Source organism: [Scytonema hofmanni] UTEX 2349 (assembly GCF_000582685.1).
GTDB classification, from domain to species: domain Bacteria; phylum Cyanobacteriota; class Cyanobacteriia; order Cyanobacteriales; family Nostocaceae; genus Hassallia; species Hassallia hofmanni.
On record NZ_KK073769.1, the window covers coordinates 1183362 to 1224651 of the forward strand.

The window sequence follows — 41290 nt, forward strand, 5'->3', positions numbered from 1 at the left end:
AGGGTTTTGCGCCCTCATGGTCATTCAGTTGTCATGGTTCTGATGGCTTGCGCCTCATTTACCAAGCCTGCCATCCTTGAGATTACTACTCATTTCGACAGAACGAATCGCACATAACTATCTTTATTGAAAGTCCATCCTTTTTGGGAAAATTAATTGGGGCGTTAATAAGCGCACTTATTAACGCTTCAATGTTTTTAATGATTGGTTTTAGTTTGAAACAAAAATAAAGCTAATGAAACTGTGAGATTAGAAAGTGGGTTGATAAGCTCAGTCAAATATGCTTTAGCCCAAAATACTAATAATGCCTTTTTATCAACCAGCTTGACTGATACGCTTTTGCAGTTCAGCCTCTAACTGTTCTGGTGTGCTGACCACAACACCAGGCTTCGCTCTCATAATAGTTAAGTAATACTGAAATGCCTCCTCATCTTGGGGATGAGATATTACGTATTGTCTTAAGTCTGCCTCATTAAGGCTTAAATAGTGAGTCATCTGATAATTTTCTCCCCATTGTTTAAAATTTATACTTGGATGGTTTCACCTATCAAAATCACAATTCTACCTGTTCTTTCATCGTATCGGACTAATGCAATATCTCGGAATAAATTGCTAGCACGAACGCAAAAGTCAAAGAACGCTTTCAGTTGGTCTATGGTCGGTTCCATCCATTTTTCCCATCTACCCAGTTTCTTAACTGGCATTTGTAGTACTATGTATTTGGATTCTAGGGGTTGTAGTTATAATCCGGAATAATTCGCTACACATTCCTTCGCCCAAGCAAAGCTAAGGAATTGCCCCACCTTGAGAGTGCTGGCAGCGGTAGGGCATCTTTTAATAGTGCGATCGCCCCAATAATTTTTTTATTTTGTCCCCCTGCAATGACATTAGCTATCAACTAACCACCAACCAGCCTAAAACTGCTGCAAAAAGCGCAAATCGCTATTGTATAATCGGCGAATATCATCCATTTGGTGTAAAACCATCGCAAAGCGTTCGACACCAAAACCAGCGGCAAATCCAGTATAAACTTCTGGGTCGTAACCCACAGATTTCAGCACATTTGGATCGACCATACCGCAGCCCATAACTTCCAGCCAGCGTCCATTCCACTGCAAATCAACTTCCGCAGAAGGTTCTGTAAACGGGAAATAACTGGCACGGAAACGAATTGGTAACTCCCCAAACATTGCTTCTAAAAACAGCTTAATAGTGCCTTTGAGGTCTGTAAAAGTTAGTCCCTCGTCAATTGCTAAAAGTTCTATTTGATGAAAAACTGCCGAGTGGGTAGCATCTACATTATCTCGTCGATAAACTCGTCCTGGAGCGATAACCCGTATCGGTGGTTCTTCGGTTTCCATATAGCGAATTTGTACCGAGGAAGTATGAGTACGTAGGAGATTTCCGTCTGGGAGGTAGAAAGTATCCTGCATATCACGGGCTGGGTGATCGGGTGGAGTATTCAGAGCCTCGAAATTGTAGTAATCTGTTTCCATCTCTGGACCTTGAGCCACAGTGTAGCCCATACCGACAAAGATATCCAGCGCTTGGTCGATAATACCATTGAGGGGATGAACACGTCCTTGAGGGCTGTAAATTCCCGGCATTGTCACATCTAGAGTTTCTGCTTCTAGCTGTGCGTGAATTTGAGCAGCTTCTAAAAAGGCGCGTTGTCTGTCTAAACTGGTTTGAAGGCTTTCTTTGACTGTATTGCCGATCGCCCCAATTAAGGGTCGTTCTTCAGCACTTAATTGTCCCATACTCCGCAACAGTGTGGACAATTCGCCTTTTTTCCCAAGGTAGCCGACTCGGAGTTCTTCTAGGCGTTCTAAGCTATCGGCAGATGCGATCGCTTTTTCTCCTTCAATTCGCAGTGCTAAAAGTTGAGCCTCTAAATTGCTGGGCTGATTCGTCATTTCTTACAGTTATTGGGCATTGGGCATTGGGCATTGGGCATTGGTTAAAAGACTAATCCCTTAGTTATATGCCATTGATGAGTCAAAGGTTAGGTTAAAGCAAACCTCTTTTTACCAGTTTAAAGGCTATTGTCCAAGGAAAGCATGTTTTTTTGTTCTTTGCCTGTGACGACGGACATTGACAATTGTCTCTTAACTACTAACTATTAACTATTAACTATTAACTATAGACTAATGAAATTACTAATTAGCAATGATGACGGGGTTGCGGCTTTGGGGATTCGGACTTTAGCCAATTGTTTGGCACAAGCCGGTCATGATGTGACTGTAGTGTGTCCGGATCGCGAGCGATCGGCAACCGGACATGGACTAACTTTACACCAACCAATTCGCGCCGAAATTATTGAATCGGTGTTTCATCCTGCTGTCAATGCTTGGGCTTGCGATGGAACTCCTTCCGATTGTGTTAAATTAGCGCTGTGGGCTTTGCTGGAGTCTCCCCCCGATTTGGTTGTTTCTGGCATTAATCAAGGTGCTAATTTGGGAACCGAAATTCTTTATTCCGGAACTGTTTCCGCCGCAATGGAGGGTATAATTGAAGGTATTCCCAGTGTGGCACTGAGTCTTACCAGTCACACTTGCAAAGATTTTCAACCTGCTGCTGACTTTGCAAAAATTTTAGTAGACCAAATATCGGTAAACCCCTTACCAGAATTGATGTTGCTTAACGTCAACGTTCCTGCCGTCAAGTGGTCAGAAATTGCTGGAGTTACTATCACCCGTCAAGGGGTGCGACGGTATGTAGATGTTTTTGACAAGCGCATCGATCCGCGTGGAAAAACATACTACTGGTTAACCGGAGAAGTTCTAGAAGATGTGGAACCGCCATCGGATTTAAACATACCACAAAATGTACCGACTGACGTGCATGTTATCCGTAAAAACTACATCAGTATAACGCCATTACAATATAATCTCACCTATGCAGGTGGCGTTAATCAATTGTCTCAGTGGGAATTTAAGTTGACTTGAATAAGTTTAAATCAACCGAGCTAGTAAAGCTTGTTAAATGCATTACAAGAAAATTTAGGCTATAAAGTAGGAGCACTCTTGAAAACAACTCATACATATACGCCAGAAAAAGTCAAGAAATTTGCCTTGCAGTCTCTAATCAAAAGCAAGAGCAAGATAACCAAATTAAGCAAAATTTTGAAAAGGGTATGCTGTTTTACCAAGAAATTCCCCATCTCACAAAGGGCGGATATACAGCACAAACTGGACAAAATAAGTAACAATTTTTTTTATCGCCCGCTAAGTATGCAGCAAGGCAACACCCATGTCTAGGATAGAGAATCAATTTACCGTACAATTTTGGGGCGTTCGCGGCAGCATCCCCAGTCCAGGACTAAATACCGTTCGTTACGGCGGTAATACCCCTTGCATTGAGATGCAAGTGGGGGGTAAACGCTTAATTTTCGATGGTGGTACGGGACTGCATGTTTTGGGGCAATCATTATTGCGCCAAATGCCGATAGAAGCTCATATATTTTTCACGCACTCGCACTGGGATCATGTGCAGGGATTTCCCTTTTTTACCCCAGGTTTTGTGAGGGGAAATAACTTTCATATTTATGGTGCGATCGCTCCTGATGGTTCCACCGTCGAACAACGGCTAAATGACCAAATGCTGCATCCAAATTTTCCCGTACCTTTGCAAATCATGCAAGCAAATTTGGATTTTTACAATGTCAAAGCCGGAGAACCAATCAAAATTAATGATATTATCGTCGAAACGGCACCTCTGAACCATCCGGGTGAAGCGGTAGGATACCGAGTTAATTGGCGTGATGGTGCGGCTGTATATATTACTGATACTGAGCATTTTCCCGATAAGTTGGATGAAAATGTCATGTGGTTAGCTCGTAACGCCGACATCCTCATTTATGATTCCACTTATACTGACGAGGAATATCATTCGCCAAACTTGCCGAAAATCGGTTGGGGACATTCCACATGGCAAGAAGCTGTGAAAATAGCCAAAGCAGCTAACGTCAAAACTTTGGTAATTTTCCACCACGATCCAGCACACGATGATGTATTTTTGGATCGTGTAGGGAAAGAAGCCGCAGTGCAATTTCCTGGTGCGATCATGGCACGGGAAGGAATGGTACTTCAAGTTCCGATATCCATGCCCTTATCAGAATCTATTCCTGTTAGTGAGTTTTCTGCTTAAAGGTTCCGAATCGACGTGGTAAATCTGTCTCAAAATGGGTGTGCTGTGTGGGTTGCTTCTTCCACCAAATTGGCTTTAACGCCTACTGCTGTTGCATTGGGCAAATTTGATGGTGTCCATCGTGGGCATCAAAAAGTAATTGCACCAATTTTGCAACAAGCTAATAGAGAGAAAGAAAGTAATACTAATTACATTTACTCAACAGTTGTCACCTTTTATCCCCATCCCCAAGAATTTTTTACAGGGATACCTCATGCTTTGTTGACACCAGTGGATGAAAAAGCGCAACAGTTGCGATCGCTTGGCATCGAACAACTGGTACTATTACCCTTTGGCAAAGAATTAGCAGCTTTGACTCCCGAAGAATTCGTAGAACAAATTCTCGTGCAACAATTGCAATGTCAGCAAATTAGCGTCGGGGAAGATTTTTGTTTTGGGAAAAAGCGCAGTGGTACTGCCAAGCATTTACAATTTCTCGCCGCCAAGTATAACATTCCCGTTACCATCGTTCCCATCCAAACTCATACAGGCGACGAGAGTGTCACTTCCACACTAGAGGAGGCTCGTATTAGCACTTCACTGATTCGTCAACATTTGGCAAATGGCAACATCGAACTAGCAAACCAACTTTTAGGACGTCCCTACACCCTAATTGGTTTTGTCGTCCAAGGTCAACAAATTGGCAGAACTATTAACTTTCCCACTGCCAACTTACAATTACCTAAAGAAAAATTTTTGCCCCGTCAAGGTGTTTACGCGGTTCGTGTTTGTATCGAAGAAAACCAAACTTCTACCATCGAAGGCGTAATGAATATAGGCGATCGCCCAACTGTAAACGGCACTCATCTTACCGTAGAAGTACATTTGTTAGATTGGGTTGGCGATTTGTACGGCAAAAATCTAACAGTGGAACTCGCCAAATTTTTGCGACCAGAACAAAAATTTTCTTCTCTAGAAGATCTGAAAACACAAATTAAACTTGACTGCATTGCTGCAAAAGAAGTGCTGAGTGGGAATACTAATGAGAGTTAGGAGTTAGTGGTTAGTGGATAGGAGTTAGTGGTTAGTACACAACCAACAACCAACAACCAACAACCAACAACCAACAACCAACCATTCCCCCCAGTCCATGAGAGAAAAAATTGACGCTCTAACACAAAATCTGGCTCTTACCATCGTTGGCAAAAGTGAAGCAATACGCTTAGTGCTAGTTGCTTTACTCGGTGGTGGTCACGCTTTACTAGAAGATGTCCCCGGAGTCGGTAAAACCCTGCTTGCCAAGTCTCTAGCTCGTTCTATTGATGGCAAATTTCAACGTCTACAATGCACCCCAGATTTACTACCTACTGACATTACTGGTACCAATATTTGGAACCCAAAAAGTGGCGAATTTAGCTTTCTCCCTGGTCCAATATTTGCCAATGTGCTGCTAGCCGATGAAATCAATCGTGCTACACCACGCACTCAGTCGGCTTTGCTGGAAGTTATGGAAGAACAACAAGTCACGGTAGATGGTGTTTCTCGCGCTGTTCCTACACCCTTTTTTGTGATTGCGACTCAAAACCCCATCGAATACCAAGGTACTTTTCCCTTGCCAGAAGCACAGATGGATCGGTTTATGCTTTCCTTAAGTTTGGGCTATCCTTCTGAAGCTGAAGAATTACAGATGCTGCAAAGGGTCGATAAGAATATCAAAGTTGCTGATTTACAACCTTGTATTACTTTGGCAGAGGTGCAAGAATTGCGCCAAATTTGCGCTCAAGTAAGAGTGGAAAGCTCATTGCAACAGTATATTTTGGAATTGGTGCGGGCGACACGCCAAGATGAGGAAATTTCTCTTGGTGTCAGTCCTCGTGGTACAATGGCTCTGCAACGAGCGACTCAGGCGATCGCTTTTCTGTTAGGACGTGATTATGCGATTCCCGATGATGTGAAGTTTCTTGCTCCTTATGTTCTTTGTCATCGTCTGATTCCAGCGGGAGGACGCAAAGCAAGAAGTGTGATGGAGCGGTTATTGCGGGCTGTGCCGATTCCATAACTATGGTTCTGACCGACATTCCGCACTTCAAAATCTAATATATCGATATTCAAGAATATTTCCTAACAATTGTCAAGTATTAATACTGAGAATTATTGGGGATTTGTGATTGCTATTTAACCACCATTAGCGAGATATTGGAAATCATCGTGTATTACACGATGAAGTGCGGAATGTGGGTTAAATGGTTATCTCGTGTACCATTATCCATAACTGAGGCGAAAAACTTAGTTTCAGACATCAGTGATTCAGAATTGATAAAAAGTCAAATAAATGGTTATTCATATGTTGTTAAAAGAAGTAACTACGCTTCTGTTGAACAAAGATGGTTAGTAGTCGAAAGTGAAGCGAGAAAGAAATCTGACCTACGTCAATTAGAAAAAAGAATCCCTAAATTAGAAACAAGTGCAATTTCGCAATTAAAAAAATTGCAGAAAGAAGAGTTTAATTGTCATCAAGATGCGATGAAAGCAGCATTGAAGTTATCTAAAAGTTTTAAATATTATCATTTAGATAATATTCAAATTCACGAAAAAAAATTAAGTGATAAAACTAAATATCAAGAATGCTTTTATCAAGTATCTGCAACATTATTAAAAGATGATGCTGCAATCAATTCAGAAATTCAAAGTGCTGGACGTTTTATTCTTGCTACAAATATCTTAGATGAAAACATACTTAGTAACTCAGAAATGATTTCTGAATATAAAGCGCAACAGTGTTGCGAGCGAGGGTTTGGCTTCCTTAAAGACCCTTTATTCTTCGCAGATAGTATTTTTCTTAAAACTGCAAAAAGAATAGAAGCTTTGGCAATGGTAATGGCGTTATGTTTGTTGGTTTATACTCTTGCACAAAGGCAAATGCGTGCAGCTTTATTATCATCTAAATCAACTGTAAAAAATCAATTGGGTAAACCTACAGAGCGCCCTACATTAAGGTGGATCTTTCAATGCTTTCAATCTATCCATCTTGTTGCATTAAACAATGAAAAAGAAATATCTAATCTGACAGACTATAGGCAATTTATCCTTAGCCTTTTCCCGGAAGAATGTCATTTATATTATCAATCTTAGCTTGATTAATTAACTTTATTATATATTTATTTTTCCGGCTATTTCTTTTATAGCCCTGCATTATCATATTATTTTTCGTAATTTTATTATCTTAACTATCAGTTATATTCCAGAATCAACAAAGTCAACATTGAGTTAATCTATGAATCAAGTATAAATACTTATTTATATTTGAATTGTTCTTAGTTGACTTTTATTGACATTGTTATGCGCCGATTTGAAAGAAACCCTACGGCGTGTCACACAGAAAAATGTGGGTATTAAGTATTATTTTACTCTTTTATAATTAATGTAGCTCAGTTATAACCGCGTACTACAAATTCGGGTGCGGAATATGGGTTGTAAGATTTGAGTTCCTCCACTAATGAGTCTGGTGCACCAAAAGCAGAAGCAAGCCCAACGACCCAGGCTCTTTCTTCAGGGGCTAATGTACCATCACCATTGGCACAAATGAGAACTGACTTCAAGTAACCATTATAGGCTTCACCACTTGGAAGTTTACCAAAGCTGTATTTTTCTTTAAATAGCCATTCAAAACCATCATTGTTAATAGTCATAACTTACCTCTGATGAATAGATTAAAGAAATTATTCTAAATGCAATTATCACATAATAGATGGTCTTTTTGATTATGCTTCCCTAGGGGTGGTTATTATTTGTTTTGCTACTGACCACTGACCACTGACTTTAACTCTATCCCAAGAGTGGGTGGAGTTTTTTATTTAAATAAATTATGATTTTTCTGACTTTTTATAAATAAGTATTTTTGTCAATCCTTTAAATCTTAATTTTAGATGCGTTTGCCCTGTCAATTGCGTCTAGAAGCGTAGTTTTCCGGTAGTTGCTCTGGAGGGCATGCGATATCCAAGTTTTTCGACATTGCTTTGCTCTCTTGTTGTACAAACAATCTCAGGACTTACGCAACTGTCACATATTACCAGCAGAAATATATGCGATCGCATGATGTGAAAATAAACGCACATAACCACGTTTTATGTCTGACTACTTATTAACAACAAATATCTCAAACACCTATTTAATCGTAGAAACTAGCTAATGTAAAGACGTTCCGCCGGAACGTCTTTACGACGGTTGCGACGTTTTTATTAGACATCGACCGCTATGCTTATTATGCGTTGTCCTAAACCCTTGATTAGACGTAGCACTGCTACGTCTCTACGTCTAAGGCTACCAGATGCCTATTACTGTTAATTAAACTGACATGATGTAAGGCTATTAAGTCAATTCTACAAAAACGCCGCTGCGGGAAAACTCTTCTTCTTCAGGAGTGAAATAGGGAGCTTTATCCACAAGATTAGGATCAAAACAGTATGTTTCTTGTAAAAATTGTCCGCTCTCGACAGCCGACTCCAAATCATTGATGTAATCTTGTGCAACTACACACGCTTCCTTGATGCCTTCCCAATCACCTTTTTGCAACAGTTTTTGCAATGTGGTTCTCGCCCCGGCGAGCCGCGATGCTGGCTTGAGCATACCATAAAGGCGGTAGATGCGATCGCTTGCAATACTGATATGTTTAAGTGCTTTAGCTCGTGCCAGCTCAGTATCAAGGCTGGGCCAATAGCGGGTGGTGTAGAAAGCTTTCTCATCTTTGTGATACCATTCCTCTGAGCGAGCAATGGAAGAGGAGACGGTGTTGTGCAGCTTCCAAAAGAATAAGCGCAGGGAGGAGCCATCGACTACGGTGGAGAGTTTTGCCTCCATTGACACCTCAAAGTTAGTCAATTGTGCGTCACGTCCGAGCAGAAGATACTCCATCGGATACATTTCCACCTCTTTATTCTGCACCACATACATATTCAGGTGATGGCGGCAATAGGGGCAGGGGTACATGGTGGCAAATAGTTGGAAGAAATCCTTAAAAGCTGCCACCAGAGCTTTCTGCTGTACGTCGGTCTTGGTAGATATAATTTCCGCAGAGGTGTGGAAAAAGCGCCAGACTCCAGGTCCAATATAGTATGGAAAGCTCACCCGCATTTGCGAATCCTTGATATCACTCCGACCTACATATATGTCAATAAATGCGACATACTGGGAAAGTGCGCCGGACTCCCGTCCAAATTCCTGACGTTCGCGCCGTTTCTGCACTCCATTCAAATAATGGTGTGTCAGACGCCATGCTTGCTTGAGCATCAGCTTTTGTTTTGGGGTGCATTTGGCAAAGTTCTCGGCAACATCTGCCCCATAAAAGCCAAATTCCCCCGAAGCCTTAGTTGTCTGGTACCAATTGTCCAAAGCTGCCTCGTCAGGTACTGTGTTGCTCTGTATGTCTGCGGCAGTGCTGACGCTGAATGCAGCCAGCAGCTTCGGCATGAAATCTTCATACCAATAGTTTACTGGCATCATTGCACCATCCACTTCCTCTGATGCTTGGGAGAGGATGACACGGTTCCACTTGTTCAGGTACTCTTTGGGATGTTCCTCTGATTTGGCTGGTGGTGGAGCCATTTCTTGATTCAGCTCCATCTTCCGCAGTCGATTGAGTTCGTTGATGGCAAGGACACCTTCGGCGATGTCACGCAAGCTGAAATGCTTTTTCTTGAGCGTGATCGCAAACTCGACTCCTGCTGCAAACTTGTCTTTGACATTGGCTGATTTGCGACGCGCTTCTACCATCGCTTTTTCTTCTGCCAACATCTCTGTTGTCTTTTCTATTGTCTTCCAGTTCTTGATGCGCTCTTCTAGTCGGGTATATTCATCTGTAAGGGATTTAACTACTGCATCAAGTACGGGGTTACAAGCGGGTTCCACTACACCTAACCCTTTATAGAGGGCGATCGCTGTCTTTACAAATTCCACGAAATCAGTAATTCTATAAGGTAGGTTTCTCACCCGCAGGTGGGTTTCGTGATTGGCAGAGAAACTTTCGCGGAAGCAACGGTAGGCTGCTCCCTGAATCAAACGGAATAAACCAATCTGCATTTGTAAGCGGGACGTACCCCGCTTTTGCTCGCTTTGGGGGTGTTGCGCTAGTTGTTCTTTTAGCCGCTCAATCTCTGGCTCGATGTCTGTGGCTGCTTTTTCTGTAGTGTCTTCGGTGGGGGCAACTTCATCGTTGCTAGCTGTGACTGGACTATCGGTTGTTTTTGGCGTCACGACGGGAATTGGTGAATCTGTGTAACCGATCGCGGTTTCTGACTTTTCTGGTACTAGCTTACAGAATTCTTCAAAGTCAATTGAAGCATCGCCATCATGATCGACTTCCTTGATAATCTCATCGAGTTCTTGGTCTGTCAATCCAAATTGGCTCATCACCGCTTGCATCTCGTCAGCAGTAATTTGACCGCTGCCATTCTCGTCAAATACACTGAATGCTAGCGCTAAACGACTCTGGCGATCGCCTTGCTGGGACACCATCAGCGCTTTGAACTCTTCAAAATCGATACTGCCTGACAAGTCAACATCTACCTCTTTAATCATGTCGCGCAGCTCTGTGTCACTGGGGTTCTGTCCTAAAGAACGCATTATCTGCCCCAGTTCTTCTGCTGAGATGGTACTGTTGCCGTCCTCGTCAAACATTTGGAAAGCTTCCCATAGCTTCGCTACCTCTGAAGAGGTCATTTCCTTTTTTTCCAGATCCACAGGCATGATTAATAAATCCTCGATAATTGTTGAACTTTGCTATTTAACAGTACTGTGTATTTTATAACGATCATTGATGTAAATTCCGCACTGATTGTAAATCAGGGCAAACGCTGGATAGTCAATAAAAACCCTTTACAGTTATTAGTCTTTACCACGACTGTTAATAGTTTGAAGCCGGACTATCTGGGAACATAATAAGGCTTATTAAGAATTTTTTCAATTATTTTTTCATTAATTTTTACAAGTTTATAGTACTTGCGCCAAAAAGCACCATCTATAAAACTAATATTTTATTTTTGAACAAATTTAAGTATTGTATGGTGTGTTAGACGGAACGTCGTAATGCACTCCTCCCCTTGAAAATGGTGCGATAGCATAACACACCCTACGTATTTTTTGATAAATCAAATATTAGTGATATATAAATTCTAGATAATGCCATCTCTGCTACTGTGAAGATCTGTAGTTAGCTATATATATACTATCAGGACTTACAAGAACAAAACCATGAATACACCTCCTTTGCAGCAGTGGCGAATTACTTTCAAATGGAACTATAATGGCAAGTTAATAAATAAGCAAATCTCTCAAAGAGAAGCTACCAGAGATAATCTTAATGGTGCCATTATTAGAATTGGTCGTGATCAACGATCATGTAACCTATATCTGGAGGACAGTAGCGTATCAGGTGAACATGCTGAAATCTATTTTAATGATCTACAAAAAAAATTTTTTATTAGGAGTTTGCAACCTAAAAATACTCTTAAAGTAGACGGGCAAGACATTGTTGACGGTACAGATTTGCCAGTGCAAGAAAACAGTACTATTGTTTTAGGACGGCAACAAATTGAAGTTAATAAGATTGACATTTACCAGTTTCCACCAACGAATTTACCAAATACAGTCAATCCAAATTCAAATCCAGTCAATCCGAATTCAAATCCAGTCAATTCAAATCCAATTCCAATCAATCTCAACCTAAATTTAAGTAACGTCGATCCAAAACCAGATTCAAATAAATCAAAACATTGGTGGCAAGAGCCTACAATACAGGCAGCAATAATAGGAGCGATAGTAACACTTGTTGGCTCATTACTTACTTGGAATGCAAATAGAGAGACACAGCTAACAGAAAAGAATAAGGCACTAGTACAACAAGATACTGAAATGTACAAAACAAATATAGGAACATTGGCAACAAAACAAGAAAAAGCCGAAGATAGGTATTACAAACATAAGGCTGAAAATTTAAATTTAGAAAAAGATTCAGGTAATTTTACTAAAATTATTAATATGCATAATAAATGTCGTACACCTATCAAGATTGCAATTAATTTCACTGCTTTAAATGATATACAGGAAACTCGAGGTTGGGTCAAACTTGATTCTGAGCAAAAATTCCCAATTATAATAAGTGCAAAAAAAGATACTGATATATTTTTATATGCTTCTACTGTTGATGATAAGTATGAATTGAAAGAAGGAAAAATGAGACGTCAAAAATATACGGTATCTAGAGATTTTGATTATATTTCTGATGATCTTACTCTTTTTTATCCACCAGGTGGGAAAGAACGGAAAGAGTATAAATTGGAAAAGAAGGATTTTTTTATTGTGAATTTTGATAAAGGTGATTCTACCACTAAAACCTTTACTTGTGAGGGAGACAGTTTACAGTTAAAGAATGAATGAATAACCTTGAGAATGCATTCATCCCAAGTTTGGCAAAAGTTATAGGATACAACCGAAATACTTGACGAAATACAATAGTGAAAGACCTAATTCTCCGCAACCGCTATAGAATCGTACAGTTTTTAGGGAGTGGTTCGTTTGGCGACACCTATGTTGCTGAAGATTTAGATTTGCCTAGCAATCCCAAATGTGTCGTGAAACAGCTTAAGCCTAAAACATCCGAGCAGGAAGTTTTGCTGGTTGCTAGACGACTATTCGAGAGCGAAGCAAAATTTTTATACCATTTAGGTAACCTTAGCAACCAAATACCTAAATTATTTGCTCATTTTGAGGAAAATGGCGAATTTTATCTGGTACAAGAATTTGTAGACGGGTATGACTTGAGCGCAGAAATAATACCTGGAAGCCAATGGAGTGAAGGTGAAGTCGTCAAACTTTTGCAAGAAATTCTACAAGTTTTGACTGTCGTTCATCAACAAAATATCATCCACCGTGATATCAAGCCCCAAAACTTGATGCGTCGTCATGATGGCAAGATTGTGCTGATTGACTTTGGCGCAGTTAAAGAAATTAAAGGTTTGGCTACGAATACTCAAGGTCAAGTTACTTCAACTATTGCTATTGGCTCCAATGGTTATATGCCAAATGAACAAGCCAATTCTAAGCCAAAACTATGTAGTGATATCTATGCAGTGGGAGTGATTGGTATCCAAGCTTTGACAGGCAAATTACCTCAAAACTTCCAAGAAGACCCTACCAATGGAGAAATAATTTGGCAACATGAGGCAAAAGTTAGCAATAAAGTGGCTGACGTTTTAACCAAAATGGTACGTTACAACTTTAGTCAGCGATATCAAACAGCAAGCGAGGCTTTGCAAGCACTAAGTTCTATATCTCCAGCGCTATCAAAGTCAACAACGTCGTGGAAATTGCCATTTCGCAGAAAAGTTTTAGTTGCAGCTGGAGTAGGAGCAGGAATATTTGTAATGTTTGTGTTAGCTCCTTTGATTCTGTTATCTACCAAAACGACCGAAAACTTTACTCAACTACCTTGCGATGCTGAACTATCTTCATCATCTTTACCACCATTACCAGAAAAACCAGACAAAGAGTTTGATGAAGGTACTAAATTTTATGGCTCTTTCGATCAGAATAAGAAATTAAGTGGCAAGGGAATCTTGCTCTTTAAAAATGGTAGTAGATATGATGGAAAATTCAAAAATGGTAAGTATGATGGTTGTGGAATATATTCATATCTGATTGAAAATACCTCATATAGATATTATATAGGTCAGTATGTCAACGGTAACCGTAACGGTCTAGGAAGATTAAAATGGAAAAATGGCGATGAGTATAGAGGGAATTTCAAAGATGACAAATGTGAGGGAAACGGAGTATTTAAATCGGCAAATGGAGCTTCTAAGAGTGGACTTTGGCATCAAGATAATTTGTTAGGAGAGAACATATCATGTAATCCAAAGTAAATATAAATATATTCTGTAAATCATAATTTTTAAATTAGTAAATATCAGTTTAGTGATAAAATAACCACAAAACATTACAGATAAAGGAATCAAGTAAAATGAATCAAAAGCAATCTGGAAAATCGAAATTTATATCTAGTGTAATTTCTTTACTCTTTTTCACTTATTATTTCAGTTTTGCTATTTTCCCGCAAATAGTATTAGGACAATTTGAAGAGCAAAAACCACCTACTGATAATACCACACAACAAAATAATACGGAGCAAAAACCACCTACTGATAATACCAAAGACCCAATTAATCCAAATACTGGCAATACCAAAGACCCAATTAATCCAAATACTGGCAATACCAAAGACCCAATTAATCCAAATACTGGCAATACCAAAGACCCAATTAATCCAAATACTGGCAATACCAAAGACCCAACTAATCCAAATACTGGCAATACCAAAGACCCAATTAATCCAAATACTGGCAATACCAAAGACCCAATTAATCCAAATACTGGCAATACCAAAGACCCAATTAATCCAAATACTGGCAATACCAAAGACCCAATTAATCCAAATACTGGCAATACCAAAGACCCAACTAATCCAAATACTGGCAATACCAAAGACCCAATTAATCCAAATACTGGCAATACCAAAGACCCAATTAATCCAAATACTGGTAATACCAAAGACCCAATTAATCCAAATACTGGCAATACCAAAGACCCAATTAATCCAAATACTGGCAATACCACAAAACCAAGTAATCCAAATAATACAAAACCGACTAATCGCGTTCGGGGATGCGGATAAAACTTATTTAATTAGTGAGATTTGGCAAACTAGTTGAGTAGAAATTCAGAATTCAGACTTCAAGATAGTTGAGATTTGAGTTCTGAAATTATTTATTCTGAGTAAAGGCAATCTTAAAAGTTATACAGTTAATGCAGCAGATTATTAGCAGTAGTATGTATTACCGTAGTGTTCTCAAGTTGGGATTGATCTCAATTTCTTTGCTTTTCTGGCTTCAATTACGTGCTATTGCCGAAACTACGGTTGAGCAAGGAGTAACGGAGAAGACAATAATTAGTCAACTGAACTCTTCCCCAGCGCAACCAAATCTCCCTAGCACTTCTGAGAGAATGATGCGTTTACTGCTCAGGCTCAAGCCTCTGGTGCAGCCAATCCCTGCTAACACTTCTGAGCAAAATATCCATTTACTACTCGTTCTCAAGCAACGAAAACTTTATGTTTATCAGGGGGATGTTTTACTAACCAGCTATCCAGTAGCTATTGGTAAACCAAAGTGGGAAACCCCTACAGGTAAATTTAAAGTGCTTAATATGATTGAAAACCCAGCTTGGGAAAACCCTTTCGTATCCAAGACAGAAGTTGTTCCTCCAGGTTTAAAGAATCCTTTAGGAGAGCGCTGGATTGGGTTTTGGACTGATGGAAAAAACGAAATCGGATTTCACGGTACTTATAAAAGAGACTCTGTGGGAAAATCAATTTCTCACGGTTGTGTTAGGTTGTATAACGAGGACGTGCGAAAACTATATGAAATAGTGAAAATAGGAACCTCTGTAACTGTAGTTCCTTAATGGGAATAAATAGTTAATTAAAATGAGAAAAAATCAAATTATTTTCAAATAGTATGTCACATTCGTTATCCCACCATTTCAGGACTTACGCAAAAATTCTCTCTCTTCCTCATTTCTCCGTGAACTCTGCGTTCTCTGCGGTTCGTTTTTCCGTAACTTTGCGTAAGTCCTGCATTTGTTAAAGTTTCTTGTGGCATCTCTAAAAATGAGATTATTCGCACTCACGCTACCAGTGTTGCCGATGGAAACGCGGTAAATTACTGTATATCCAAGTTCATCTTTTGATAATGTGCGATCGCTACAACTGCTGTACCAACTATGAGACACGTTACTTTGAATCTTTGAGAGACTTATGTTTTGAACCATCAGGCATAATCGCACCTTCAATAAAAGCAGCACTCAGTTCAGAAATGCTCACTTTAGCACCTTTTAAATTTGCACCAGTTAAGTAAGTACCATCTAAGTTAGCACCATTCAAAGTAGCATTTTTTAAATTGACACCGCTCAGATTCGCATTACTCAAGTCAGCACAAATCAGGTTAGCACTACTGAGGTTGGCACTACTGAGGTTAGCCTGATTGAACCGAGCAAAACTTAGCTTGGCATGACTGAGATTAGCACCAGAAAGTTTAGCTCCAGAGAGGTTAGCATTATCGAGGTTAGCGTTGCTCAGATTGGCATTAGTGAGATCGCTTTCGTTAAAATTGGCTGCACTCAGATTAGCTTTAGGGAGATTAATATCTACCAACTCTACACCTGAAGCATCTAAACCTCTAAGAGAAACATTATCTTCATTTAAATCTTGGAGTGCTAAAATTCTGGCATAGCTAACTTTTACACCGTGAGATGCATCAATGATACTCCAAGCTTGGTAGTGAAATTGTTTTCTGCGATCGGGAGCTTCTTTAATTACTAGAACTAAGGCAACTACGAGACTAATAGTATCAGCAGCACCCAGAGTCTTTCCCAGCAGAGAATTTTCATCAATGCTGACAAAAAATATTGTGAATATGATGGCTGAAACAGTAGCGACTACCCATGCTGGTAATATCCAGAAAGTATCGATCGCTTTACCCGGAATTTCTGTGACGATTTTAAACCAACGCTGTTCTAATAATTTTGGCTGAAATTCCTGATATTTTTCGGTAATTTTCGCTATGATTTTTTCCAGAATTTGTTTGATAATTTCAATCCACTGTCCAACTGATAATTTGGGTGGAAATTCCTGATATTTTGCGGTGATTTTCGCTATGATTTGGGGGAGATTTTCACCATTCCACTGAATCGATATTAAAGGCTTTTTCTGTTGCTCTACTTCCGGCTTAAATGGCTTAGATTCCTTTAATTCTTTTGGCTTTTGTTCGCTTGCTGCTTTTTCATGTGAGATAACTTTTGATGGGGATTCTGCACTAGCACCTTTTAACATCAAAGCGGTAATCGCTGTGTAAGCATCTTTCCACGCTTTGCTTACTTGAGGTGTCCAATCTTGTTGGAGATACTGCTCAAAAGTGATTAGCAGTGCTTCTCCAACTGGGCGGTAATTTTTGGCAGTTGCTCCATATCCGATGTGTCTGGCTCCTAGTGCGTTGAGAACAGACTCTAAAGCCTCTGGATTGCGGAGATTTTCTACTACTAAAACCAGAGAATTAAGCAGCTTTTTCTGTTGGTTTCCCATATCAGTTGTGGCAAACAATGGTTTAACTTCTGGGTAAATTGTAAACAGGTGTTCGTAAAAACTAGCGGCAAATTCATCGGCACGGGGTTTAATTTTCTCGAAACTGCTTTCGAGTAACTCTACGGGTAATGAAGACTGTTTTTCTGGGACTGATTCTGTTTGTGTTTGTGTGGCTGGTGCAGCAGTTATTTGTTTCTCTAATTGAGCTTCTTTTGGTGCGGATTGTGCACCAGCACCTTTTAACATCAAAGCGGTAATCGCTCTGTAAGCATCTACCCACGCTTGCTTTACTTCGGGTGTCCAATCTTCTTGGAGATACTGCTCAAAAGACATCAGCAGTGCTTCTCCAACTGGACGGTAATTTTTGGCAGTTGCTCCATATCCGATGTGTCTGGCTCCTAAAGCGTTGAGAACAGGCTCTAAAGCCTCCGGATTGCGGAGATTTTCTACTACTAAAACCAGAGCATTAAGGAGCTTTTTCTGTTGCTTTGCCATATCAGTTGTGGCAAACAGCGGTTTCATCTCTGGGTGTCTTGTAAATAGGTGTTCGTAAAAACTAGCGGCAAATTCATCGGCACGAGGTTTAATTTTCTCGAAACTTTGCTCTAAAAGTTCAATATTTAAAGACATATTTTACCCTTTGTGCTTCAGCGAAGCTTTTATATTATAAATTCAAAGAATTTAATTCTTCCTCTATCTTAGCCATAAATTCTGCTGCATCTTTTATGCCCATCTCTCCCAAAGCTTTCCACTCGTCACTACTGTAATCTAAATCTAGTCCCATCACCTCTTGAGTCCAATAAGGCAGATTTGATGGGTTTTCCATTAGTTCACAGGTTATCTTCAAGATTTCTGTTCCTGAAGTATTAGCTCTTACCTTTGTCGCCAAACAAAAGGAGAGCAATTTAGCTAAATTGCTTTCCGGTGAAATCGATATCAGAAAAGCCATATTTTGTGCCAGTACGAACTTATCTAACTTCATTAGTATCTTTTCCTCACAAGTTCTTTATTAGTTGACCGAACAATACTTTCGATGTTACGCAGATTTCAATGTTTTTGAAATTTATTTTTTTTAATATGGGGTTCTCCTTTCTCCTCTTCCTTAATTTGATATTACAGCAGATTGGGTTGTTATTAAATACACGTAGAGACGTTCCGGCGGAACGTCTCAGAGCGGGTTTTGGTTTTTACGCATGTACCTCCTCTGAAATTTGCTGTACTTCACTTCCAATTCCTAATAGGCAATTCAACCTCAGGATTGGACGAAACATCTGCTTGTTGAGCCATACTTACAGCTTTGCTTCGCGCTTCTATAATTTGACCGATCTCACGTCCCAAACTTGGTTGGCGTTCAATCATCGTATTTACAGCATCTGAGTAGATAACAAGAACTTGCAAATCTTCAACTGCGGCAATTGATACTGGACTCGGTTCCCCAGTAAATAGTGCCATCTCGCCAAAAAACTCACCACGCAAGATAGTCATTACCTCCAACTCAGTACCAAACTCGTTTGTGACGGTGACTAGAACCTGACCCGCAATGATAATATACAAAGCATTACCAGGCTCGCCCTGGCGGATGACTTTCTCCCCAGCACCGAACTGCTGTAAAATAGTTCCCTTCGCTAAATCATCCAAATTTTTATGCTCACGAGCTAAAGGCATAAATCCGGGAATTGAGTGCAGGCTTTGGGCTAATTTACTCGAAGCGCTATCTGTCTTATCAGCAGTTTCCACAGCATACTCGTATCGGTAGCGATATAGCGTCAGGTTGTTTCGCTGGGCTGCGTACCAGATTCGCGTCATAAATCTATCAAGTATCTGCTCCACATCCTCAAAGTTTTCGATAAAAAACTCCACCTCATAAATAATTGCAGTCTCATCATAGGATGTGGTTTTGCTCTCTGGTTCGGGTTTGGCTAATATCCCCTGTGTAGCCAGAGCTGTACTTGTTAGTACCTGCTTAACGAGGTTAGGGGGGCTATCGTAGGAAAAGCCAATATTGATGCGTTGGTTATAAATGCGTTCTGGTTGGCTGTAATTATGGATTATTCCTTTGCCAATGAACTGATGAGGAACGATAATCACCTGGCGCTGGAGATTTAGCAGGCGAACCGATCGCCAATTAATATCAATTACTTGCCCTTCGATCGCCTTGTCTTCGCCTTCGCTATTGCCAACGCGCAACCAATCACCCACGCTGAAAGGGCGTTCCAGAAGCAGCGCAATCCCAGACATGATGCTACCCAATGTATCCTGAAGCGCCAAACCGATGACAATCGAGCTAACACCTAATCCGGTAGCAAGACCCGCCAAATCTGCACCCCACACCGCCGCCAACACGATCGCGCTGCCCACAAGCACCAAAAACAACCTGGCAAGGTCGATCAGCAGTTTCGGCATCCTTGCCCGCCATGTATTTGCCTCCGCTTTTTCAAACAAAATCACATTAAACAGCGAGAAAGAGGCGTAGATAACAGATATCCAGAAAAGGGTTTCGACGACCTTGGCAAAATTCCCGTGAACGTCAAGCTTCCAGACATTCCTGATTAAAAGCATCAGGATTAAGACGGGCAGGACAAGGTTTTTTACAACCTGCAGGGTAGCCGCCATCGGTCTACCGCGCCTTTGTAGATGATAAATAACCTCTCCTAGTAAAACTACCACGAGTGGGAACCCTAATCCGACAATTAACGCCCAAATATGCCAGTCCCTTGAAAAGCTTAAATTACTCATAAACTGCTTCCTCTGGAACACTTACTGTCAGGTGAGAACTTTTGAGTTGCCAAGCCACTAGCTTTTCTTTTCCAGGTTGTTGAATTTCACCAATCTGCTCAAAATCGTAGAGATCGTGCAGGCGATCGCAGACATTTTGAGACACGAAGATTGCTCCTGGTGGGCAAGCCGACTTCAACCGATTGGCAATATTTACAGTATTGCCCCAAACGTCGTAGAGCAATTTACTTTTGCCAATGACACCGGCAACGACATCTCCTGAATTGATGCCGATTTCCATCTCTAAATGCAAGCCTTTTTCATAATTAAATCGGCGGAGAAATGCCAGCATTTCTAAAGCAAAATCTACCGTGCGTTTGTCATGATCCAGACGCGGCACACTCAGCCCGCATACAGCCATATAACCGTCACCAATGGTTTTAATCTTCTCCAAACCGTATTTATCTGTCATTTCATCGAAGGCTGTTACCAATTCATTCAGCATACTAACAACCTCTTGAGGGGACATTGATTTCGTTAGCTTGGTGAATTGGTCGATGTCGGAAAACAAGACTGAGACATTAGAAATCTGATCGGCAATTTCTTGATCGCCCTGTTTGAGGCGTTTGGCTACTGCGGGACTAAATATATTTAAGACTAATGCTTCATTTTCCCGATTTTTCTGTTCTATTACTTGAGTTTCGGCACGAAGACTGTCTATCGTTTGGTTAAATGACTTAGCTAAATCTCCAAATTCATCTTGCGAACCCGATTTGACAACCGCATCAAATTCCCCCGCTCCCACCTTGCGAGCGCTTTTGATTAAAGTATTGATGGGTTTGACAAAGATTGCGGTCAGCCACATAGCAACAAGGGTGATTACCGCGATAATTACAGTAGCCCCAATCAAAACTGTTTTTTCAAACGAGTGAATTGGAGCATAAGCTTCAGAAACATCCATCTCTGCCAAGATAACCCACCTCAACCCATCAATATCTAGTGGAGCATAAGAACTCAAAACTGGAATATCACGATAATCGTTGATAATCTGCGTTCCCTGTTTCCCAAACAACGCTTCCTTCACTGCTTTTGTTTGCACTTCCTGTAGGAGGATTGTAGTATTGAACTCTTTAATTTTCTTGATGGTCTTTTCATCAGTACCGATAGAGGCTAGAGTTTTTAGATGACCTTTTGGATCTTCAATCTGGAAACGAGACGCAGAGCGCATTAGATAATCTGACCCGACCAGATAAGTTTCTCCTGAATCGCCCAGACCATTTTGTTTCCAATTTTTGTTGCCAGTCATCACATTGTTAATTTTGTCAACGGGAAGCTGGAACGCCAAAACACCAATGAATTGGGAGCCGTTAAAGATGGGGGACGCGATAAAAGCCGCAGGGGCATTGTAGGAGGGGCTGTAGGGTTTAAAATCTACTATTTTCACATACCCAGTTCCCTTTGCTTGTCGTGCGGCGGCGATCGCTTCTGCTAGGTTACTCTCTTTGTAGGGACCGTTGGTAAAGTTTGTGGTAAAATCGGTTTCTTTAAAAACTGTGTAGACAATGGTTCCTTCGGGATCGATTAAAAACATATCGTAGTAACCATATTTTTCAACTATATTGCGAAAAATCGGGTGGTAGCGGGCGTGAACGCGGCTGTAAGCGCTGCCATCGCCAGGGTTGTCAAGGAGAAGTTTCTTACCAACGGGGTTGGGGTTAGCGGCGGTGTAGTGGTATTGTAGGTAACGGGCAGCAGTTGTTTTTGGCGTGTAAGATGCGAGAACGGGCGAACCCTCGTTAGTTCGCGCCAGTCTAGTTAGAAATTCTGTCCTGTAGTAGGTATCAATTTTTTTGTCAAAATTCGCTGGTATTGTTGATTTTTCCAATTCGCGGTAAGCTGTCTTAAACTCCTGCATGGCAGCGACGACTGTCAGTTCTTCGCTTAAAGTCTGGTTATGGTTGTTAAGGGTTTCAAAATAATCTTGGATTTGATAAGTTTTGGCAGCCCGGAGGCTGGTTAATTGGTTGAAGACTTTTTCCGTCAGAATAGATTTACCAGCACTAGAGCATATATAGGTGCTTGCGAGCATAGCGCAAACGCTGACTACCAGCAACATGACTATGAGTTTTGTTTTTATACTTAATTGGTTAAATAATTGCATGTAAATTTTCTTGATATTTTTTGCCTTATTTCTGGATTTTAGACATTTCCATAAATTGCACTTTAACCCCCAATACGGTTCGGATAAGATTTTTTGATGAAAATTCTAGATCACAAAGACGCGATAAATCGCCGTCTTTACAATAAGAAGCCCTTTGTAGAGACGGCGATTTATCGCGTCTCCTGCCCTAACCGAACCGTATTGCCTTAACCCCCATACTATAAGGTATCCGTTCAGGGGGCGATCGCGTCTTTAGGTGAAAAATCACCTTGAAGAAGATCGGTAATATTCACTAAAAGCTTCTGCATAGGGACGAGTCTGGAAAATTCCGGCAATATAATATAAGCGCGATCGCCTAAAAAGTTAATGCTCATCTTCATTCCTCAACGTAGTACCTGCACCACACTTTGCATACTGCCTAACGATCACTTCGGTTGCTGCGATTATTTCCATATCTTGCTCCCAAACTTCAGACATGAAAAAGACAACGATAGCTAGGATATTTCTCTCTACTATAGGTATCCCAAATCCAGCTTTAGCTCCAAAAGCTTTAGCAATTTGATTACGTAAAAAATAGGATTCGGATTGAGCAGAGACATCGGCAATCCACTCCGAAGTTTGAGTTTCCCAAACTCGTCCAGGCAATCCTTCACCTAATCGCAACATAAAGCTTTCACTACAATACCAGAACTGCGCCCAGGCAACTTGGCGATTGTCCTTCACCCGTGAACTAACGTACCAAGCTGGATTTAGTTCCAAAATTGTGTCTGTTTTAGGAAGCCATACTTCACCATACTCCCACTGTGTTTCTTCACAAACTTGTTTGAGCAAACTTGTGAATATGGCAGAGATTGTTGATGTTTCAGTAGTCGTTATATCAATTGATTCAGTCATATAATTATGGTTTAATAAAGGCAGCGATGCTGGAGAATTAATAGAAAAGATTGCTAGTACAAGTCGGCGTAAATAAACCAACCATTCTCAATCGCTAAAAAGCTTATACCAAATTAAGATGAAGCTGCATAGAATCTGATTTCTAGAATAATTGACCGCAGATAAACGCAGATAAACGCAGATAAATACAGATGATTATTATTCTGTGCAGCCTCACATAAAATTGGTATTACTCCATATCACTTTTGACTTTTGACTTCCGCAAAGCGGTACTAGCTTATATGGGAATTGGGTAAAGCTGTGATGCTACACGATCGCATTGTCATCACCAGCAATTAACTCCTCAATATCGTTATGTAGTTTGCGACAAAGATTATCTAAAGGAATGTCATTGGCATCATAACCAAATGGATTTTCAATCTCTAAGCCAATGGCTTCAATACCAAACAACACAAAAGCGACAACACCAACAACTGCGACTGTCCACCAATGTAAATCTTTCACCATTTGAAAAGGCAAGGCAAAACAATACAAAATCAATAAATGTCGTAAATGTATTGAATAAGCTCTAGGCATTGGTGCATTGAGAATGCGTTCGCAGCGCGATAAACATTCAACTAATTGGTCGAGTAAACGGTTGAGGGCGGCAAATTGAATACTATCTATGTATTGCTGCCTGTATTGTTGAGCTAAATATACCCCAATCAATTGGGTGATTTTTAGTGGCATATTGCTGACGTTTTTCAATTGCAAACAATGTTCTGGAGCTAAAAGAGATTTCAGGCGATCGTCTACTCCTTCTCGCCGCAAATGTTGTGTCATGGCAACAAAAAATGCTGCTATTAACCGCAGATGATAAGCTTTCTTTTCTTGATCTTCAATACTTTTAACGATGATATTCATCCATATTTGCCGAGATAAATTACGACCTGTAAATATTGTCATCCCAGCAATCTGCCAACCTTCCCAAAATCTTTCATAGGCAGTATTCGTGCGGAAAACTAACAGCAAGCCCAGTACAATCCCCGGAATCAAACCTGCTAAACTAGGCTGACTTAATCCTCTGTATCCTCCTTTTTCATAGATCACCGTGATGATCGTTGCTACGATCATAGTTACTGCCACCTGATACTTAATATCCCAAATAACAGAACCTCTGAAACTCAGGACTAATTTAAACCAATTCTTGTCATAGCTCATAACTTTGCACTTATACCAAAAATATTTAGGACTTATATCATGTCCGTTTGATTACTTACTAAACCCCAAGAACCCCACCCCGCCAAAGCTACGCTTTGTCTCCCCTCCCCGCAAGCGAGGAGGGGCTGATCGGGGTGCGATCGCAATCCCCATTCAATTTCTTCCCCTTTCCCCTTCTTCATGAACCCCTTTTGCCTGCTTAAGCCTGATGATGGAATGGACACTTCGCAGATTCTGTTTGCCAGGGGTCACGTTGATAGAAATAATTAGGTTTCAGAAGACGATTTTCAAACTCTATGTTAAACACCGGGGTTGTAGAAGCTGATATTGGTGGAGTTAGCCAAACGCGATCGCCATAAACATGACGACCACACTGTTTTTCCTCATCTACAAACTGCATAAAGGAAGCAGTTAACGCATGGTGATCAAGTATCCTGACACCATATTTTTTGTATGAATACAGAACAGCTACATTCAGTTCTACTAAAGCTAAATCTTTCCACAATGTCATCGTTTCGCTGCAATCCAAGCCGATCTTTTCGGCAATAGTTGGCAGCATATTGTAGCGATCGATATCACTAAAGTTTCTTGCCCCAATTTCTGCACCCATGTAGAAGCCGTTAAACGGTGTGGGGTATTGAATGCCACCCATATCTAGCATCATGTTACTAACCGCAGGCAAAGCGAACCACTTTAGCCCTAATTCCTCAAACCAGTCATAGCGGGGATGAGAAAGAGGAACTTCCATAACAATTTCTGGTGGAATTTCAAACCATTTCGGCTCTCGTTCTTCTACTTGGATGATTAACGGTAGTAAATCAAAGCGGGTTCGAGATTCTTTAGTCCAACCAAATTTCAGTGCTTGCTCAGTCAACTCCACGTTGGCAGGATCGCCTAAAATTGAACCATCTGGTTGTCGATAACCTGCATAGCGCAACATCAGACCGTTCCATAGCCGAATCTTCAGGTAAGGACTGAGGATGGTAATGCTCGATCGCAAGTTGCCATTGTTGGTGGCAAACTTAATGTGTTCCATCAAAGTTTGAAAAATCTCTTCCTCGGTTTGCAGATGTCGCATATCGCGCAATTGCAGACTTTGCCAAAAATTCCTTCCCAAGCAACGGTTACTATTACGCCAAGCTAGTTTTGTGCCGTATGCTAGTTCATCGTAAGTGTGTTCGTAGGTTCCTGTCTGCTCAATGGCAGCTTTTACCTCTTGCCATCGCGGTATAAATACTTGCGCTAACCCTTGTTCTAAGTAACATTGCTTGAGAAATACTTCGGCTTCCTGCATCACTGAGGCGATCGGCTCAACATATATACTGTCTTGCTCAATCGGGGTAATGCCTCCTGCCAGTTGAATTGCCTGCCGGACGGGAGCCTTAGCTTTGCCCTCTTCATCTAACTTCGAGGAGAATAACTCTTGACGAATGGCAGTATCTTGCCAACCAGCTTGCTGCAAATAGTCGCGCATTGCATCCATGAAGGGTTGAGGACCGCACATGAACGCAACTGTTCCCTCAACATAGGGATAGAGATTTTGTACTGCCTCTGGATTCAGTCTGCTACTTGATCGCGTTGCTCGCAGAGTAAAAGTTAAATTCGGGTGAGCAGCAGTGAGTTCTTCTAATTCTGACTTAAAGACGAAATCTTCGTGATAGGGAGCCGAACAATCAAGGTGAAATAAACGAGTATCGCTGCGACGGGCAAGGGTTCGCATCATTGCGATCGCAGGAGTAATACCAATTCCCCCGGCAAAGAAGACAACAGGCTGTTCATCTTCTAAAATAAACTCACCCCGTGGTTGGGAAATTCTAATTAAAGCTTCTCCATCAGCGCGATCGGATAACCACCGCGAAAATAACCCTAATTCTTCACGTTTAACTGTGATTTCATACTGTTCTGTTTGATCGGCAGGCGAACTCAAAGTATAAGCGCGAGTTACCCAATTTCCATCAACCCGCCCTTGAATTAATATATGTTGTCCCGGTTTAGAAGCAACAATTTCTTCATACACCGGACGAAACTGCAAGGACACCATATTTCGTCCTAAGTTTTGTTTCGCAATAAGTTCCGCAACCGCTAGATTCGCCGAACCCAGCATTTCTTCAATTAGGGGTTGGCAACTGCCACAAACCATTGTGACTTGGGTTTGTTCAACAATTCCTTCTAGCGTATCCAGACCTGTATCGATCAGTTCCCGCACCTTCCCACAAGTGGTCTTTGTGCAGTTGCAAACAATATCGCTATCGGAACCCAGCGTTATGGCTTCCTCAATTTGCAATTCTCCCAGTTCTCGGAACAAAGCAACCTGCCAACGTGGTAAAAGCTGATCTTGAAAAAATAATTGAATTGCCAACCGCCGTCCTGCCCAACGTCCTTTAACAGAGAGGCTAAAGAGCTTGCTGTCTCTTAATTTGAGGACTCGTTCACCGCCGTTTTCGGCTGTGTAGCGTACCTCCTCAAGATTGCTGGTATCCTCATCTTCCCAGCGCCATTCCAACAGTTCACCATCAAGGCTGCGCTGACCAATCAGCATTTTGTTATTAGCTTGCAGCAAACGGGTGATGAGTGCAGGTCTTCCTTCGAGCAATCCTTCGCTAATGGTCAGAATGCCTCGCCCTGGCAGAATGTAGACATTGATCAATTCCAAAATATTTTGGCTAGCCCAATCTGTTAGAGAAGGATTGGGTAAATTCAGCCATTCGGTTACGGCTTGTCCCTGCTCTGGCAATCCATACTGATTCAATGTCTTGAGCCACTCTAAGCGGGACTGGGCTGCTTTATCGCTCATACCGCTTACCATCCAGTCGTGCAATGCTGCTCCTGCTGGCACGTCAAAGTAACGCACCTCAGTCGGCACGTCTGCCAAAATTTTGTTGAGATGTTCTTCTAAGCCCTGAATAAATTCCTCAAAATCAATTGTCCCACTGTTGTCTGTATCTGCCTGTTGCAGAATTGTTTGGGCATCGTCGTGGCTGTATCCCAAATCCAGCAGATAGGGAAAAAGTTCTTCTGGATCAATCTGTCCACTTTGATCTAAGTCGATCGCCTGAAATCGTAGTTGAGCAAACTGCCGCGTATTCATAGTTTGCGTCAATACATCCGATAGTCCTTTGGCAATATCCTGTCCGGTGAGTTGCGTTGCACCTGTCAAAAGTTCTGGCGGTTCGTGATTCAATTCACCCAGCGTCCATTTATATAGTGCCTGGGCAATTACCTCTGGTGCTAACCAAGGTAAACTGCTGTTGCCCAGTGGCAGAGATAGGGTACGACGGAATTTTAATTCTTTCTTTTGCTCTAGCAAATCAGACAATAAGGGTGCATGACATAATACCAAAGTCTCTAAACCAGAGGAACGTACAAGATTTGCAGCTTCAGTTAGGCGTAGACGCAGAGCGTCTTGTCCATAGACATCGCTTAGTTCACATTCCGTAGGACAAGCAGGTGCAACCCAGGCAAAACGGCGGACTCCTGCTTCTGTTGCCATCTCTAGCATTGAGCGCGTCAGCTGAGTAATATCCGACAAATCTGTGGGCATTATAAATACAAATGCAGTTTCGGCGCCACAAAAATATTCTTGAATAATATCTTTAGATACAGTGTTAATATTCACCCATTCAATGGCTGAATTTGTTGATGCTACAACACCAAAACGTTTTAATGCCCGAATGAGTGAAAACTCCCGGTTCGTTAGCAAACTCATCAACTGTACAGCAGGTGCATACTGAGCATCAGATGTAAATACAGTAAAGGTTGATGCGGATGTAGAAATAAGGGGTTTATCTGTCAGCATGGATTTAAAAATGTTATTAGAGGATGTTTAGCACTAATAATCATCCCCTCAGGGAATATTGTAAAGATAATATCAGCTTTTTCAGCGATCGCACTTTCTCTGCCAACTTCACTATCAAGAAGAAGGCGATCGCTCTCAAGATCATCAAAAAATCAGGATTGAATGCCTGAAACCTACACACCATATTTGGTCTTTTCTGTCAATGCGTAATAGCCCTTTCAAGGTGGGTCAAATGTTGGTCAAAAACCCCTTTTCATCTTCTTATCACCTTGAAAGGGCTAGTCCTAGAATGAGCGAATCTCCGCTCCTTCAGCGCCTATCATATCGACTAAATACAGTTTTGCATAAGTTTGTAGCGTTTTTTAACGCAGAGGTGAATCAGTCGGCGGAAGCCTATGCCGTCCCGTCGAACTGATGTTAGCGAAGCGTTAGCGACGCAGGAGCGTCACCCGAAGGGAGCGCGGAGGTAAGCGCAAAGTGACGCAGAGTTTTTGTTATAAATTTTCGTCATGAACTTATGAAATGCTGTACTAAATCCTCAGGGGTTTCTGAAACCGAGCCTACCCTCCGATGCACAGACGTTTCCGAAACGAAATGGGGAATTTTGCCGTTACTATTATCATCATCTTCTTCTTGTGATATTTCCATAGATTTGGGGACAGACGTTTCCGAAACGAAATGGGGAATTTTGCCGTTACTATTATCATCATCTTCTTGTGATATTTCCATAGATTTGGGGATAGCAGCAAGTTGGATACCCTCTTTGTAGAACCGTTCCCGAATCATGCGAATAATATCTGAGTTGACTGTCCAAAAATCGTCTTTTTTCACCCACCCATTAGCCTTGACACTGATGTAGTAGTCCTCAATGCTCCACACCTCGGTTTGGGGGGCTGGATCTGCCAAAACATTGGGGTGGGATTTAATAATTTCTACGAGCAATTGCTCCACCTTAGTCAGGTCTTCGTCAAAGCCAATTCGGAACCAGTGTGTAAATTTGCGATTTTGACCGTAACTCAGGTTTTCGATGGTGTCGCCCCAAATTGTGTTATTGGGAATGGTAAATATCTGACCGTCAAGACCTTTAATTTGCGTGTTAGCTAAAGTGATCGACTCTACCCATCCCCAGAGTTCGCCGAATTTGATTTCGTCATTAACATCGAAAGGCTTGTAGACCATGATCATCAAGCCGCTGGCTAAGTTACCCAGGTTGCTTTGTAGGGCGAATGCCAAAATGAAACTCAAACCCCCAACCAGGGCTAAAACTGGACCGAGGCTGACTTCCAGCGCTGTCAGAGCCAGCAGGAACCCAACAACAACTCCGCCACGCTTAACCAGCATGACGATAAATTTACGCATTATTCTTGATGAACCACTGAATACCGAAATTAATCGATTGATGATCGCGCCGAGGATTTGAGAGACAATAATCGAAGCAATAACAATCCCGACGAACTTGCCTGTATTGCCCGCCCAGCGAAGACCACCTTCTTCAGCTTTAGCCCAACTCAAAAGCCGCACGCCCATACCTTCAGTATCTTTGGTATCGATGTCGATACTCGTAACTGCTTGAATGTACTGGCGGTATGGCTTGGCATCGCCACCTTTTTTCTCCAGTTCATCTAGGACAACGTTAAAGCGACCGACGATTCCTGTCAGCTGCAATTGAAGTTCGGTAACGGTTAATACGAGTTTGTTCTTTGTTTCCGACTGTGCATCGGTACTCTTTTGCAAATTTTCGGTCGTTTTTTCGAGTTGTTGTTGTTTTTGTTGGAGGTTCTGTTGGTTGTTGACGACTCCCGGCAAACCAGCAACTTTTTCCTCTCCGTTATTTTTAATTTCGGTATTTTTGACGGCGGCTGTGGCTTTGTCGAGATCCTCGGACGATTGCTCGGTTACATCAGCCCCAGGTATGCTTTTGAGCAGTTGTTTGAGGGCATCGTCCGCTTTTTTGACCTGCTCGGTGGCTTGCTTGTATTCCGGTGAATCAGGCTTGGCACCTTTTTCAGCTTCTTGGGCTTTCTCGAAGGCTTTGATCGCTGCTTCTAGTTTTTCGATAGTTTTGGTCGCCTCTTGATAAGCTAGAGATCCAGCAACCGTCTTATCTCGATCTGCCTTTATTTGATCAAGAGTTTTTTTGCCAATTTCTAGGTCGCCAGTTTTTGCAGCCTTTTCCAGCGCCTTACGCGATGTCTTGTCTTCTTTTAATTCTGCGTTGGTTGTTTTCGCTTCCTCCACAGCTTCCTGAGCTTTTTTCAGTTCTTCTTTGGCTTGTTCTGTTTTTTTCGTTACTTCTTTGTCCTGCTGGGAATTAGGGGCAGCACCCTTTTTAGCTTGGTTAGCTTCTTCAAGGGCTTGTTTAGCTTTTTGTAAAGCATCAACGCCTTCTTGCTGTTTACTAATGGCTTGATTCTCGCGCTTGATGGTAACTTCAGCCTCGCTGATTTCTTTGGCTTTTGTGTGCAGCGACAGCATCCATGCTGCTGACTCGTTTTGGAGTTCTTCCAGAGTAAGGGGCTTAACGAGGATTTTCAGTTCATCAACAGGAATATTCAGGTCTTCAGCAGTAGTTGCTGCTTTGGGGTCTGGTGGTTTCTCTGGTTGCGCTGGTTTAGCTTCTTCAACCTTTTCAGTTTTGGCATCTTGAGCTTGATCTTGCTCCTGCGATCGCACAGGAGTAGTCCAAACCACGAAAAAACAAACGAATCCTGTAAGAAAAATTGATCGAATTTTATAACGCCACATTTGTTAGATTCTTCAGAATATTAGGTGTAATTAGTCTATTACAGAACTAGATTGTTAAGTATAATAATTGACGAATCCTTAACAAATCGAATTTGTAAATTGTGAATTTTTGAACTTGGATCTAATATGGTCTTAGTTTAATTAACAGTAATCAAAACATTGCAACCGTCGTAGAGACGTTCCGGCGGAACGTCTAATTCGATGGTCGATAGCGAGTGAAACGTTCGCTTCGGACTGTAAATATTTTTGTCCAGCTACTTATACCATGTCCATTTAATTAACAAGAATAAAAACGTCGCAACCGTCGTAGAGACGTTCCGCCGGAAGTCTTTACATTATTTACAAGTAATAAACCTGACATGATGTTATTAGGCATAGAAAAAACCCCTAGTATTTCTACTAGGGGTCAAATTTATAGTTAATTCAAGCGAAAAGTAATTTGGGATAAATTACCCAACACTGGTTAATAACAACTCACGTTTTTCCGACTTGCGTACTACCACTTGACCGTCGTCGTCAACATCAACAATGGCTGAGTCTCCATCGACGACTTGACCGGACAACATTGCTTCGGCGAGAGAATCTTCCAAAAGGCGCATAATCGCCCTACGTAAAGGTCTAGCACCGTAGCTGGGGTCATAACCTTCTTGTAGCACACGGTCTTTAAAGCGTTCTGTGACTTCTAAGGTAATTCCTTTTTCAGTCAAGCGACCTGCAACTTCTTTAAGCATGATTTCGGCGATTTGCTTGACTTCTTCTTTGTTCAACTGAGTGAAGACGATAATCTCATCCAGACGGTTGAGAAACTCAGGACGGAAGTAAGCCTTCAATTCTTCGTTCACCAAAGCTTTGATGCGGGTGTAATTAGCGACCGATGCATTTTCGGTGAAATCAAAGCCTAAACCACCACCACCTTTGGAAATGACCTTAGAACCGATGTTAGAAGTCAAGATAATCAAGGTGTTCTTAAAGTCCACCTTCCGACCTTTTGCATCACTGAGATGACCGTCATCTAAGATTTGCAGCAGCATATTGAATACATCGGGGTGCGCTTTTTCGATTTCGTCGAAAAGCAGCACTGTATATGGTCTGCGGCGCACGGCTTCGGTTAGTTGTCCGCCTTCGTCGTATCCGACGTAACCAGGAGGTGAACCAATTAACTTAGAAACGGTGTGACGTTCCATATATTCCGACATATCCAGACGAATCATTGCTTCTTCGGAACTGAAGAAGTAACTCGCTAATGATTTTGCTAACTCAGTTTTACCGACGCCGGTGGGACCAGAGAAAATAAAGCTAGCGATGGGACGGTTGGGATTCTTCAAGCCAACTCTAGCGCGACGAATGGCGCGAGATACTGAGGTGACTGCTTGCTCTTGACCAATAAGCCGTTGGTGGAGAGTATCTTCTAAGTGTAGAAGCAACTCTGACTCAGATTCGGTCAGCTTGTTGACAGGTACACCAGTCCAGGAAGCGACGATTTGGGCGATGTCTTCTTCATCGACGATGCCGTGGAAAGTTGCCTCGTTTTCTGATTCTACTTGCAGTTGCGCTTCAATTTCTAACTCTCGATCGCGCATTTGTCCTGCTTTGTCAAAATCTTGGAGTCTAACGGCTTCGTCTTTTGCTTTGGAAACGCTCTGGAGTTGCCGCTTGAGTTCTTTGTTGGTAGAGGATATCGAGTTTCGCAAACGAACGCGAGAACCGGCTTCATCAATCAAGTCTATGGCTTTATCTGGGAGAAAGCGATCGCTAATATAGCGGTCTGACAATTCAGCCGCAGCTTGTAGCGCTGCATCGGAAATGGTGACTCTGTGGTGCTGTTCGTAAACGCTCCGCAAACCGTGTAGAATCTCGATGGTTTCCGGTACAGTGGGTTCTCCGACCATAATCGGTTGAAAACGCCGCTCTAGAGCCGCATCGCGCTCGATGTGCTTGCGATACTCATCAAGGGTGGTTGCTCCCAAGCACTGAAGTTCACCCCTTGCTAATGCTGGCTTGAGGATGTTAGATGCATCCAAGCCGCCTTCTGTACCACCAGCACCAACAAGCGTATGAATTTCATCTATCACGAGGATGATATTACCCGCCGTGCGGACTTCCTCCATGATTTTCTTCAGGCGTTCTTCAAAATCGCCACGGAAGCGAGTACCTGACACCACCGATCCCATGTCTAGGCTGATAACTTGCTTGTCTTGCAAAATATCGGGCACATCTTGATTTATAATGCGTTGTGCTAGACCTTCGGCGATCGCTGTTTTGCCTACTCCTGGTTCGCCAATCAATACTGGGTTATTCTTGGTACGGCGACCGAGAATTTGCACAGCACGCTCAATTTCTTTTTCTCGACCAACTACAGGGTCAATTTTGCCTTCTTTGGCTAGTTTGGTGAGATTTCTGCCAAACTCTTCTATACTCAGATTTTGGGTGCGTTTTTGACCACCACCACCTGCGGTAACGCTTGCATCATCACCCAAACGGCGAATAACTGCGCTGCGAATAGTCTGTAGATCAACTCCCAGGTTTTGCAGGACTTTAGCGGCAACACCTTCACCAGCTTCAGTCAATCCCAAAAGCAGGTGTTCTGTGTTTATGTAGTTGTGTCCGACACTGCGAGCTTCCTTAAATGATTGCTCAAATAGGCTTTTTACCTTTGGTGTAAAGGGAATTTCTGGTGGTACGAAGCCAGTACCGCGACCAATGATCTTTTCTACTTCTCGACGTGCGTCTTTGAGGGTAATACCCAACTCAGTTAGCACTTTTGCAGCCACCCCAGTTCCTTCTCCCATCAAGCCCAGGAGAATCTGTTCTGTGCCGACAAAGTTGTGTCCCAGGCGTCGGGCTTCCTCCTGAGCTAACATAATTACTCTAATGGCTTCGGAAGTGAAGTGTTCAAACATAACGGGTTCTTGCTCCCTTGCTGCTTACGCTGAGAGTGAAAATAATCTTCACTCTTTTTAAACTTTCATGTATTTTCTTAAGGACAATGTATCTTTATTTAAAGTGAAGTGGCAGTAGTGAGAGCCGTAAGGCTCAGGTGTGGTTGCCGTCTAGTAGTAGACTGTAGAGGCTGGAGAGCCTGTGGAAGCCTAAAATAATAACTTTTAGCTCTTTAAACCTTTACAAAAATAAAATGTAAAATCGGTGTAAATTATGACAGACGCATTCCCAGGTAAAGACCAGCAACATCCGCTTTACAATCGCGATCGCCCTCTAATAGATATTTTACTATCTCAAGGGCAAACAGACTACAATTTAGCAGAACTTGCTAGATTGCGAATCCGTTATCAAGGGTTTCCAGGTGCGAGAGACATTCAACAGAGTTTAGATCGAGTCTTGCTGACTTGGGGTTTGACGGAAGCGGAACTTTATGAGAAAACCCGCCAAATTCACAATTTTGCCAAGATTTACGAAACTCGCGGCAAAAAAGAAGAACAAGATTGGAATTAGGGCATGGGGCATTGGGCATTGGGGAGGCATTGCGTTGGGGAGCCAGTGCCGTGGGCGGGTTTCCCGACTTGAGGCACCTGGCGTCCGGCTCTGCCGACTTGAAGCATCTGCCGTCATGGGGCAATGCCCAATTCTAGTTTTATCTAGTTCGTCATCTGACGTTGGGATGATAAATTGTTTAAGCTTCGGATATTTCGGATATCTTATTTATCTCATCTAAAACTTCCACGTCTTCAACAGAAGGCAAGGGTAATTGTTTAGCTTGCCGCAGTTGTCTATAAAGCTGTTTTTCGAGACAGTTAGAAGTTTGAGAAGATGATTTGCTGTTGTATGAGTCGTTTAATCGAGATTCCTCAGTTTCTAGCCCAACTAGGCGTAAAATAAAATCGCGTAGTCTACGCATTACATTTTTGATATCGAAGTAGATGATATTTCTAATTACGCAGACCCTTTCATCTAATCAGTAGGTTTTTGCGCTGATGAGATAATTTGAGCGATCGTCTGTTTGTAAAGAAAATCGAAATGAAAACAGTTCGCGGTACTAGTAGTCTGTCAAGATAAAAATGATGGTTGTAGTAGAGACGTCGCAGTGCTACGTCTGTGAGCGGGTTGTGGATTTGTACACAACCATCCAAATATAATTGACAGGCTACTAGTTGGATTATTACGTCAAAAATGTTGAATTCCAAAAGTTAAAATTAATTATCGTATCATAACATCTGCCTATAAGTAGATAATGGCTTTCAAAAAGGTATAACTTCATTGGGATATCAAATAGCTCACCGTGCAACAATAACTTTCTTTCATCTAAGTAAATGTAGATAAAGGCTTTTAAAAAGGTATAATTTCATTTGTTTGTAGTCAGCGCTAACTACAAATCTAAATAAAAATCTCTGAATACAGGAATAACGGATTTTCTCTGACAAGAGTAATAAAAGCGGAATAAATACCTTAGCAACACAGATGCACTTTTACCTATGTTATTTGAAACAGCATTGCAACTTATAGAAGCTCGCTTTGAAGCCAAGACGGGGAAACATCTTACATACCTAGAAAAAGAAATCCTCAAAGCGGCTTGGGATAACGAACCATATAACACAGTTGCCAACAGTTTATACTTGAGTGTGGGGTATATTAAAGACTTAGCTTACCCCTTGTGGCAGCAAGTTTCAGACTTATTTGGGAAAAAAGTCAATAAGAATAACTTTCGCAATTTACTCACTGAGCAAAGTGCCATTTCTACTGTTTCTTCGCAGAAAATTCAAGTCAGTGACATTGATCAAGAGGAAATTTTGCTTGAGATTTTAGTGTCAGGTGGGTCGGGGGGAATAACCCACATCGGAATAACGGTTGTAAATCCACAACTTGTGTCCTGATGCAATTTCAGAATCCATTTGCTGGGAATTGCTTCTAGTAAACTACATCTTCGTAAAGCTCGGCTATTGTTCCTTCAAAGTTAATACTGTCTAATCGAAATGATTTATCTTCTGCTGTGTAAGATTGTAAAACCCACAGCCCTTCATCATTACGGCGGAAACATTCGACTCGCGGACGTTTGGTGTTAATTAAAACATACTCTTTGAGACTTGATAAGGTTTGGTAATCGGCGAATTTGTCTCCCCGATCAAAGGCTTCAGTAGAGTTAGATAAAACCTCGATAATTAAACAGGGAAAACTTTTATACGCAGGAGTTTCCTGATCTCGTTGGTCGCAAGTCACCATGACATCGGGATAGTAATATCGATTTAGAGATTCGATACGTGCTTTCATGTCGGCGATGTAAACACGACAACCTGAGCCACGGACATGATTACGGAGAGGAGCAAACAGGTTGCCAGCAATGGTAACGTGGGGGTGAAGCGCTCCAGCCATTGCGTAGATGTAGCCGTCGATATATTCATGCTTGATGTCGCTTTGTTCCTCCATTTGGAGGTATTCCTCAGGGGTGAGGTAGATTTGAGGTGAAGCAACCATATTTAAGACCTCAAGGTTAAGTAATGGAAATTTGTTGATTTAATTTCTAGAATATCTTTTGTGTGCGATCGCCTTTTCATCAAATGAAAATGTACCTCTCACTCGTAGTGAGCGGTTCACCGCTTGGTGCAAACCTGCATGAGCAAGTTATGTCTTAGATTCAAGAATCCCCGTCGATTTATCGCGGGGAGTGTCACACTCCAATACTTAGTTATCAACTGTCAGCTTAAATTCTGTCTTTTCTTCTTGTTTAGACTGCTTAAGGTTATTTTGCTGCTCTTTATACTCACGCAACTGCTTCAATAAGCGTGCTTGGGATGAAGTGGAAGTGCTTAAACTAATTGTAATTTCTGGCTTTTTGGCAGCACTTTTCTCTTCAGCAGGTGACATATTAATAATCATCACCTTTTGGGTTGCCGTTGGGGCAGGAATAACCAAATCTGATTTATTAACAGATGTTTTAAAAGAGTCTAAAGTATCAGCAATTTGCACTTGCTGTTGCATCTGCTCTGTGGAAGAAACCAAAGTACTTAAACCATTCACCAATTGCCGCAAATTATTTCTAAAAGCGGGATCACCAGTCAACTCATCTAAATCAGATGTAATTTTTTGGGTATTTTCAAATGTTACCCGTGCCGAATCTAAAGTTTGTTGCAATAGTAGTCGGTTATTTGGGTCGTTGAAGCTTTTGGTAGCATCGCGTAAATTAGTTGATGCGATCGCTGCATTTGCTGAGAGAGTTTCTAAGTTTTCTAGTAATTTACCTTGAGTGAAGCGATTAACAGTTGGTGATAAACTGCTGACTGTAACGCGTAGTTGATTGCTCGCTTGGCTAAGATTATTTAAAGTACCAACTAGCGTCGAACGATTTGTTGTCACTAAACTATCGAGATTTGTCACTAAACTTTTCGCTTGATTTGCAGTCGAACTAATAGTTTTTGCGGTTCTACCAAATTCAGTTGCAGTTGTGCCTAATTCAGTTGCGGTTGTGCTAAATTGCTTGGCGGTCGTACCAAATTGAATTACTGTTTGATTAGTAGATGTACTAAGTTTATCTGTTGCCTGTTGCACTGAATTGGCTGTGGTAGAAAATGTACGTAATTGTTGTTGTGCATTTTTGCTCAAAACCTGGAGTTCTCTACTTAAAGCCGCTATATTAGCAGCTGCTTGGGAGGTACTTTCCAAGGTTTTATTGACAGTTGTATAAAATTTCGGATTACTGTATGCAACAGATAGTTGAGTTGAGCTACGAATAAGCTCATCAACGCTGATGCCAACCTCACCTTTTAAGCGAGATCCATTACAGACGATAATTTGGGGATTGCAATTTTTTTCTGTAGGTTTAGCTAAATCAGTTGCTTGAATTAGCGTTGCTTTTGGTGTGATGTCGATAATGCTTTCGCTAATCAAACCGGATTGATTCGCTTCAACTTTTACATCACGGGGGATTTTTAATTCAGGTTGAGAAATATCAACTTCCACTTCAACGTTATTTAAACCAGGTTGAATTTTAGAAATACTGCCTACTTTCACACCCCGATAGCGAACAAGTGTTCCCTTTTGCATTCCGGTAGCGTTAGCAAACTCGATAATAACTTTGTATGAACGTTGAGATGTAGTAACTCTATTCAACCATAGCAGAATCAGTCCAAATACTCCTAATCCTGCCAAAAGCAATAACCCTACAGAACCCTCTCTAAATGTTCGCGATCGCATTTTTCTCCTTCTGCCATCTAGCCGACACCTACATGAATCGGTCCGTGCACACTCCCACTGAGAAATTGTCTAATCAAAGGATGTTCTGTATTCCCAAGTTCATCTATACTACCTTGCCACTGCACTTTACCTTGATAGAGAAAAATAACTCTATCAGCGGTACGACGAATCGTACTGTCTTGGTGGGTAACAATGGCATAAGTGCCACATACTCCCTGAGTACATTGTAATTGGCGAATTAAATCTTCTATTACTGTAGAGGCAATTGGATCAAGTCCGGCTGTCGGCTCATCGTATAGTAAAATTGCTGGTCCTTCTTGTGGGTTGTCTGGGTTGGACACAACCGCACGGGCAAAACTTACACGTTTTCGCATTCCTCCGGAAAGTTCACTAGGGTAGAGCGAACCGATTCCTGGCAAACCTACCATGTCCAATTTTTCTTCAACCAATTCTCGAATGCGCGATCGCGACATTTTTGAGTATTGATAAAGTAAAAACCCGACATTTTGCTCGACTGTCAATGAATCGAATAATGCTGCCTGCTGAAACACCATCCCAATGCCAACCGGATCAACGCCATCTTCTATCAAACCTTCTCGCCGTACCCCTTGTACATAAATTTCTCCATCATCGGGAGCCGTTAATCCTGCAATCACTCGTAAAATAGTTGATTTCCCAGTACCACTAGGACCAATAATTCCTAATGCTTCTCCTTGGTAAATTGTCAAGTCTACATTGTCTAAAACTTTATTGTCACCAAACGACTTTGAAACACCTTTAAGTTCAATTAATGGTTTATTCATTAGGAATTGCGAATTGGGCATTGGGCATTGGGCATTAGGCATTGGGCAAATAACAATTAACAGACGTGATGAATCGCGTCTCTACTAAAAAAAATGCAAAATTGTGATGTCATAGTCATTGGTAGCGGTATCGGGGGGTTATGTGCTGCTGGATTACTTGCACGTTATGGCAAGCGAGTAATTGTCTGTGAAAGTCATACAATTGCTGGTGGTGCAGCTCATAGCTTCAGACGACGAAAATTTGAATTTGATTCCGGTCCCTCTTTCTATTGTGGTCTGACTGATGCCCAAAGTTTAAATCCTCTCAAACAAGTTCTTGATGTTTTAGGCGAATCCCTTTCATGTGTGTCTTACGATCCATTAGGACATTATCACCTTCCTGAAGGCACTTTTGCAGTTTATGGCAATATTGAGCGTTACCTTCATGAGGTGGAGAAAATTACGTTGCAAGGTGCTAAAGAACTAAAGCAGTTTCAAGAACGTTTATTACCGCTTTATGAAGCAATGAAAGGCATTCCGACTTTAGCTTTGAGAACAGATTGGCAGATGATTTTGGTGTTAATAAGACGTTATTTGCCATCTTTAACAAAAATGCTCCCCAATTTGCCAATTGTTCAAGCTTCTGTGGGTAATGTGATGGATGCAACAGTTAAAGATGCTTGGGTACGACGGCTGATCGATTTAGAATGCTTTCTACTGTCTGGTTTAAAGGCACATGGTACTATTGCCCCAGAGGTAGCTTTTATGTTAGGTGAACGCTCCCGTTGCGGAGTTGAATATCCTGTGGGTGGTAGTGCGGCAATTGTCAATGCTTTGGTGCGGGGATTAGAAAAGTTTCATGGTAAGTTGCGCTTGGGGTGTCACGTTGAACAGATTTTAGTAGAGTCTGGCAAAGCTGTTGGTGTCAGGTTACAAAATGGTGAAATTCTCAAAGCGCCTGTAGTGATTTCTAATGCGACAATTTGGGATACTTATACTAAGTTGTTGCGTCCCGAAGACTTACCCGCATCTTATCGCAAAGTTTCTCTAAATACACCAGCGGTAGATAGTTTTATGCATTTACACTTAGGCATTCGTGGTGAAGGCTTGGAGAATTTGACGGGACATCATGTAGTAGTCCACGATGGACAACTTGATATAACTTCACCGGGAAATACTTGCATGATATCGATTCCCAGCGTGTGGGATGCAACTCTAGCACCAGAAAAACATCATGTGGTTCATGCTTATACTTTAGAACCTTATGGGGGATGGGAAAAAAATGCACGGTATGAGCAGAAGAAGCAAGAAAGAGCAAAGTCTTTATATCGTGCTTTAGAAAGAATTATCCCAGATATTCGCGATCGCATTGAGTTAGAATTAATCGGCACACCACTAACTCACGCTCGTTATCTGAGAAGATATCAGGGAACTTATGGACCTGCGATCGCAGCTGGTAAAGGTATGTTTCCCAACACACACACCCCCATTGCTGGATTGTATCGCGTTGGTGACAGCACTATGCCAGGAATCGGTGTACCGGCAGTAGCTGCATCTGGGATATTGTGTGCGAATACTTTGGTTAAGCCAGAACAAACAGCAGAATTGTTGGATAACTTATTGCATTTTTAATATATAGCGCTTCTCGGTTGTGTGCAATACGCCGTGTAGAGACGTAGCACTGCTACGTCTCTACATTTATTTTTTGAACATGTATGTGATTCAAATGAGAACCGCTATAGTACAGCATTTCATTAATGCGATCGCCAATTAAATTTTGTAATACCCGATGCAATGCCATTGTCACCCGATGCAATCGCATTGGATCGCGATCCAATCGCATTGTCACTCGATGCAATCGCATTGGATCGCGATCCAATCGCATTGTCACCCGATGCAATCGAATTGTCACTCGATGCAATCGCATTGTGACTCGATACAATCGCATTGTCACCCGATACAATCGCATTGTCACCCGATACAATCGCATTGTCACTCGATGCAATCGCGAGGGATATTTTTGCGTTGGTATAAATTCAATCAAAAAGCGCTTAAAGGCTATCTTTTTTCTGACCGGAATCGTCAAATCTGAAAGTGTAATCTATTACCATGTAGTTGACGCAACTTTGCAGGTTAAAATGACAGGCGAACCGATTATAAAATTCACCTTTGCCGTTGACGATCCAGAGTTAGATGACCAGAGACGGCAACAGCTAGCGAACAAGCTGCTACGGGAAATCCGGGATTTGGATGAAGTAGAAAAGGCAAATCGCACGGAAGATTTGAACCCAGAAGCGGGAAGCAAACCAGGTTTTGCCACTTTGATCGGAGTGCTTACGGCTGAAGTGAGCATGAAGAATGTCAAGAGCTTTTTAGGGTTTTTGGGCGATCGCTTGGCAGACAAGCCGATAAAGATTAATATCAAAGTTGGCGAAAAAGAAGTCAACATTGAAGCAAAAAGCCGAAAAGAGCTACTAGAGAGTGAGAGAATAGCAAAAGACCTGTTAGCAGCAATGGGTGGTGGAGCAAATGCCTAAGAAGAT

35 protein-coding genes and 1 pseudogene are annotated in these 41290 nt (G+C 41.7%); 14 read left to right on the top strand and 22 right to left on the bottom strand.

All coding sequences use genetic code 11. The features are described from left to right. Positions 1-315: 315 nt before the first annotated feature. The 4 genes from TOL9009_RS0135470 to pheS are packed head-to-tail and all read right to left on the bottom strand — an operon-like array spanning position 316 to position 1916. Entirely contained in the window at positions 316-495 is a 180-nt protein-coding gene (locus TOL9009_RS0135470) for a DUF6887 family protein (protein WP_029638223.1), read from the bottom strand. Between the two features lie 29 nt (positions 496-524). After that, positions 525-704 carry a DUF6888 family protein gene (locus tag TOL9009_RS46615; RefSeq protein WP_144238462.1) on the bottom strand — a complete coding sequence of 60 codons (180 nt, stop codon included), beginning with the start codon at positions 702-704 and terminating at the stop codon, positions 525-527. A 56-nt stretch (positions 705-760) separates the two neighbouring features. After that, positions 761-898 carry a hypothetical protein gene (locus TOL9009_RS48190; RefSeq protein WP_186227767.1) on the bottom strand — a complete coding sequence of 46 codons (138 nt, stop codon included), beginning with the start codon at positions 896-898 and terminating at the stop codon, positions 761-763. 16 nt (positions 899-914) lie between these two features. Next, on the bottom strand, positions 915-1916 hold the full coding sequence (gene pheS, locus TOL9009_RS0135480; RefSeq protein WP_029638225.1) for a phenylalanine--tRNA ligase subunit alpha: 1002 nt from the start codon (positions 1914-1916) through the stop codon (positions 915-917). Positions 1917-2150: 234 nt separating this feature from the next. On the opposite strand from pheS, the gene surE reads away from it, so the two are divergent. From surE to TOL9009_RS41570, 5 genes and pseudogenes are all read left to right on the top strand, one after another. Further along, a complete protein-coding gene (surE, locus tag TOL9009_RS0135485) occupies positions 2151-2948 on the top strand; it encodes a 5'/3'-nucleotidase SurE (RefSeq protein ID WP_029638227.1) in 798 nt (265 codons plus the stop codon). Positions 2949-3252: 304 nt separating this feature from the next. Next, positions 3253-4149, top strand: a complete 897-nt coding sequence (locus TOL9009_RS0135495) for an MBL fold metallo-hydrolase (protein ID WP_029638231.1) — start codon at positions 3253-3255, stop codon at positions 4147-4149. 15 nt (positions 4150-4164) lie between these two features. Beyond that, on the top strand, positions 4165-5181 hold the full coding sequence (locus TOL9009_RS0135500; protein WP_029638233.1) for a bifunctional riboflavin kinase/FAD synthetase: 1017 nt from the start codon (positions 4165-4167) through the stop codon (positions 5179-5181). A gap of 97 nt (positions 5182-5278) precedes the next feature. Then, on the top strand, positions 5279-6187 hold the full coding sequence (locus TOL9009_RS0135505; protein WP_029638235.1) for an AAA family ATPase: 909 nt from the start codon (positions 5279-5281) through the stop codon (positions 6185-6187). A gap of 185 nt (positions 6188-6372) precedes the next feature. Continuing rightward, positions 6373-7260 (top strand): annotated as a pseudogene (locus TOL9009_RS41570) (IS1634 family transposase); the annotation flags it as partial. 296 nt (positions 7261-7556) lie between these two features. Here the strand turns inward: TOL9009_RS41570 and TOL9009_RS41575 are convergent. Both TOL9009_RS41575 and TOL9009_RS0135520 read right to left on the bottom strand, forming a co-directional pair. Further along, positions 7557-7817, bottom strand: a complete 261-nt coding sequence (locus tag TOL9009_RS41575) for a tellurite resistance TerB family protein (RefSeq protein ID WP_051503207.1) — start codon at positions 7815-7817, stop codon at positions 7557-7559. A gap of 679 nt (positions 7818-8496) precedes the next feature. Then, on the bottom strand, positions 8497-10869 hold the full coding sequence (locus TOL9009_RS0135520; RefSeq protein ID WP_242055482.1) for an EF-hand domain-containing protein: 2373 nt from the start codon (positions 10867-10869) through the stop codon (positions 8497-8499). Positions 10870-11373: 504 nt separating this feature from the next. Here TOL9009_RS0135520 and TOL9009_RS0135525 point away from each other — a divergent pair. From TOL9009_RS0135525 to TOL9009_RS0135540, 4 genes are all read left to right on the top strand, one after another. Continuing rightward, positions 11374-12558, top strand: coding sequence for an FHA domain-containing protein (locus tag TOL9009_RS0135525; protein ID WP_029638239.1), 1185 nt, complete (start codon positions 11374-11376; stop codon positions 12556-12558). A 77-nt stretch (positions 12559-12635) separates the two neighbouring features. After that, positions 12636-14042 carry a protein kinase domain-containing protein gene (locus TOL9009_RS50665; protein ID WP_051503208.1) on the top strand — a complete coding sequence of 469 codons (1407 nt, stop codon included), beginning with the start codon at positions 12636-12638 and terminating at the stop codon, positions 14040-14042. A 98-nt stretch (positions 14043-14140) separates the two neighbouring features. Continuing rightward, on the top strand, positions 14141-14851 hold the full coding sequence (locus TOL9009_RS0135535) for a hypothetical protein (RefSeq protein WP_029638241.1): 711 nt from the start codon (positions 14141-14143) through the stop codon (positions 14849-14851). A gap of 131 nt (positions 14852-14982) precedes the next feature. Then, a complete protein-coding gene (locus tag TOL9009_RS0135540; protein ID WP_186227768.1) occupies positions 14983-15639 on the top strand; it encodes a L,D-transpeptidase in 657 nt (218 codons plus the stop codon). 328 nt (positions 15640-15967) lie between these two features. On the opposite strand, the gene TOL9009_RS0135545 is transcribed toward TOL9009_RS0135540, so the two are convergent. From TOL9009_RS0135545 to TOL9009_RS44155, 9 genes are all read right to left on the bottom strand, one after another. Further along, the gene (locus TOL9009_RS0135545; RefSeq protein WP_029638244.1) at positions 15968-17944 is read right to left on the bottom strand and encodes a globin domain-containing protein; all 1977 of its coding nucleotides are present in this window, start codon (positions 17942-17944) and stop codon (positions 15968-15970) included. Positions 17945-17978: 34 nt separating this feature from the next. Then, positions 17979-18296: a hypothetical protein gene (locus TOL9009_RS0135550; RefSeq protein WP_029638246.1), complete on the bottom strand. Its 318-nt coding sequence runs from the start codon at positions 18294-18296 to the stop codon at positions 17979-17981. Between the two features lie 239 nt (positions 18297-18535). Beyond that, a complete protein-coding gene (locus tag TOL9009_RS0135555) occupies positions 18536-19927 on the bottom strand; it encodes a mechanosensitive ion channel family protein (protein ID WP_221928680.1) in 1392 nt (463 codons plus the stop codon). 115 nt (positions 19928-20042) lie between these two features. Further along, positions 20043-22190 (bottom strand): adenylate/guanylate cyclase domain-containing protein, encoded by a 2148-nt coding sequence (locus TOL9009_RS0135560; RefSeq protein ID WP_038298301.1) that lies wholly within the window; start codon positions 22188-22190, stop codon positions 20043-20045. Positions 22191-22423: 233 nt separating this feature from the next. Beyond that, positions 22424-22564: a hypothetical protein gene (locus TOL9009_RS48195; RefSeq protein ID WP_186227770.1), complete on the bottom strand. Its 141-nt coding sequence runs from the start codon at positions 22562-22564 to the stop codon at positions 22424-22426. Further along, positions 22554-23084, bottom strand: coding sequence for a transcription factor MYC/MYB N-terminal domain-containing protein (locus TOL9009_RS41585; protein ID WP_051503209.1), 531 nt, complete (start codon positions 23082-23084; stop codon positions 22554-22556). Before TOL9009_RS41585 ends, TOL9009_RS48195 begins: the two co-directional genes overlap by 11 nt. Before the next feature lie 306 nt (positions 23085-23390). Further along, a complete protein-coding gene (locus tag TOL9009_RS0135575) occupies positions 23391-24284 on the bottom strand; it encodes a bestrophin family protein (RefSeq protein WP_029638253.1) in 894 nt (297 codons plus the stop codon). 32 nt (positions 24285-24316) lie between these two features. Beyond that, positions 24317-24466: a hypothetical protein gene (locus TOL9009_RS48200; RefSeq protein WP_186227771.1), complete on the bottom strand. Its 150-nt coding sequence runs from the start codon at positions 24464-24466 to the stop codon at positions 24317-24319. 17 nt (positions 24467-24483) lie between these two features. Continuing rightward, positions 24484-28080 (bottom strand): nitric oxide synthase oxygenase, encoded by a 3597-nt coding sequence (locus tag TOL9009_RS44155; protein WP_072022216.1) that lies wholly within the window; start codon positions 28078-28080, stop codon positions 24484-24486. Positions 28081-28103: 23 nt separating this feature from the next. Here TOL9009_RS44155 and TOL9009_RS48205 point away from each other — a divergent pair, with 23 nt between their 5' ends. After that, the gene (locus tag TOL9009_RS48205; protein WP_186227772.1) at positions 28104-28250 is read left to right on the top strand and encodes a hypothetical protein; all 147 of its coding nucleotides are present in this window, start codon (positions 28104-28106) and stop codon (positions 28248-28250) included. A 337-nt stretch (positions 28251-28587) separates the two neighbouring features. On the opposite strand, the gene TOL9009_RS41590 is transcribed toward TOL9009_RS48205, so the two are convergent. Together TOL9009_RS41590 and TOL9009_RS0135595 are read right to left on the bottom strand one after the other, a co-directional pair. Continuing rightward, a complete protein-coding gene (locus TOL9009_RS41590) occupies positions 28588-30771 on the bottom strand; it encodes a mechanosensitive ion channel family protein (protein WP_199341469.1) in 2184 nt (727 codons plus the stop codon). A 503-nt stretch (positions 30772-31274) separates the two neighbouring features. Beyond that, a complete protein-coding gene (locus tag TOL9009_RS0135595; RefSeq protein WP_029638259.1) occupies positions 31275-33725 on the bottom strand; it encodes an ATP-dependent Clp protease ATP-binding subunit in 2451 nt (816 codons plus the stop codon). A gap of 253 nt (positions 33726-33978) precedes the next feature. Here TOL9009_RS0135595 and TOL9009_RS0135600 point away from each other — a divergent pair, with 253 nt between their 5' ends. Next, a complete protein-coding gene (locus TOL9009_RS0135600; RefSeq protein ID WP_029638261.1) occupies positions 33979-34275 on the top strand; it encodes a DUF3288 family protein in 297 nt (98 codons plus the stop codon). 178 nt (positions 34276-34453) lie between these two features. On the opposite strand, the gene TOL9009_RS0135605 is transcribed toward TOL9009_RS0135600, so the two are convergent. Continuing rightward, the gene (locus TOL9009_RS0135605) at positions 34454-34678 is read right to left on the bottom strand and encodes a hypothetical protein (RefSeq protein ID WP_029638263.1); all 225 of its coding nucleotides are present in this window, start codon (positions 34676-34678) and stop codon (positions 34454-34456) included. Positions 34679-35252: 574 nt separating this feature from the next. Here TOL9009_RS0135605 and TOL9009_RS42465 point away from each other — a divergent pair. Continuing rightward, positions 35253-35651, top strand: a complete 399-nt coding sequence (locus tag TOL9009_RS42465) for a hypothetical protein (protein WP_029638265.1) — start codon at positions 35253-35255, stop codon at positions 35649-35651. Between the two features lie 34 nt (positions 35652-35685). On the opposite strand, the gene TOL9009_RS0135615 is transcribed toward TOL9009_RS42465, so the two are convergent. The 3 genes from TOL9009_RS0135615 to TOL9009_RS0135625 form a co-directional block, all read right to left on the bottom strand. Beyond that, entirely contained in the window at positions 35686-36249 is a 564-nt protein-coding gene (locus TOL9009_RS0135615; protein ID WP_029638267.1) for a Uma2 family endonuclease, read from the bottom strand. Between the two features lie 207 nt (positions 36250-36456). Next, positions 36457-37965: an MlaD family protein gene (locus tag TOL9009_RS41600; RefSeq protein WP_051503210.1), complete on the bottom strand. Its 1509-nt coding sequence runs from the start codon at positions 37963-37965 to the stop codon at positions 36457-36459. 17 nt (positions 37966-37982) lie between these two features. After that, complete coding sequence (locus tag TOL9009_RS0135625; protein ID WP_029638269.1) at positions 37983-38768, bottom strand: ABC transporter ATP-binding protein; 786 nt, start codon at positions 38766-38768, stop codon at positions 37983-37985. Between the two features lie 93 nt (positions 38769-38861). Between TOL9009_RS0135625 and TOL9009_RS0135630 the strand changes: the two genes are divergently transcribed. Next, positions 38862-40379, top strand: a complete 1518-nt coding sequence (locus TOL9009_RS0135630; RefSeq protein ID WP_029638271.1) for a phytoene desaturase family protein — start codon at positions 38862-38864, stop codon at positions 40377-40379. Positions 40380-40431: 52 nt separating this feature from the next. Here TOL9009_RS0135630 and TOL9009_RS48210 read toward each other — a convergent pair whose 3' ends face one another. Next, a complete protein-coding gene (locus tag TOL9009_RS48210; RefSeq protein WP_186227773.1) occupies positions 40432-40833 on the bottom strand; it encodes a hypothetical protein in 402 nt (133 codons plus the stop codon). A gap of 52 nt (positions 40834-40885) precedes the next feature. Here TOL9009_RS48210 and TOL9009_RS0135640 point away from each other — a divergent pair, with 52 nt between their 5' ends. After that, a complete protein-coding gene (locus TOL9009_RS0135640; RefSeq protein WP_029638273.1) occupies positions 40886-41284 on the top strand; it encodes a hypothetical protein in 399 nt (132 codons plus the stop codon). Positions 41285-41290 lie beyond the last annotated feature (6 nt).

Excerpts from the sequence above, each read along its gene's own strand:
- TOL9009_RS0135470 (WP_029638223.1), bottom strand. The coding sequence starts at position 495 with ATGACTCACTATTTAAGCCTTAATGAGGCAGACTTAAGACAATACGTA.
- TOL9009_RS46615 (WP_144238462.1), bottom strand. The coding sequence starts at position 704 with ATGCCAGTTAAGAAACTGGGTAGATGGGAAAAATGGATGGAACCGACC.
- pheS (WP_029638225.1), bottom strand. The coding sequence starts at position 1,916 with ATGACGAATCAGCCCAGCAATTTAGAGGCTCAACTTTTAGCACTGCGA.
- surE (WP_029638227.1), top strand. The coding sequence starts at position 2,151 with ATGAAATTACTAATTAGCAATGATGACGGGGTTGCGGCTTTGGGGATT.
- TOL9009_RS0135495 (WP_029638231.1), top strand. The coding sequence starts at position 3,253 with ATGTCTAGGATAGAGAATCAATTTACCGTACAATTTTGGGGCGTTCGC.
- TOL9009_RS0135505 (WP_029638235.1), top strand. The coding sequence starts at position 5,279 with ATGAGAGAAAAAATTGACGCTCTAACACAAAATCTGGCTCTTACCATC.
- TOL9009_RS41575 (WP_051503207.1), bottom strand. The coding sequence starts at position 7,817 with ATGACTATTAACAATGATGGTTTTGAATGGCTATTTAAAGAAAAATAC.
- TOL9009_RS0135520 (WP_242055482.1), bottom strand. The coding sequence starts at position 10,869 with ATGCCTGTGGATCTGGAAAAAAAGGAAATGACCTCTTCAGAGGTAGCG.
- TOL9009_RS0135525 (WP_029638239.1), top strand. The coding sequence starts at position 11,374 with ATGAATACACCTCCTTTGCAGCAGTGGCGAATTACTTTCAAATGGAAC.
- TOL9009_RS0135535 (WP_029638241.1), top strand. The coding sequence starts at position 14,141 with ATGAATCAAAAGCAATCTGGAAAATCGAAATTTATATCTAGTGTAATT.
- TOL9009_RS0135540 (WP_186227768.1), top strand. The coding sequence starts at position 14,983 with ATGCAGCAGATTATTAGCAGTAGTATGTATTACCGTAGTGTTCTCAAG.
- TOL9009_RS0135545 (WP_029638244.1), bottom strand. The coding sequence starts at position 17,944 with ATGTCTTTAAATATTGAACTTTTAGAGCAAAGTTTCGAGAAAATTAAA.
- TOL9009_RS0135550 (WP_029638246.1), bottom strand. The coding sequence starts at position 18,296 with ATGAAGTTAGATAAGTTCGTACTGGCACAAAATATGGCTTTTCTGATA.
- TOL9009_RS0135555 (WP_221928680.1), bottom strand. The coding sequence starts at position 19,927 with ATGGCGGCTACCCTGCAGGTTGTAAAAAACCTTGTCCTGCCCGTCTTA.
- TOL9009_RS0135560 (WP_038298301.1), bottom strand. The coding sequence starts at position 22,190 with ATGCAATTATTTAACCAATTAAGTATAAAAACAAAACTCATAGTCATG.
- TOL9009_RS48195 (WP_186227770.1), bottom strand. The coding sequence starts at position 22,564 with ATGAGCATTAACTTTTTAGGCGATCGCGCTTATATTATATTGCCGGAA.
- TOL9009_RS41585 (WP_051503209.1), bottom strand. The coding sequence starts at position 23,084 with ATGACTGAATCAATTGATATAACGACTACTGAAACATCAACAATCTCT.
- TOL9009_RS0135575 (WP_029638253.1), bottom strand. The coding sequence starts at position 24,284 with ATGAGCTATGACAAGAATTGGTTTAAATTAGTCCTGAGTTTCAGAGGT.
- TOL9009_RS48200 (WP_186227771.1), bottom strand. The coding sequence starts at position 24,466 with ATGAAGAAGGGGAAAGGGGAAGAAATTGAATGGGGATTGCGATCGCAC.
- TOL9009_RS44155 (WP_072022216.1), bottom strand. The coding sequence starts at position 28,080 with ATGCTGACAGATAAACCCCTTATTTCTACATCCGCATCAACCTTTACT.
- TOL9009_RS48205 (WP_186227772.1), top strand. The coding sequence starts at position 28,104 with ATGTTTAGCACTAATAATCATCCCCTCAGGGAATATTGTAAAGATAAT.
- TOL9009_RS0135595 (WP_029638259.1), bottom strand. The coding sequence starts at position 33,725 with ATGTTTGAACACTTCACTTCCGAAGCCATTAGAGTAATTATGTTAGCT.
- TOL9009_RS0135600 (WP_029638261.1), top strand. The coding sequence starts at position 33,979 with ATGACAGACGCATTCCCAGGTAAAGACCAGCAACATCCGCTTTACAAT.
- TOL9009_RS0135605 (WP_029638263.1), bottom strand. The coding sequence starts at position 34,678 with ATGCGTAGACTACGCGATTTTATTTTACGCCTAGTTGGGCTAGAAACT.
- TOL9009_RS42465 (WP_029638265.1), top strand. The coding sequence starts at position 35,253 with ATGTTATTTGAAACAGCATTGCAACTTATAGAAGCTCGCTTTGAAGCC.
- TOL9009_RS0135615 (WP_029638267.1), bottom strand. The coding sequence starts at position 36,249 with ATGGTTGCTTCACCTCAAATCTACCTCACCCCTGAGGAATACCTCCAA.
- TOL9009_RS41600 (WP_051503210.1), bottom strand. The coding sequence starts at position 37,965 with ATGCGATCGCGAACATTTAGAGAGGGTTCTGTAGGGTTATTGCTTTTG.
- TOL9009_RS0135625 (WP_029638269.1), bottom strand. The coding sequence starts at position 38,768 with ATGAATAAACCATTAATTGAACTTAAAGGTGTTTCAAAGTCGTTTGGT.
- TOL9009_RS0135630 (WP_029638271.1), top strand. The coding sequence starts at position 38,862 with ATGCAAAATTGTGATGTCATAGTCATTGGTAGCGGTATCGGGGGGTTA.
- TOL9009_RS0135640 (WP_029638273.1), top strand. The coding sequence starts at position 40,886 with ATGACAGGCGAACCGATTATAAAATTCACCTTTGCCGTTGACGATCCA.